This is a genomic window from Vibrio sp. AND4, from assembly GCF_000171815.1.
GTDB lineage: Bacteria > Pseudomonadota > Gammaproteobacteria > Enterobacterales > Vibrionaceae > Vibrio.
In genome coordinates this window covers 461,373-519,043 of record NZ_ABGR01000001.1, presented here as the reverse complement: position 1 = coordinate 519,043, position 57,671 = coordinate 461,373, and the positions used below count along the sequence as shown (strand labels likewise).

General features: G+C 45.0%; 43 protein-coding genes and 2 pseudogenes (2 of these 45 cut by a window edge). 28 read left to right on the top strand and 17 right to left on the bottom strand.

Going from position 1 to position 57,671, the window contains the following annotated elements:
• On the bottom strand, positions 1-797 hold the 5' portion of the coding sequence (locus AND4_RS02140) for a TerC/Alx family metal homeostasis membrane protein (protein ID WP_009841242.1). Its footprint begins 223 nt before the window's first position; the window shows 797 of its 1,020 coding nt (coding positions 1-797); it begins with the start codon at positions 795-797; its stop codon lies off the left edge, out of view.
• 310 nt (positions 798-1,107) lie between these two features.
• Entirely contained in the window at positions 1,108-2,844 is a 1,737-nt protein-coding gene (locus AND4_RS02135) for a bifunctional UDP-sugar hydrolase/5'-nucleotidase (RefSeq protein ID WP_009841241.1), read from the bottom strand.
• 278 nt (positions 2,845-3,122) lie between these two features.
• Here AND4_RS02135 and AND4_RS02130 point away from each other — a divergent pair, with 278 nt between their 5' ends.
• Complete coding sequence (locus tag AND4_RS02130) at positions 3,123-4,754, top strand: DUF2813 domain-containing protein (protein WP_009841240.1); 1,632 nt, start codon at positions 3,123-3,125, stop codon at positions 4,752-4,754.
• A 211-nt stretch (positions 4,755-4,965) separates the two neighbouring features.
• On the opposite strand, the gene AND4_RS02125 is transcribed toward AND4_RS02130, so the two are convergent.
• A complete protein-coding gene (locus AND4_RS02125; RefSeq protein WP_009841239.1) occupies positions 4,966-5,445 on the bottom strand; it encodes a DUF1097 domain-containing protein in 480 nt (159 codons plus the stop codon).
• A 287-nt stretch (positions 5,446-5,732) separates the two neighbouring features.
• Positions 5,733-6,638, bottom strand: coding sequence for a LysR substrate-binding domain-containing protein (locus AND4_RS02120; RefSeq protein WP_009841238.1), 906 nt, complete (start codon positions 6,636-6,638; stop codon positions 5,733-5,735).
• Between the two features lie 276 nt (positions 6,639-6,914).
• Between AND4_RS02120 and focA the strand changes: the two genes are divergently transcribed.
• Positions 6,915-8,381: a formate transporter FocA gene (focA, locus tag AND4_RS02115; protein WP_009841237.1), complete on the top strand. Its 1,467-nt coding sequence runs from the start codon at positions 6,915-6,917 to the stop codon at positions 8,379-8,381.
• 135 nt (positions 8,382-8,516) lie between these two features.
• Here the strand turns inward: focA and AND4_RS02110 are convergent, their stop codons facing one another.
• From AND4_RS02110 to AND4_RS02100, 3 genes are all read right to left on the bottom strand, one after another.
• The gene (locus AND4_RS02110; RefSeq protein ID WP_009841236.1) at positions 8,517-9,086 is read right to left on the bottom strand and encodes a YceI family protein; all 570 of its coding nucleotides are present in this window, start codon (positions 9,084-9,086) and stop codon (positions 8,517-8,519) included.
• On the bottom strand, positions 9,083-9,622 hold the full coding sequence (locus AND4_RS02105; RefSeq protein ID WP_009841235.1) for a cytochrome b: 540 nt from the start codon (positions 9,620-9,622) through the stop codon (positions 9,083-9,085). The genes AND4_RS02110 and AND4_RS02105 overlap by 4 nt, the downstream gene beginning before the upstream one ends.
• 172 nt (positions 9,623-9,794) lie before the next feature.
• Positions 9,795-10,037 carry a DUF2164 domain-containing protein gene (locus tag AND4_RS02100; RefSeq protein WP_009841234.1) on the bottom strand — a complete coding sequence of 81 codons (243 nt, stop codon included), beginning with the start codon at positions 10,035-10,037 and terminating at the stop codon, positions 9,795-9,797.
• A 130-nt stretch (positions 10,038-10,167) separates the two neighbouring features.
• On the opposite strand from AND4_RS02100, the gene AND4_RS02095 reads away from it, so the two are divergent.
• Together AND4_RS02095 and AND4_RS02090 are read left to right on the top strand one after the other, a co-directional pair.
• Entirely contained in the window at positions 10,168-10,800 is a 633-nt protein-coding gene (locus AND4_RS02095; protein WP_043991391.1) for a hypothetical protein, read from the top strand.
• A 195-nt stretch (positions 10,801-10,995) separates the two neighbouring features.
• On the top strand, positions 10,996-11,796 hold the full coding sequence (locus AND4_RS02090) for an EAL domain-containing protein (protein WP_009841232.1): 801 nt from the start codon (positions 10,996-10,998) through the stop codon (positions 11,794-11,796).
• Between the two features lie 30 nt (positions 11,797-11,826).
• On the opposite strand, the gene AND4_RS02085 is transcribed toward AND4_RS02090, so the two are convergent.
• From AND4_RS02085 to AND4_RS20390, 3 genes and pseudogenes are all read right to left on the bottom strand, one after another.
• Positions 11,827-13,077, bottom strand: coding sequence for a DEAD/DEAH box helicase (locus AND4_RS02085; RefSeq protein WP_009841231.1), 1,251 nt, complete (start codon positions 13,075-13,077; stop codon positions 11,827-11,829).
• A gap of 311 nt (positions 13,078-13,388) precedes the next feature.
• Entirely contained in the window at positions 13,389-18,179 is a 4,791-nt protein-coding gene (locus AND4_RS02080; protein WP_043991390.1) for an anthrax toxin-like adenylyl cyclase domain-containing protein, read from the bottom strand.
• Positions 18,180-18,623: 444 nt separating this feature from the next.
• Positions 18,624-18,714: pseudogene (locus AND4_RS20390) on the bottom strand (ACP phosphodiesterase); the annotation flags it as partial.
• Positions 18,715-19,372: 658 nt separating this feature from the next.
• On the opposite strand from AND4_RS20390, the gene AND4_RS20565 reads away from it, so the two are divergent.
• Positions 19,373-19,585 carry a hypothetical protein gene (locus AND4_RS20565; protein ID WP_083796254.1) on the top strand — a complete coding sequence of 71 codons (213 nt, stop codon included), beginning with the start codon at positions 19,373-19,375 and terminating at the stop codon, positions 19,583-19,585.
• Here the strand turns inward: AND4_RS20565 and AND4_RS02075 are convergent.
• The gene (locus tag AND4_RS02075) at positions 19,582-20,250 is read right to left on the bottom strand and encodes an HAD-IA family hydrolase (protein ID WP_009841228.1); all 669 of its coding nucleotides are present in this window, start codon (positions 20,248-20,250) and stop codon (positions 19,582-19,584) included. The genes AND4_RS20565 and AND4_RS02075 overlap by 4 nt on opposite strands.
• Before the next feature lie 507 nt (positions 20,251-20,757).
• Complete coding sequence (locus tag AND4_RS02070) at positions 20,758-21,267, bottom strand: hypothetical protein (RefSeq protein ID WP_009841227.1); 510 nt, start codon at positions 21,265-21,267, stop codon at positions 20,758-20,760.
• A gap of 207 nt (positions 21,268-21,474) precedes the next feature.
• Here AND4_RS02070 and AND4_RS02065 point away from each other — a divergent pair, with 207 nt between their 5' ends.
• From AND4_RS02065 to glgC, 4 genes and pseudogenes are all read left to right on the top strand, one after another.
• Positions 21,475-21,954 (top strand): CreA family protein, encoded by a 480-nt coding sequence (locus AND4_RS02065; protein ID WP_009841226.1) that lies wholly within the window; start codon positions 21,475-21,477, stop codon positions 21,952-21,954.
• A 125-nt stretch (positions 21,955-22,079) separates the two neighbouring features.
• Complete coding sequence (locus AND4_RS02060; RefSeq protein WP_009841225.1) at positions 22,080-23,384, top strand: inosine/guanosine kinase; 1,305 nt, start codon at positions 22,080-22,082, stop codon at positions 23,382-23,384.
• Positions 23,385-23,619: 235 nt separating this feature from the next.
• On the top strand, positions 23,620-25,368 hold the full coding sequence (locus tag AND4_RS02055) for a formate--tetrahydrofolate ligase (RefSeq protein ID WP_009841224.1): 1,749 nt from the start codon (positions 23,620-23,622) through the stop codon (positions 25,366-25,368).
• 317 nt (positions 25,369-25,685) lie between these two features.
• A pseudogene (glgC, locus tag AND4_RS02050) lies at positions 25,686-26,936 on the top strand (glucose-1-phosphate adenylyltransferase); the annotation flags it as partial.
• 124 nt (positions 26,937-27,060) lie between these two features.
• On the opposite strand, the gene AND4_RS02045 reads toward glgC, so the two are convergent.
• Positions 27,061-30,222 carry a glycosyl hydrolase family 18 protein gene (locus tag AND4_RS02045; protein WP_009841222.1) on the bottom strand — a complete coding sequence of 1,054 codons (3,162 nt, stop codon included), beginning with the start codon at positions 30,220-30,222 and terminating at the stop codon, positions 27,061-27,063.
• A gap of 510 nt (positions 30,223-30,732) precedes the next feature.
• Here AND4_RS02045 and AND4_RS02040 point away from each other — a divergent pair.
• The 6 genes from AND4_RS02040 (at position 30,733) to AND4_RS02015 (ending at position 36,276) form a co-directional block, all read left to right on the top strand.
• Entirely contained in the window at positions 30,733-31,881 is a 1,149-nt protein-coding gene (locus AND4_RS02040; protein WP_009841221.1) for an iron-containing alcohol dehydrogenase, read from the top strand.
• Between the two features lie 262 nt (positions 31,882-32,143).
• Positions 32,144-32,782 (top strand): lysoplasmalogenase, encoded by a 639-nt coding sequence (locus tag AND4_RS02035; protein WP_009841220.1) that lies wholly within the window; start codon positions 32,144-32,146, stop codon positions 32,780-32,782.
• A 134-nt stretch (positions 32,783-32,916) separates the two neighbouring features.
• Entirely contained in the window at positions 32,917-33,651 is a 735-nt protein-coding gene (locus AND4_RS02030; RefSeq protein ID WP_043991417.1) for an amino acid ABC transporter ATP-binding protein, read from the top strand.
• A 3-nt stretch (positions 33,652-33,654) separates the two neighbouring features.
• The gene (locus AND4_RS02025) at positions 33,655-34,452 is read left to right on the top strand and encodes an amino acid ABC transporter permease (protein WP_009841218.1); all 798 of its coding nucleotides are present in this window, start codon (positions 33,655-33,657) and stop codon (positions 34,450-34,452) included.
• A gap of 9 nt (positions 34,453-34,461) precedes the next feature.
• A complete protein-coding gene (locus tag AND4_RS02020; protein WP_009841217.1) occupies positions 34,462-35,280 on the top strand; it encodes a transporter substrate-binding domain-containing protein in 819 nt (272 codons plus the stop codon).
• Between the two features lie 75 nt (positions 35,281-35,355).
• A complete protein-coding gene (locus AND4_RS02015; RefSeq protein ID WP_009841216.1) occupies positions 35,356-36,276 on the top strand; it encodes an amino acid ABC transporter permease in 921 nt (306 codons plus the stop codon).
• Positions 36,277-36,478: 202 nt separating this feature from the next.
• On the opposite strand, the gene AND4_RS02010 is transcribed toward AND4_RS02015, so the two are convergent.
• On the bottom strand, positions 36,479-37,018 hold the full coding sequence (locus AND4_RS02010) for an RNA-binding S4 domain-containing protein (protein WP_009841215.1): 540 nt from the start codon (positions 37,016-37,018) through the stop codon (positions 36,479-36,481).
• A gap of 126 nt (positions 37,019-37,144) precedes the next feature.
• Between AND4_RS02010 and AND4_RS02005 the strand changes: the two genes are divergently transcribed.
• Complete coding sequence (locus tag AND4_RS02005) at positions 37,145-38,098, top strand: endonuclease/exonuclease/phosphatase family protein (protein WP_043991416.1); 954 nt, start codon at positions 37,145-37,147, stop codon at positions 38,096-38,098.
• Between the two features lie 6 nt (positions 38,099-38,104).
• Here AND4_RS02005 and cra read toward each other — a convergent pair whose 3' ends face one another.
• Positions 38,105-39,082: a catabolite repressor/activator gene (gene cra / locus AND4_RS02000; RefSeq protein ID WP_009841213.1), complete on the bottom strand. Its 978-nt coding sequence runs from the start codon at positions 39,080-39,082 to the stop codon at positions 38,105-38,107.
• Positions 39,083-39,540: 458 nt separating this feature from the next.
• Between cra and fruB the strand changes: the two genes are divergently transcribed.
• The 3 genes from fruB to fruA are packed head-to-tail and all read left to right on the top strand — an operon-like array spanning position 39,541 to position 43,413.
• A complete protein-coding gene (gene fruB, locus AND4_RS01995; protein WP_009841212.1) occupies positions 39,541-40,674 on the top strand; it encodes a fused PTS fructose transporter subunit IIA/HPr protein in 1,134 nt (377 codons plus the stop codon).
• Positions 40,675-40,685: 11 nt separating this feature from the next.
• Complete coding sequence (gene pfkB / locus AND4_RS01990) at positions 40,686-41,660, top strand: 1-phosphofructokinase (protein WP_009841211.1); 975 nt, start codon at positions 40,686-40,688, stop codon at positions 41,658-41,660.
• A gap of 19 nt (positions 41,661-41,679) precedes the next feature.
• A complete protein-coding gene (fruA, locus tag AND4_RS01985; protein ID WP_009841210.1) occupies positions 41,680-43,413 on the top strand; it encodes a PTS fructose transporter subunit IIBC in 1,734 nt (577 codons plus the stop codon).
• Positions 43,414-43,525: 112 nt separating this feature from the next.
• On the opposite strand, the gene AND4_RS01980 is transcribed toward fruA, so the two are convergent.
• Positions 43,526-44,239 (bottom strand): hypothetical protein, encoded by a 714-nt coding sequence (locus tag AND4_RS01980; RefSeq protein WP_009841209.1) that lies wholly within the window; start codon positions 44,237-44,239, stop codon positions 43,526-43,528.
• Positions 44,240-44,461: 222 nt separating this feature from the next.
• Here AND4_RS01980 and AND4_RS01975 point away from each other — a divergent pair, with 222 nt between their 5' ends.
• Positions 44,462-45,187 carry a siderophore ferric iron reductase gene (locus AND4_RS01975; RefSeq protein ID WP_009841208.1) on the top strand — a complete coding sequence of 242 codons (726 nt, stop codon included), beginning with the start codon at positions 44,462-44,464 and terminating at the stop codon, positions 45,185-45,187.
• Here the strand turns inward: AND4_RS01975 and AND4_RS01970 are convergent.
• The gene (locus AND4_RS01970) at positions 45,184-46,395 is read right to left on the bottom strand and encodes an MFS transporter (RefSeq protein WP_043991415.1); all 1,212 of its coding nucleotides are present in this window, start codon (positions 46,393-46,395) and stop codon (positions 45,184-45,186) included. The genes AND4_RS01975 and AND4_RS01970 overlap by 4 nt on opposite strands.
• A 147-nt stretch (positions 46,396-46,542) precedes the next feature.
• On the opposite strand from AND4_RS01970, the gene AND4_RS01965 reads away from it, so the two are divergent.
• The 8 genes from AND4_RS01965 to AND4_RS01930 all read left to right on the top strand — a co-directional run.
• On the top strand, positions 46,543-47,310 hold the full coding sequence (locus AND4_RS01965) for an ATP-binding cassette domain-containing protein (RefSeq protein WP_009841206.1): 768 nt from the start codon (positions 46,543-46,545) through the stop codon (positions 47,308-47,310).
• Between the two features lie 18 nt (positions 47,311-47,328).
• Positions 47,329-48,228 (top strand): iron-siderophore ABC transporter substrate-binding protein, encoded by a 900-nt coding sequence (locus AND4_RS01960; protein WP_009841205.1) that lies wholly within the window; start codon positions 47,329-47,331, stop codon positions 48,226-48,228.
• Positions 48,228-50,225: a Fe(3+)-hydroxamate ABC transporter permease FhuB gene (fhuB, locus tag AND4_RS01955; protein ID WP_009841204.1), complete on the top strand. Its 1,998-nt coding sequence runs from the start codon at positions 48,228-48,230 to the stop codon at positions 50,223-50,225. The genes AND4_RS01960 and fhuB overlap by 1 nt, the downstream gene beginning before the upstream one ends.
• 217 nt (positions 50,226-50,442) lie before the next feature.
• Positions 50,443-52,236, top strand: a complete 1,794-nt coding sequence (locus tag AND4_RS01950; RefSeq protein WP_009841203.1) for an IucA/IucC family protein — start codon at positions 50,443-50,445, stop codon at positions 52,234-52,236.
• On the top strand, positions 52,229-53,146 hold the full coding sequence (locus AND4_RS01945) for a GNAT family N-acetyltransferase (protein WP_009841202.1): 918 nt from the start codon (positions 52,229-52,231) through the stop codon (positions 53,144-53,146). Before AND4_RS01950 ends, AND4_RS01945 begins: the two co-directional genes overlap by 8 nt.
• Complete coding sequence (locus tag AND4_RS01940; RefSeq protein ID WP_009841201.1) at positions 53,146-54,909, top strand: IucA/IucC family protein; 1,764 nt, start codon at positions 53,146-53,148, stop codon at positions 54,907-54,909. Before AND4_RS01945 ends, AND4_RS01940 begins: the two co-directional genes overlap by 1 nt.
• A gap of 76 nt (positions 54,910-54,985) precedes the next feature.
• Positions 54,986-56,296: a SidA/IucD/PvdA family monooxygenase gene (locus AND4_RS01935; protein ID WP_009841200.1), complete on the top strand. Its 1,311-nt coding sequence runs from the start codon at positions 54,986-54,988 to the stop codon at positions 56,294-56,296.
• A gap of 220 nt (positions 56,297-56,516) precedes the next feature.
• Positions 56,517-57,671, top strand: partial view of a TonB-dependent receptor gene (locus AND4_RS01930; RefSeq protein WP_009841199.1) — the 5' portion only. The gene runs 960 nt beyond the window's last position; only the first 1,155 of its 2,115 coding nucleotides appear in the window; the start codon lies at positions 56,517-56,519; its stop codon lies off the right edge, out of view.

The following is a 57,671-nucleotide window of genomic DNA, read 5'->3' as shown; positions in this document are numbered from 1 at the left end:
AAAACAAAGTACAAAGAACGCAAGCCCAACAAAGCAAACACATTAGCCGCCAATACTAAGAAAGGTTCGCGCGTTACAGCAAAAATAGCCGGGATCGAATCCAGAGCGAACATTACGTCCATCACGGCAATCACACCCACGACGACCAACATAGGGGTTGCGACCCACTTACCTGCTTGTTTCAGCACTAAGTGGTTACCTTGATACTCGTCCGTCACGGGTAAGAATTTACGAATGAACTGCTCTGGGTATGGGTTCACTTCCTCTTCTTCGCCTTTGTCACGCGCGAGCTTGATGCCTGTCCAAATCAGGAACGCAGCAAATAGGTAAAGTACCCAATGGTATTGCGCTAAAAGTTGAGCCCCCACCGCAATCATGATTGCACGCAGAACTAAAGCGCCTATCACCCCCCATAACAAAGCCCGTGGACGTAAATCTTCTGGCACCTTATATTGCGCGAAGATAATCGCAAACACGAACAGGTTGTCGACACTCAATGACTTCTCAAGCAGGTAACCCGTTAAAAAAGACAGGGTTGCTTTTTCTGGGGTATAAACGCTATGAGGAACGTAATAATCCCATAAGAAATAGATAGAACCGGCAAAGACAAACGCCAATAAGAACCAGAATATGCTCCACCCAATCGCCTTTTTCATAGTTATCACGCCGCCACGCGTCTGATAGATATCAAGAGCGACCAAAACTAGCGTAAATAGACCGAATACACCGTACATTGTCAGTGATTCTTGCAGTGGACCTGGCTGGATTAACTGGGTGGTATTTTCGATAACAGACATGCTTCCTCCCGAGCGGAAGGAGGTAATTCAGGCTAACCTTCCGCAAACAATACAAACCAGCAGTGGCATTACCCATGTAACTGCTAGCCAATGAATGCGTTGGTCTCGTTGAAGTGATCACGTGATGAATCAGGTGACACCTTTATTTACCGGATAAGCTTTGCTTAACGAGATGACGATAAATAAGCTTGCGCTAACTACTCCCCAAACGCCGCCATCATACGCTTGAGTTGCCTGATCTCCAACAAAAAATCGTACTCGACAAAAATAAAGGATTTGATCGAGGCAAAGAGAGATAAAGCCATCTTGTTTACTGGTTTTTCTGCGAATATCGTTTATGGCCTTGATTCAGACAGTTTGGCTCATCCGTTAAAAGCTCGATAAAGCAATCCGCCATAGAAAGGTTGCTGACGAAGCCCTCGCCTTTCATATTGAGCAGTGCTTCGTACCCCTCTTTACCCTTCATTGTGTATGCTGAAGAAGTGCCGCAATACCAAGTGTCATCTTCAATCTCACGCCATCTGTTCCCATCGAAAAGCTCGAGGTTTATAATGCGTTGCCCCTTGGGCGCCTTTGCTTGGTAATCAAAGTTCAAATTGTGCGTATATGGGTAGCTACCAGAACCCGTGCCTTCCACACCATTATTCAGTGCATTGTTGATTGCCCCTTCCAATGCCAACCGAACGGCTTTACCTTGCACTTCATAACAGCCGATTGGAACGGCAAAAGGCAGCAGGCGCCCAGCAACATCGGCCACTGTGATATTCCCTTGATTGAGAGAAGTACGCACCCCTCCTGCATTATGGATGGCAAATTGAACCTTATGTCCACGTTTATTCAGAGCGTGTAGAAAAGCGTGCGCGACGGCTGGAGCGAGCTCACTCCCACCGCATTCGTCCGGGATACGAACATGACGTTTTTTCTCTGACACATTGGTAATCACCTGTGATTGAAGCTGACGCACTCTAGGAATGTATTTGTCGTTTAAGATGGCTTGTGTATCTGGATGCTTTTTACACACAGTGACGTTGGCTTGACCATGGATAAAGTCGCACGCTTGTTCGAAAACACCTTGGTCTAGCTGCTCGTTGAGTGATGAGTCCCAGAAAATTCGACGCCCCAGTAGCAATTCGTTTTGACCACTTACCATGGTTGCCCTGCCGTTTTCATCAAACTCAAGTACGCAGTGCCCCATGGTCAATGCGTGATGACCCGCTTGTACCACATAAGTATCGTTTACTTTGATGCCATAAGGGTCATCTTCACCTAAACCAATCGCAGAGAAGTTACCTTGTAACCTATGACTATGGCCACCAATAATGATACCAATGCCGTCGACTTGTGCTGCGAGTTCCAAATCACCTTCGTAGCCCAAATGGCTCAAAAGAATGATGTTTTTGATACCCGCTTGATGAATGCATTCGACGGTACGTTTTGCTGTCTCGATCGCATTGATAAATGGCGTATCTGCATCGGGGTTAGCGATATCGCTCATCTTATCGATAGACAGACCAAAGATAGCAACTCTCTCTCCGTGAAATTCTTTGACCAGATATGCCGCGCTTTGGGTGTCAGTATCAAAGCTCAGAACGTTATCGCAATCACTCATGCGATGTTCTTTGATCGCGAGTTCGTTCGATAGATCCCAGTTACCTGCAAGCAACGGGAAGCGGGTTCGCTGACAAAACAGCGCGACCGGCTCATTACCCATGTCAAGTTCGTGATTACCTAATGCCATCGCATCGATGTTCAATGCATTTAATAAATCGGCGTTTGCTTTGCCTTTGAATAACGAGAAATACAGAGTACCCTGAAAACAGTCGCCAGCATGAAGAAATAACATCCCCTGACCTTGTCGCTTCGCGTCTTCACGTAACTGTTCTACCCGCGTTGCAATGCGTGAAAAACCACCAGCGCTCACGTAAGGCTCAAGTGTTCGCTCGTTATCAATGTTGAGTTTTAACTGTAATGACGTGGGTTCAAAGTAGGAGTGAGTGTCATTGATGTGTGCCAATTTAATTCTGACTGGCTTTTTATTTTTATTCATCGTCACCTTCTCTTGTTTCATCACTTTTAATTATTAGAACTGAATCATGACAGAATCATGAATGTTATGAAATAGAGGAATAACCATTTCATATTTGCGTGATCAAGATTCATCTACGTATAAATTAACAGGTGACTTTACGCCTAAACCGTGTTCATTCATAGGATCAATGCTCTTAATTTTGTGAACTGAGCTCAGCTTGATATAACCGATTTCATATATGCTTATGAGGAAAGAAAGAATTCTCAATAATTCAGATAATTACAAGGAGGAGTGAGATGAGACTAGAACGCATCGAGATCTCTGGGTTTAGAGGCATCAAGCGCCTTTCACTCTCTTTTGACGAACTAACCACTTTGATCGGTGAGAATACTTGGGGTAAGTCTTCTTTACTTGATGCCCTGTCGCTCGCTCTCCCCGCCGACGGTTCCCTTTATCAATTTCAAATCACCGACTTCCACGTCGACTATGCAATATCACACCCGCAGACTCAGCACCTCCAAATCGTACTTTGCTTTAAAGCGCAAGATAAGCAGGAGGTAAATGCTGGCCGTTACAGGCGGATTAAACCAACGTGGTGCGTCAGCGAAAACAATGATCATGTGATTTATTACCGTCTAAGTGCAAGTCGAGATGGGCACAACATTACAACCAAATATGCATTCTTGGACTACGATGGCGAAGCGAAACAATTGCACCATGCTGAAAAGCTTGCCAAGGAACTCATGACGCTGCACCCAGTGATCCGGCTGCGTGACTCTCGCCGCTTCCCAGAGCCCACTCACATTAATGGTGACAATAAAAACGCCCGCATAGAAAAACGCATCAATAACACCTGCCGTCGGTTATTTGCGATGCCCGGCCATGTAAACAAAGGCGAAGTGCGCAGCAGTCTGGATTCGATGCACACTTTGGTTGAGCACTATTTTGCATTCCGAGGTGTAAATAAAGGCAATCCAAGAAAGCCGAGAGATGGTCTGTTTTACGCCAGCCCTTCCGCTGAAAAAGGGTTATCGCAGTTTTTAAGAGAGACCAACAAGCAAACTCGATTGCTGCTCATGGGGTTGCTGAATGCGTATCTACAAGCGAAAGGCCCCACAGACTTAAGACGTTGTGCTCGCCCTATTTTGATCATAGAAGATCCAGAGGGTCGTTTGCACCCGACTCATTTATCTCGTGCTTGGAGTTTGTTGCAGTTGCTTCCTATGCAAAAGATTCTCACGACGAACAGTGCACGCTTATTGGGCTCTGTACCACTATCTTCGATTCGTCGTTTGGTCCGTTTTTCAGAGCGGACCATTGCAAAATCACTCAGCACTAGCCGCTTTAGTACTGATCAACTGCGCCGTATTGGTTTTCATATTCGTTTTCATCGCTCCGGTGCTCTATTTGCTCGTTGCTGGTTATTAGTGGAGGGAGAAACAGAAGTGTGGCTATTTAATGAATTGGCACGCCAATGTGGCTATGACCTAGCTGCAGAAGGTGTTCAAATTGTTGAATTCGCCCAATCTGGTCTTAAGTCGTTAATCAAAGTCGCACAAGAGTTTGGTATCGATTGGCACGTGGTGACCGATGGCGACCCTGCCGGAAAGAAATACGCGCATACGGTCAGAGTCCATCTCAATAACGATCAGGAGCGTCATCGCCTTACCGAGTTACCTGACAGAGATATCGAACATTTCCTTTATAACAACGGCTTTGAAGTGTTCTTTAAGGACATCATCAAGATTCCTCACGATCATCAAATCCCGGCGAAAAAGATTGTTCACCGCGTTCTGAAGAAACAAGCCAAGCCAGATCTCGCGCTGGCGATTGTCGCCCATTGTGAAAGACGTGGTGTGGATTGTATCCCTGTCCTTCTGCGCTGGACGCTAAAACGCGTGGTGACGATGGCGAACGGCAATACTTAACCCCTTAAAAACAGAAACACGAATCTGAATCCCACAAAAACGTAGTTTCAAAGACATTAACCACAAAGCCATTAGCGACAAAGTCATAAACAGCAAACCCAAAGCAGAAAAAAGCACACCAATATGGTGTGCCCGAGTATCACGTGTCAGGAACCCTGATTATCTGTATTGAACGGGGGAATCAACACACAACGGATACAAATAGGGGTAATTATTGTACTTGTTCTGTGAACGAAGCGTGAACTGTTGACCTGTTGTGTAACCAAAGCCCCGTCGCTTTCATAAGGTAGCCAAACGCGCCACCTAGAATCAGCGATGGCACCACAAGTTGCCAATTGCCATCCGCAGCAAATGTTGCGCATGCGCCAATGAAAGTCCCCGGAATATAAGCCAACCAAGCTTGCTTTGCTTGAATACACATAAAGAATGCGACAATCGCGGTAATAACATAACCGATAATTTCAACACCGACATAAGTAGAGCCATAGATGATTACCATCGCCCAAAAAACGCCTGTCATATTGGTGATCAAGCTCCCCGCAAGGCCTTTTAAGCCATTTGTAGGAGATGCGAAATAACTCGTACAGCCAAGAAAGCCAGCCCAAGATAGTAGACCAAGGGAGATAGCAATCCAGCCCCATACGCCTGAAAGAATGCCTGTGGTGATTGAAATTGCTAAAAGAGTGGTCATGGTATTCTTACCCGCTGCGCTAGTTTCGTACTAATAGGTTCTAAACTGTTTCGATACATTAAAATCAGAAGTACAATAATAGGCATATCTGCTTCACACTTCGTTGATCAATATCGCATAAAATATTGCACTTATTGCATGTTTTACACAATAAATTAGACGCAACCGATAAATCAACAGATTTAGTAAATAGCAAAAGGGTAAATTGGCTGGTATATCGGTTAAATAATGCGCTTAAATTACGATTAAGCCCCGCCGGACATGACTTGGATGATTTCTAAGTCGACCTAGAATGAAGAAGGTTTGCCTTTCATCATATTCAGCCCCTCGCGCTTAATACAATCGACCAATGGGTTTTCTACCATATCGGCGCGCCAGATAAAGGATATCGTTCGATCCATTTTGAGATCCGGTACCTTGAGTGCAACTAGCTCCCCAGTTTCAAGGTAGGGTTCTACATCAAGGTAAGGTAAACAGGTTAAATATTGCCCGTTTGATACCAGGCGTATGAGAACTGGTACGTACTCGTATTCACGCCACACGTCCAAATCTTCAATAAGGTGATGAATAGAACTATCAAAAATCTTACGGGTACCGGATCCATGTTCGCGCAACACCCATTTAGCCTGTTCAAGTTGCGCCACGCTCACCGAAGCCTTGCCTGCAAATGGGTGGTGAGATGCAGCGACAACAACAAGGTGATCACGACACCAAACCTCTTGGTGCAAACGGTTATCATCACAGCGGCCTTCAATCACGCCAAGATCGTATTTGTAATCCAACACGCCATCGATAACAGCTTGAGTACTTTGTACACCCAGTGAGATGCGCATTTCTGGGAAATCACCATCAATGTGGCTGATAAGCTCAGGCACTAAATGTTCTGCTGGTGTTTGACTCGCCCCTAGTCGAATATGTCCACTCAACAAGTGCTGTTCGTGAAACCCCATTTCAATTTGGAGCGCATCTTGAAGCAAACGCTTTGCTTTTGGTCTGAGCCACATCCCCCAGTGCGTTAAAGCCATTTGTTTGCCCTGCCTTTCAAATAAGGGCCTACCCAGCATTTTTTCCAACTGAGCCAGTGACATGCTCGTGGCAGATTGAGTCAGGGCCAACTTATCCGCAGCCTGGCTAACGCTGCCGGCATCTGCAACTGCGTCAAATACGGCTAATTGCTTTAGTGAATAACGCAAAGTGTTCTCCCTTATTACCGAGTATGCGCAATACTGTCGCAAGCCCAAAATACAAACGCTGATATGCGCTACGGTTTATTTTACCTGCCTTTAGAAACTTATCAAATAATCTGATGAGGGCACTCAATATTATCAATTTTACTTGTAGGCCATCGCGACGTAGTCTACGTTCAACACACTGCAACAAATGCAATAACAACGTCAATTCGAGTACAGAAAACATCTCGATTTCATACAGCAAGAAATTCACATGAGACCACCGAGTAAGGATTCATTATGACAGTGACCAGCTCTCAAAATCACCAGTATTTCTCTCCAAAAGAAATGATGGCTGAAGCAGAGAAGTTTGCACTTAGCAAAGCGAACAAAACCAGCAGCATGACACTTGGCTTGGCCACTATGGCAGGTGCATTCATCGGTTTAGCATTCTTGTTTTATATTACGGTGACAACGGGTAGCGGAGGCACGGGTTGGGGCCTTAGCCGTCTTGCAGGCGGTTTAGCATTCAGTATGGGTTTGATACTCATCGTTATTTGTGGTGGTGAGCTATTTACCAGTTCAGTACTTTCGAGCATCTCCTGGGCAAACAAACAGATCTCATTCGGCAAAATGCTGTCGATTTGGGGCAAAGTTTATGTGGGCAACTTCATCGGCGCGATGTTACTTCTTGCATTGGTCAGTGCGGCTGGCATGTACCAAATGGATGCGGGCCAATGGGGGTTAAACGCGTTAAACATCGCACAGCACAAACTCCATCACACATTGATGCAAGCTTTTGCGTTAGGCATTTTATGTAACTTATTGGTTTGCCTCGCCGTCTGGCTAACTTTCAGCTCAGCAAATGCGATGACGAAAGCCGTCATGACTATCATGCCAGTAGCAATGTTCGTCAGCAGTGGCTTTGAGCACTGTGTGGCAAACATGTTCATGATACCGCTTGGCATTGTTATCTCTAACTTCGCACCAGAATCGTTCTGGACGGCTGTTGGTGTCCCGGCTTCTCAATATGCAGATTTAAACATCGGTAACTTTATTACGGCAAACCTCATTCCTGTGACCTTAGGTAACATTGTTGGTGGTGCTGTATTAGTTGGCCTCGCTAATTGGTGTATTTACCGTCGTCCAGAGATGAAAGCGGCAGAAATTGAAGCAGAAGAAGTGGCATCAGTGACAAGCACGACTGCCCTCACGTCGGTCAAAGAGAGCGCGATAAAAAACGTCTCTATGGTAAAAGATATCATGAACCCTAGCCCACTGACTCTGAACCCAGAAATGCCAGTATCAACCGCATTGGACATGCTATTGGATAATCATTTAACCAGCGCCCCCGTTATTGGCATTGACAATCGGTTGGTTGGTTTCCTCTCGGCACATGACGTGATGGTTGATTTGTGGTGCCAAGATTACCTTCCTACTAAAGAACAGACCGTCGTAGATTTGATGAGCCGTGACGTTGTCGCCATAGAAGCAAATGAGCGCTTGGTCGATGTAGTTGAATTCCTATGTATTGATAAAGACCAGCTTTACCCGACGACAAGCATGGGCATGACAACGCGTGTGACTTCTCTTTCTTTAGAGGAACGAGCGAAAAGCATTAAAGTAAACAAACCTCAAATTCTTCCTGTCCTAGAAAATGGTTTGATGGTTGGCGTGGTAACACGTAACGAAGTGCTTAAAGCGCTGCGTCCAATTTACGCTGAACGTTTAGATCGAGTAGAAGAAGACGTTTTGGTAACAGCATAAAATACTGGCGTAAATCGTATCCGCGTGAGAGATAAAACCAGTAACGCATATCAAACCAATAAAATAAGTTAGAACCAGCAAAAAGCGCTCATATTAAAGAGCGCTTTTTTCATGTGCTGGGATAAAAACGAAACGTTATTTCTTCACACCTTCGATGTGTAATTCCATATCCACGTAGCTCGATGAACCCATGACTGGAATTTTAAAATCAGCAAGCTCTAGGCGAGTTTGACCGATAAATCCTGCACGCTCACCACCCCATGGGTCTTTACCAGCACCAATAAATTCTGCTTCGATTGTGATGGGTCTTTTCTCACCGTGAAGAGTAAGATCACCTGTCACGTCTAGCTTGCCGTTGCCTTTATCTTCCACTTTTGTACTCGTGAACATCGCTTCACTGTATTTTCCTGCATCAATAAAATCACCGCTTCGAAGGTGTTTGTCACGTTCCGCATGGTTTGAGTCAAGGCTTGTCGTATCAATCACTACGTTAATTTTCGAATCAGCGATGTTTTTTTCATCAAAAGAAAAGTCACCAGAAAATGTATTAAAACGACCTTTGATGAAACTGTAACCTAAGTGACTAACTTTGAAGTTAATTGAAGCATGAGCGCCTTTCGTATCGATAACATAATCAGCAGCGTTAGCACCTAAAGGCAGTGCCATAGCAATTGCTAGTCCTGTAGCGAAAAGTGACTTTTTCATTTTGAAGCTCCTAACATTTTTCTTAATGTGTTGTCTTTATCGATAAAGTGATGTTTTAACGCAGCAACGGCATGTAAACCAGCCATGAGTATGACCGCCCATGCTGCGTAAAAGTGTATTTCACCTGCAATATCCGATTGATCCGGAAATAATTCCCCCGCCCCTGGTACCGTAAACCAATTAAAAACTTCGATACCACGACCATCAGACGTTGAGATGAGGTAACCTGACATGAAAATCGTGATGAGTAACAAATACATCACGCCATGCGCGGCTTTTGCTGCAATGACTTCGTAAGGTTTCCCTTCCACTTTTGGTGATATCGTCATGTGTTTCCATGCGATACGTGTCAAAGTGAGGGTTGCCAACAAAATGCCTACAGAGCGATGGTAATGTGGCGCGGTGCGATACCACTCGCTGTAGTAACTCAGATCGACCATCCACAAACCCACGGCGAACAAGCCGATAATGCAAAGCGCAGATAGCCAATGCATTACTCGCGCAGTGAAGTTGTAATTCTTTACCAGTGTTTCCATCTCTCGTCCTAGATATGTTTCTAAGTTGATGCCAATCAGAAACACTACATTAACTTAATTACTCGATATGAAACAGATTATTTACCATCCTTTACACCAAACCAATCACACCCTTTCTAACAACTTGTTCTAAAAATCTGAAGGAACTTTAATTCACATTGAAAACTGAGACTTAAAGCTTGATCTCTTGTTCTATCTCATACAGCTCCTCATTCATCTCCTGCATACGTCGTTCTATTACTACTTTGGCATCCTCAATACCTTTGTTGTAATAAAATGGCGCCAGTTTTTCAGTGATGAAATCAATCAAAAATTCACTGTCAAATTGGCCAATTTCTACTTCTAACTCGTCTTGCATGTAATCCTGAATGGCTGTTGCTAACGCTTCTTTTTGCTCTCTTTTTAGTTTGATCATATTTCACCTGCGGAACTGTTTTCTCAATTTTGACGTTTAGATCAGGAAGTTGCCTAATCAAATTAGTCTATCCTAAAAGGACTATGCTAACCTCTCGCTGTTAAATCTGTTAACTGTTAAGGGATATTCTTTGCTACTCGACTTAGTCATCCAAAGTGTCAATGATTTTCAGGACGATTGCCTCAAGCTGTGTGAAAAGCATTATCCTGCCGTGCATAATCAAGGAATGAGCGAACATCACCTAGGATTGGCGTTTGCAAGAAGAATGGAGCACACATTTCGTCATTTTGGCCACAGCAGTGTCATCAAGCCTATTGAAGTCGTAAATGCTCCCGATTTACCTCATCATTATCGAATCACTTCTGAGATAGGCACGGTATGGGTCCTAAGCCATCATATGGTAAGTGCTGGTCATTCTTGCCGGGAGAACTTGCTCTCTTCCATCATGGAGTGGCAAAGCGAATATGGCTATGCCCTACAGCCCAACGACTTACTTTTTGTCGTTTGTGACCACTGGATTGGCCGCAGTAAGCCAAGCCGTGAACTGTTGCACTGGTGGATGAGTGAACTCCCAGAGCCAATCAGCCAATACACGGAACAAGGCATCACTTTGTATACCAGCGAGTCACAACTAACAAAATCGATTGATGCACGTTTTGGTATTAGCCCCTGCTACCTTCAATTAGCCCACCCTTTGCGCCGTTCTGACAAACAACAACTTGTCCGCAAGTACCTTCAACTCTATGCGGTATTTCAGTGGTAGCATCAAAACGCAACAGATTGATTATCAGCCCATACATTGATTTTTTTGATGCTAGTCGACATTTCAGCTCAATCAGCACTAACTACCTTGCCTAAACCCCACTGCCACAATTAGATTCAAACAACTGAACTAAAACTAGATGCACAACAATCAGTAAAGCATCAGAGAAGTATCTTGGCCTAGGTTATAGCAATAATGATAAGCATTACGCAGCTGCTTAGCTGCATTTCAAGACAATCAGATGGGCAGTACATTGCCCAATACGAGCAACTGAAGCTGAGAAGCGTGTTTCAGCCTATTTATCAGGAAGACCTTTCCATTATTGGGCTCGAAGCTTTGGTTCGAATTAGTAGTCAAGACGGACAAACGATCAAACCCGATCAATTTTTCCAATCGACGACTATCCCTGTCAGAGACCAAATCAATGTTGAACGATTGAGCCGTTTGATCCACATCAGCAATTTTGGTCAATCGAAATTTAAGAATAAGAAGCTCTTTCTTAATATGTTGCCTAGAGTTGCTGAACTGTTGGCACGAGATAGCTCTTACAGCAATCTATTGAAACAAGCGATTGTTGAAGCGGGCCTAAGCCGTGAGCAAATTGTGATGGAGTTGGTGGAGTTACACGCGAGTGATGAGAACTTTCTGTGCCAAGCGTCGCATCACTTAAGAGACTGTGGTTATGTGCTAGCAATTGATGATTATGGGGTCGATGCCTCAACGATTGAACGCGTAAAATGCGTTAGACCTAACATCATAAAAATAGACCGATCATTGTTATTGCGATATGAAAACGGTGATTTCGATTGTTTGGACGAGGCATTGGCTCTCGCTAAAGATATGCACTCACAAACGGTCATAGAAGGAATTGAAACCGAGCATCAGTTGACACTGATGAAGAGGCTCGGCTTCGATATGTATCAAGGTTACTTGCTGGCGATACCTCAAACGCTTGAAGCGCATCAAAAAACCAAAACAAAAACCAAAGTGACTTAACCAAAATCGCTAAGAACCGCTATCACTTTTTTAGTTTCGTTTTTTGCCGCGGTTCTTGTGAATAGCGAGCTTCGCTTTCATCTTACGTTTCTCTGAGGAGCGGCTCTTGCGGCCACCGCTGTTACGCTCTGGTTCGACTTCTTCGATCAAGCTTGGTTCGAAGCCCTCTAGCCATTCCTGCGGTAAACGCTTATCCAGTAAATTTTCAATCGCAGTTAATAAGTATTCTTCATCATGACTCATTAAAGATACGGCCAAACCTGATTTACCAGCACGCCCTGTACGACCGATTCGGTGAACATAGTCCTCTGCTTTAAACGGCAGATCAAAGTTCACCACTTGCTCTAGCGCTTGAATATCTAATCCACGAGCCGCTACATCGGTCGCGATTAATGCGCGAACTTTCCCTTCTTTGAAATCATCAAGGGCACGTTGCCGGGCGCCTTGAGACTTATCACCGTTGATTGAAACTGCTTTGATGCCATCCAGTTTAAGTTCTTTTACAAGCTCATCACTGCCTTGCTTGGTTTTTGTAAATACCAAAACCTGCTGCCAGTTACGAGAGCCAATTAAGTAAGCCAATAGCTCACGTTTACGTTTTTTATCTACCGGATAAACCATTTGCTTCACGTTTTCTGCCGTGGTGTTCGCAGGCGAGACTTCCACCTCTATCGGAGTGTCCATAAGCTTATAAGCAATGGTTTTAATGCGTTCCTCGAACGTTGCAGAGAACAACATGGTTTGTTTGTCTTGAGGTAGTCGACGAAGAATACGTTGGAGATCGGGCCAGAATCCCATGTCTAGCATCCGGTCTGCTTCATCAAGCACAAGAATACCCGTCTTAGCGATGATGACATTACCGTTAAATAAGTGATCCAGTAAGCGGCCTGGTGTCGCGATAAGAATATCTGCGCCCTCTTCCAGCTTTTTCTTTTGCACGCCAATACTGGTGCCACCGTAAACGCACACGATGTTAAGGTTTGTATTGGCCGAGTACTGAATAAGGTTATCCATGACTTGCTGAGCAAGTTCACGCGTTGGCACAAGAATAAGTGCCTTTGGCGCGCCGTCACGTTTGTTTTGCTGAACCGATTGGATAATCGGCAGGCCAAATGCAGCCGTTTTACCTGTTCCCGTTTGCGCGGCAGCAAGAAGATCTTTCCCTTCCAATATGTGTGGAATCGACTTTTCCTGAACAGGCGTCGGGGTAACGATATTCATACCACTCAAAGTATCAACCAGCTGTTGTGCAATGCCAAGATCAGCGAAATTAACGGACATGATAAACCTCATAATTTTTGGAGCGCAAAGTTTACCAGAGCACTTCTGGTCATACTACCTTTCGCAGTTAGACATGATGAATTTATCAATCATTGATTTAGTGTGCATGGTGGCACTTGGGTATCTTTATACCCAAGTAACATAGAGATGCATGGTTCAACGAGAATAACTTGGTTTGCAGACGTGACATCGATTTAAAGGTCTTGCGGGTTAAAAACAAGCGTCGACAACAAAAACATAGAAAATAAAAAGACCCCACTTTTAAAAGTAGGGCCTTCACCAACCATAGATATCTGGAAGTTGGCTCTCAGTTACGGTCGAAATTGAGTTTGTTTGTTAGCTAGGTCTGGGGCTATCCATTCTCCATCAGCATCTTTTTCAATGCGTAACAATTGGTCGCTTGCTGGCGTTCTAAGGTAATTCTCACCGTCAATCGATGTTACATGATAATAATAATAACCAACTCTTACCACACGTATGGTACGAGATATCCATTGCCCACCATATCTATTTTTAACGGTAGCAATATAATGTATCCCATTCGTTGCTGCTTCAATTTTGGCGATTTGGTCTCTCACTCGATACATGTGAATTTTTTGCGCTGGGATTTTTCCTTTCGGCAAAGTTTCATCAAATGGTCTCGGACGATAAAAATCTATTTTGGCCGCGTCAATATCGCCGAATAGAAGTTTGTCTACTTGTTCACGAGCATTCAAGTAAGCGTGGGATAACCGATTTTTCCGTGCCAACTGGGCATAATTTTCTGACCACTTGGTATTAAGCGCACCAGTAAAGTGAACATTGGTCATCAATTGATGGAAATTCGCAAAGTCATCGGCATTTTGCAGGATAATGGCGCCATGGTTATCAACTTGGAAGAAATCACGCAGCCCTCCCTGATTTGGTCCAAACGCATCATTGTTCAGATATTGTTTGGGGACAAAGTACGTTGCAGGAAAATTGTCATTAATCACTGCACCAGGGTTGGCATCATCCGCGCCGTGGTGCACTAACTCCATACCATTACTACGTCCTAATCGACCATTAATCTTATCTTTTAAGCCGATAACCCGATCTGAAATAATCCCAAGCTGCATATTATTCACTTTGTTGTAAAGGTCTTCACTGTCATACAAATCCTTAATCTTGGGATCTAATTTTTCTGGATCCTTGATAGATTTTTTCCAATCTGCCCAGGGCTCAGGCATCTTGAACATATCTGGCGCACCGTAATCCGTAATATGTGTCATAACACTGAATAGATCGTAATCAGCCGTCATTGGCTTCCCGCTAATCGGGTCTCCCATCACCATCAAGGGTACTGTTGTAGTAGGATTGCCATTTTCAACCACATACACGGACCATAATCCCTGCCCATCTTTTTTGTATTGAAGCTCAACACCATCCGACACTCCTGAGCATATACCCGTTTCAGCATCACAATCGAACATCGGGATCAGTGGGTTGTCACCACTTTGCAGCTCTTTTAAGCGATCCTCATTAATAGTCAATTGTACAGGCTTAGCAGCCCCACTATTGATTGCATTGTCAGAGTATTGATTAAAGCGATCGACCTGAGCACGCGCTGAAGCTTTCGCGTACTTTTGGTCCACTGGGATAAATCCAGCATGTGGTCCCCAATCCGAACTTTTGGATTTAATCAGCAAGCTCTTACTACTGTATAAGCCCGACTCCAACAAACTGCGGTTATTTGGGTCAACCGCGCGAATTCCAATAATCACATTTTCTTCATCGGCAATATTCGCTATCGCGATACGATCAGCATTAGGGATGCCTACGACTTTATCCGGATCAAAGTCTGGGCGATCTTTGGATGAAATACGAAAATTGCGAGACTGATAGACCTTAGGTGCATAAGGATCCGTATTTTTGCGCTTAATCTTCTGCGCTCGCTGTTTGATTTTTAGCGAAGCTGATTTGGCACCTTTAATAATGTCAGTGATGGGTAGAACGTTCATTTGATCAAATACCGTTTTTGGTAGGCTCAACCACGCCTCTTTGGCCTGCTTTCTCGCCACTTGCAAGTCGATATCAAATGTTTCACCCACTACGCGTTTATTACTCCCAATCTGAACAACGTTGATGGCTGAACTGACCTTATATTTTTTCGGTAAAGAATGTGAAACAACCTTACCTGTCATTTTTCCAGTATTGAAAGCAGCCTTACCAATCGGTAAGAAAAAACCGACATCAGAAAGCAAGCCTAGAGATCCCATGTAGTAATTCCCTTTTTGAAAATCTTCCACGGTTGCCCACACCGGGACAATCATTTGCATAACCCCCTTAGCATAATCCCAAGCAGTATTTGTGGTTTTCAACTGATCTCTATTATCAAGTAAGTGCTGGATGAGTGTGCTGGCCAATAAATCCTTATCAGTCCCCCAAGAAACCCGTTTATGAGTGTATTTGGATTTACAATAGTTATACCAATAATACATGCCACTAAAATCATCCCATGGACAACGTTTACCATTTTCCTTGTTCAATTCTGTAAAAAGAGGTGATTCGTCACTGAGGTCATTGAAATCTAAATCTTGATATCGAAACGAAATTCTTTCGGTATCGAAGAAATCAACAATAGAATTGGGCAAAAATGTGGTGTAGCCCAAGCCTGTGCTAGTGAACACGTATTTATCCGCCGCATAATCAGTCACCGTCGTGCTCTGCCCCATCCCGCTGTGGTCTTGTCTTACTTTATATAGCTTCATACCATAATGTAAACGTGCATCCGCTGCCTGTGCTTCATTAAGACTAAACTCACTCCGCCCCGACAGCTTGGCCTTAGAATCAGTCATGGCACCTAAAAATACCCCGAGCTTTTGCGCCAACACGCGGTGATTTTTGTGCCACTCGTTTTGCACTGTATTCAAAGCGCTCCCTAGCTCTTGATTATCCTTTTCAATCAACCAAGACGGAACGTTATAGCCATAGCCAGGAAGCAGATGGAGTCGACCATGGACCAAATACGGCTTCCAGAGCTCGTCAACTACAGAAGGGGGGGCACCGTAATTAAAGAGCCTTGCTTTGGTGTACATTTCATCGGTCAGAGGATAATTAAAGATATGTTGTTTTGCCTCATTATCGTATTCAAGTGGCACCAACATGGTTTGTAGGTCTTGATAGGCGTTATGCCATGACAATATGGTATCTACAACCACACGTTTTCTATGAACTTCATTCATATTGCCAGCAAACTTGAGCGGCAAGTTTGAATTCGTGAAGGTTGAATAGAGCAATTCTCGAAATGCTTGATTAACATCCAATTTCGTCAAACCAACCGATTGTAGCTCGTCTACTAGAGCTGGTTCCAAACCACTTCCGATGTAAGCTTCTAGAGCCTTTTCCGTTAGTTTTAAAGATAAGCGATGCAGTAAACTGGATTTAATGTTGTTAGGTGAACCATAAGCGTAAATTGAGTCTATACCCACTGCATCAAGTGCGGCTTTCACGCTGAGCATCTCCCAGTCTTCTAAATCATCTACTTCTTTTTGGTAAACTATCGCCGCTATTTGGGCGAAGTTTTTCCCTAAAAATCCTCCCTCAATGCCTCGGTAATTGAGCGTTCCCGCTTCAATATCAATACTTACCTCGGGGTTGTTTGAGGAAAACACCTCTTTCGCTAACTCTACCCCATCCAGATCAGGATAACGCATAGTGAGTTGCATATGTAAGTAAGCATCGGTTGGGTGAATATTCAATTCATGATCCAAAGTTTCTTGAGGGGGGACGAAATCCCAAGGAGGAACGGCAACAAGAGAGAGTGGCTTAAAGGAAAAATCACTGTTCCAGAACATGGGTAAATCGCCAGAAAATGGCCCATTTACGATCTTTTTATTTACTCCAGCATATGAATAGAAATCGGAAATACCCACTCGCCAATCTTTTGGAATATCGGCAGAAAGTGCTTCATAAGGGTTATCGTAAAAATCACTGAATGTAAGAGAAAGGTTATGGCTGACATACATATCGCTTTCTTTCAATTTTCGGATCGAAACCGCCTTTCCTTTTTTATCAGGTTTTGAGTAGATCAGCGGATAACTATTATTCATAAAATCCTCCGACATCTGATCATACTTCTCTTCGACGTGTGTCCACTCTTTTATTAAATGCTCATTGAGAAACTCTGCATTATTAAGCAATTGCATACTTGAAGTAATATTTGGCGAGTATTGAAATGCTAATGATGCTTGAACTTGCTGTTCACTTCCGTATTCGAAGTAAGAATCTTGCTCTAACTCCGCCAAAATATGTAAGCGCAACAATGCCGACAAACGTGATCTGTCAATATATTCCGATGCAAGACCATTTTTGATGGCTGGTTCAATCAGACTCCTTTGTAGAAACCACTCAATATTTCCTTTAGATTTTTCTTCAAGGAAATTACGTGATAGTCCGTTGTTATACGCCCCTTTTACACCTGTTTTACCTGCTAAAACCTCTTTGACAAAAATGGCATAATTTTCAACATTACTGGTGTTTTTGAGTCGATAATCCTCTTCACCAATTGAAATAGGTAACAAATCGACAAAGTCTGCACTCAAATCTTGCTGCAAACTGATGATGAACGGCACACTCAAAAGGTCGGTCAAAATAGACAAATTGGAAATAGGCCCTGGCTGGGCGGCTTGCTGTTCGTAGAGTGCAACGCCTGACTGTAAGTCATAGCTTTGCTGGACTAATTCACTGCGTACGTGACCAGGAAATGCCACATTTGTGACAATACATTGGGCATAAGGGTCATTATCCCCTGTGGTCATGGCATCACGTGTGAATGACAGCATCCCCGCCTGATCATCAAGCACACCAAAGTAAACCTCTTTCGAAAGATAAGGCCTTTCCAGCGATTTATTATATCGCATTAGTTCAACGTTGATGATGGTGCCTTTTCCTATCTTATAGCCCTGGTGAAATTCAGTATTGATCGAGACTTGGCAAGCATATTTTTTTGTATCAGGATAATAGACATTTTGCGCAGAATACCTTACGGGTAGAGCACCATAGGCCGATGGGGATAAAACACCTAATACCGGAATCATAGCTGAAAAAATCAAGCTACACCTAAATAATTTATTTTTTCTCATAACCTAGAAACCTATATTTACAATTAAATTAAAAACAGAATATCTAAATTCAATTAAGGTAAAAATGATATACAACTTGTAGTGAAAAATATTAAACAACCTTGAAAGATATATTTACTATTAAATCAAAAATCCTATAGAAAATAATCAGTATACTATATAGTACATAATTATTGGTTGTACCTAATGCTTGAACTACAAAACCAATATTTACAACATGGTTAATAAAACATAAAATTTCATATCGACAAACTACGCATAATTACTTATTGATGAAGTGACAAAATAATATTAACCAAATAATAAACACTATAATTTGGGTTTAATTTTCAGACGCAGCATTGACTTAAAGAACAGGTAGGACCAGCAGAAGAACAACTATTACGCTACGCTGTAGTCATCAAAATCGCTTGATTATATATCAATGAAAATATCAGTATGGCACTGCTTGCTTGGAGTTCCCTTTACGAAATCTCCAAGCACGTTTCTGATTAAATGGTTATTGCAGTAAAGCAATATGGTGGTGGGCTAGCAGTTCATTAAACGCTGTGAGTGGCCTATTGGCTCGTTTTACATGAACTGATGCATCACGTCAGTTGCGGCGGGGCGATAGTACTAATTTGTATTGGATGTACTATCCGCAGTGAATACAATCATTGTCTCTATTCGGCTTCGCTTTCTGAGCCAATGTAGTCCGACAAGATGATACCAATTTCGAGAGCATCTAGCATCTCTAGGCATTCGTCGTTGTAGTATTGGTCGCTCATGGTGACCTCCTTTCTTTTATATATCCTGAAGCAATCTTGCTTCCATCCTTGCTATCACTTTCTTTTTCAATGACAACAATTCCCTTTTATAAGCTTTATATGACACATTCATGACAGCGAAAAGTAAAGTTTCAGAAAGCTATGACAGAAATCATAAGTAAACGTTTGCGTTTGTCTTTATCATCCTATTTAAAGCACTTTGTCCGTTTTCAATATTATGTGGATGGTACTTTTCTTACCTAAAGATTTTGACCGTTTGCTAAAAATTTCCGTTACGTTTTCTGTGCTGGACTAAATTTGCACATCCAAAGATTCCTGAGTTTGAAGTGAATCGAAATAACCCCTTAAATTTAGTAAATGAACATTCAAAGGATAAATGTTCAACTATCCGATTAATGCTATTTAAATTTCGCTGTTGGTGAAAATATGAATAATTGCAATAAAAAAGACATTGAAATACTTCTGTGTCCGCTCTGCCAATGCGATGAGTACCTAATTTCATCCGACGGTGAGAAGTTTATTTGCGCTACTTGCGGGTTCCATACAAACAAACTCACGTCCATACAATGTTTATGTGACAAAACGCCTCTACAAACTAAATTTAAACATATCCATAGTTTGACTAACGCTTGTCATTAAACTGAGCAACCTAAGAATTGTTCATTGACTTCATCAAGATGATGAATTCGGATTACACGCTCATCTTCAACCTTGTTGATTGGTGCACCATTGTAAAGTTGAACGGTTTTTACCCCTGCGTTTAAACCTGCTTCGACACCTTTCGGCGTATCATCAATATATAGACAATCACTCGGCAGAAAACCCATGTTCATCGCGCTATACATAATCAGGTCTGGTTCAGGTTTCCAACTATTCGCCTCAAACGCAGAAAATACTTTTCCTTTAAATGCGTCGAGAAGGCCGGCTAATTTAAGTGAGTACTCTACCTTGTCTCTAGGACCATTTGACGCTACACAATACTCGATGTTATTAGACTTTAGGAATTGAATCAGGCGCTTCGCACCATCCATTGGTTTCAAGTGGCGACCAAACAGCAGTTGGAGCTCGGAACGGTAAAGTGGCTCTAAAACGTCAATCGGTACATTGACCTTCATAAGCGTCCTGGCATCGTTCAGGATGTCTGCCAATTTTCCACCCCTGAAATGTGCAACACACTCCTCAAAACTCATCTCTATACCATAGCGCCCAAAAACGTCGACTAATGCCTTACAGCACAAACTTTCACTGTCCACTAGGGTGCCGTCACAATCAAATATAACGCACTTAATGTTGTTGATAGCCATAAGACTTTCCTTACCAATAAACATTACAAAATCATTCATTGATCAATTAACGATTCACGTAATTCCTATTCGCTTATTTACATGCACTAATTTATTTGCACTACATATCTATTGAGATAATAGGTAAAGTTTTGAAGTTTTAAATGACGCACGTAGCATTTCATACGAATACTAAAATCTAATTAACGTTTTTCTAAGCAAGATCACCGAATGAAGCCATACCGCTTTGAAATACCAAACTTAACTCTTGGTTAGTTAGTAATGGTGATGCGGCTGCTTTATTATCTAATTTGTAAATAAGTTTAGAGTCTTGTTCTTAATCGACTTAGTCTTAAAGAATGTTAAGATCGGTACGTGAAGTTACTCGAGCTGGCCCAAGTATTATTTAATATTAGATTATCTAAATCTGGCATAGGGCTAAAGGTACGACAAGAATTGTGCTTAACCAAGCAGCGTTAAAATGCTTGGCTGAACGAAAATAACTTGGTTAATATCATGGAAGATAATTTAATTTTCTAAGACGACAGTTTCGCTCAGTTTTTGTTCTGCGTTTAATTTGGTCGCTAAATCTGACACAAACTGGACCTTATCCAAATTGTGAGAAGTGACAGTATCAGTAATAACGGTGTTGCCTTCATATTGACTCACGATCGCAGCACCAATGGCTTCGCCTTCTTCAAAACCGACATAAAGTTCAAATTCCGGTGTCAGTATGATTTGAGTGAGGTACTCAACAATCATCTCTTGCTCGTGTTTATCAGACCAACGTTGTGATTGCAAAATAGAAAACATGACCGTAAGCCTATGAAAATCAACAAGGAAGATATCTTCTGAGACTAGGTGGCACTCTTTTTCTAGTAGTGATGACTTTTCGACAACCCGGTAAGATTGTTCTTCGAGCATTCGCGTGTAAATTTCGCGACCCTCTAAACTTTCTTTAGTGGGAAATTCAACTTCCACCAAGTCGTGCAACCAGGCGTTTTTTCTCTTAATGCTTTCTAACTGTTTTTCGTTCATTTTCTTACCTTGAGCGCTGCTGATGATGGCAATCACAGCGAGTAAAAGACAGCGCTTTGATTAGAAATCGAGCCGGATTCGAGGCGTTACATTAGCATGAAGCCTCTTACAAACCTAGCTAAAGTCCTGTGGTAACGCCAAATTTTGTTTTAACTGCGCTCGTCTGATAAATTGCATTAATCAACGAACCTATTTAAGGGAAGAGAAATGAAAAAAAGCTTGCTTGCGCTTGGATTAATCACTGTATTATCGGGCTGTAGCGACAATGAAGTCGGTGATGTTTCGCTGGGCATATTCACAATGAAAGACATTAAAATCGGCCATCTACAAGATGAAATCGTGACGGGTGTTACCTGTCACGTTGCCTCGATCGAAGCAAATCTAAGCTTTTCCGATCCAAGTGATAGCTCCATATCTTGCCGCCAGACTGGTGACATTACACCTGAAATGATTGCAAAAATTGATAAAAGTAAGTCAGGTGAAGTGGTCTTTAAGCAGTCAAAGAGTATCTTTTTCAAAACAATGAAAGTACGTCGTATCTACGATCCAGAAAACCAAACGTTACTCTACTTGTCTTATACAACGAGAGAAACAGAGGGTAGCTTTAAACACAGCTTATCGACCGTACCACTGTATGGCACGAAGGCGTATGTCGAACCAACTGTAACCCCTACTAATTCACTCTAAATCGTTTGTAAAAACACCAGCCCGCTGGATATTCCAGCGGGCAAATTTCTTCGCAATAAAGCGCGACGAATATCAAATTTTTGTGGTACAATCCCGCCTCTTTTTTTTCTCACTCAAGAACAAGCATGAAGTTTCCTGGTCAGCGAAAATCTAAACACTATTTTCCAACTCACGCTCGAGATCCATTAGTCAACCAAATTCGTCAGGCACCTAAGCTATACCGCCCAACGATTGTCGGTGTTGGTCAAACCATCGTTGATATTGAAGCGCGCGTAGACGATGCGTTTTTAGAAAAATATAACCTTAGTAAAGGTCATTCTCTGGTTCTTGAAGAGAGTAAAGCAGATGCCTTGTACGAAGAGTTGGTTGAGCAAGGCCTAATTACTCATCAGTACCCCGGTGACACCATTGGCAACACGCTGCACAACTACTCCGTTCTAGCCGACAGCAAATCCGTATTGCTGGGCGTTATGTCTAAGAACATCCAAGTCGGTTCTTTCGCATACCGTTACCTATGTCGCACGTCTTCCCGCATGAACCTTAACCACCTACAAACGGTTGATGGTCCAATTGGTCGCTGCTACACGCTAATTACTCAAGACGGCGAACGTACTTTTGCCATAAATGAAGGCCACATGAATAAGCTTTCTCCAGAGAGCATTCCTGAAGAAGTCTTTATTAAAGCATCAGCACTTGTGGTTTCTTCTTACCTTATGCGTGGCAAAAAAGAAGACCAAATGCCTCAAGCGGTCCAACGGGCCATCGAATTTGCTAAGAAGCATGAAGTGCCTGTTGTTCTGACATTAGGTACAAAGTACGTGATTGAGGGCAATGAAGACTGGTGGCAAGAATACATTCGTGACAACGTGTCTGTCGTTGCAATGAATGAAGAAGAAGGCGCAGCGCTCACCGGAGAGGCCGATCCTCTCGCGGCAGCAGATAAAGCACTTGAATGGGTTGACCTTGTGCTTTGTACCGCTGGTCCAGACGGTCTATACATGGCTGGCTATACCGAAGAAGAAGTAAAACGCGAAACAACGCATGACATTCTTGAAGGCTCAATCAAAGAATTCAACAAATTTGAGTTTAGCCGTGCAATGCGCAAAGACGACTGCAAAGCACCAATGAAAGTCTACTCTTATATCGGTCCTTACCTTGGTGGTCCACTCGAGATTAAGAATACCAATGGTGCAGGCGACGCAGCACTGTCTGCTCTTTTGCATGATATGGCGGCGAACTCTTTCCATCAGAAAGAAGTACCAAGCTCAGAGAAGCATGAAGTACGTTGCCTTACTTACTCTTCTTTATCTCAGATTTGTAAATACGCAAACCGCGTAAGCTACGAAGTACTGACTCAGCACTCTCCTCGCCTATCTCGCGCCCTTCCTGAGCGTGAAGACAGCCTAGAAGAGACATACTGGGATCGCTAAATCGAGCATCAAGATAAAATCACGTCAAGGTCACCGCATGGTGACCTTTTTGTTTTATCTAGCACAGTATTTCATATTTTTGTTATTCTATGCCACGTTACGCCACACTAGTCGATTTACATCAGCACTAAACAACTGGTCAAGCTCAATGGTTTAAATGCATACGCAACGCTGAAAAAAAGCGTTCAGTGTCATATCCTGAGCGCCAGATGTTCGTCACTTGATGGGAGTATCCATGCCGCCTGATATTGAAATTTGCCGAAAGACACGCTTATCCTCTGTTGCTACCCTAGCCGCTAATACAGGCCTGTTGCCCCACGAATTTGAAACTCATGGGAAATACAAAGCGAAGGTCCACCCTCAATGCCTTGAGCGTTTAAATGCGAATCAAGAGGGTAAATTGGTACTGGTCACTGCCATTACGCCAACCCCATTGGGAGAAGGCAAGACGGTCACGACCATCGGACTCTCTCAAGGCTTATCCAAGATTAATCAATCTGTGATGGCCTGTATTCGTCAGCCCTCGATGGGACCAGTATTTGGCGTTAAAGGAGGCGCAGCGGGTGGTGGTTACTCTCAGGTGGCACCAATGGACGAACTGAACCTTCACCTGACTGGCGATATTCACGCGGTAACAGCCGCCCATAATTTAGCCTCAGCGGCACTTGATGCGCGCCTATACCATGAACAGCGGGAAGGTTATGACGCATTTGAAGCTCGCACAGGGTTAAAGGCATTAAAGATCGACGTCAATAACATTACGTGGAAGCGTGTAATGGACCACAACGATCGTGCACTGCGCATGGTGAAAGTTGGCCTAAATGAAGAAGGTAAGAACACTAACGGCTTCGAACGTGAAGAAGGTTTTGATATTTCTGCCGCCTCTGAGCTCATGGCGATTCTTGCTCTAGCCAATGACCTTAAAGACCTCCGCCAGCGTATCGGTCGCATCGTTGTGGCTTATGATTTGGATGGTAAACCTGTGACGACAGAAGATTTGCAGGTTGCCGGTGCCATGACGGTCACGCTGAAAGAGTCCATTGCCCCTACCCTGATGCAAACGCTAGAAGGCGTCCCAACTCTTATCCATGCTGGTCCATTTGCCAACATCGCTCATGGTAACTCTTCCATCATTGCAGACCGGATTGCATTGAAACTTTCTAGTTACGTTGTCACTGAGGCGGGCTTTGGTTCAGATATGGGCTTTGAGAAAGCGTGCAACATTAAAGCGTCTGCTGCGGATCGATCGCCCGATTGCGTAGTCATTGTGGCGACACTGCGAGGTTTAAAGGCTAACTCAGGCCATTACGACTTACGCCCTGGTATGGCGATTCCAGACTCTATTTTTGAACCAGATCAAGCCGCTCTTGAAGCTGGATTCGAAAACCTAAAATGGCATATCAACAACGTACATAAATATGGGATCCCTGCGGTTATTGCCATCAACCAATTTCCTCAAGACTCGGAGCAAGAATTGGCAGAGCTTCAAACGTTGATCGAGCGTTTTAACCCTGAAGTAAAAGTTGCGGTTAGCACAGCATTTGCACAAGGTGGAGAAGGCGCTATCAAACTCGCGCAACACGTTGTTACCACTTGCGAACAAGGCTCACAATTCCGCCCTCTATATACTAAACAACAGTCCTTAAAGGAAAAACTAATGGCGGTGTGTGAGGTCGGTTACGGTGCATCAAGCATTGAAATGAGTGAACTAGCAAAACAACAACTGGCGCTCTTTGAAAATTTAGGCTTTGATAACTTGGCCGTGTGTGTGGCTAAAACGCCGCTTTCAATCACGACAGACTCAACGATAAAAGGGGCGCCAAGTGGCTTTAGCGTTCCAATCCGCGAACTACGATTGTGCGCTGGCGCTGGCTTTGTTTATGCGCTCTCTGGCAACGTGATGACCATGCCAGGATTGCCTGACAAGCCCGCGTTCATGAACTTAGATCTTGATGATCAAGGCAATATTATCGGCCTCTCGTAGGTGAGTAACCGTCATAAACAGGAGCCGATGCGCTCCTGCTTTATTATCACATGCCACCTAAATCTGTACTTTTAAAAAACCTTAATAGTAACCGTTTCTTTATACACACTTCCCCTCACCAATATAGTGCGCAATATATTGGCTTACTCCCTAATATAGTGCAGCCCCAACGTAGCCCTCATTATAATTCATTGATTTTAAGTCGAATACGCGATGGCTTAAATCTTGTACTACTTTTAATCACATTGCTGTTTATGCGTTCAAAAGATAGTCAAAGACGTCATTCCGTAAATAGCTGTAAATTAGACTTCTAGCCACTTTCGAAGTACGCAACACAAGAGAAAGGGAACATTATGCAAGATGCACTCGCGGTCATTTTAGCTGGCGGTATGGGGTCAAGATTGAGCCCTCTTACTGATGGTAGAGCCAAACCAGCCGTCCCATTTGGTGGTAAATATCGGATTATCGACTTCACGCTTACTAACTGTCTTCACTCGGGCTTGCGTAAGATTTTGGTTCTGACGCAATACAAGTCACACTCGCTTCAAAAGCATTTACGAGATGGGTGGTCGGTCTTTAATCCCGAACTTGGTGAATACATCACCGCTGTTCCTCCTCAAATGCGCAAAGGTGGTGCGTGGTACGAAGGCACAGCTGATGCGATTTACCACAATATGTGGTTACTCTCTCGCAACGACGCCAAATACGTTGTCGTTCTCTCCGGTGACCACATTTATCGGATGGATTACGCTGCCATGCTAGAAGAACACAAAGAGAATGGCGCAAAATTAACCGTTGCTTGTATGAACGTACCAGTAGAAGACGCCAGCGCTTTTGGCGTTATGGGTATCAAAGAAAACGGCTTAGTCGAATCTTTTATCGAGAAACCAGCAAAACCACCCACCCTGCCTGATGACCCAAGTCAGAGTCTGGCGTCTATGGGGATTTACATCTTTGATATGGGCGTACTGCAAGAAGCGCTAAAAGAGGACGCGACACTTGAAGGCTCAAACCACGACTTCGGTGCCGATATTATCCCTAGACTCATCGATACCCAATCTGTTTATGCTTATAAGTTCTGCGGGAGTAAAGGCCGCGTGGATAAAGATTGTTATTGGCGAGACGTGGGCACGATTGACTCGTTTTACCAAGCCAATATGGATTTGCTAGAGCCCGTCCCCCCAATGAATTTATACCAACCGAACTGGGCGATTCGCACTTATGAAGCGCAATACCCACCAGCGAGGACTGTATCATCAGCAACAGGTAATGAAGGGATTTTTATTAACTCTATCATTGCCAACGGCGTTATCAACTCCGGGGGCTCTGTGCAGCATTCCATCATTGCGTCTAACGTGCGTATTCAAGATAGCGCAACCGTTGTCGACAGCATTATTTTCGATGATGTTGAGGTTGGTGAAGGCTGCCAGCTCGTGAGTTGTATTATCGACAAACACGTTCGAGTTCCACCTCACACACAAATTGGTATCAACAAAATCGAAGATACAAAACGATTTCATGTATCAGAAAAAGGGATCGTGGTAATCCCTGAAGACTACGAGTTCTGATCGTTCATTCAAGTGTTTACTCGCTGTAACACAAAAACACTCAACCACATCGTATTATCAATACCCAAAGAATAAAAAAGCGCACGATTTAAGTCGCGCGCTTTTGTTATCCATTCAATCTGGATTAGACGTTACATAATGTCGACCAGCTACCGTCACTACCTGGCTCTGATGCTGTCCACCAGTTTGCTTGGTATACCACACCATTGTGAATCACTTTATCACCTTGGTTGGCGTGGCTTGGGTTACCTTGCCAGTCCGTTTGTGGGAAGTCTGGGTAAGTCACAAGGCCTGTTGTGTCACAAGTACCAGGCTCAGTACCCCCACCGCCGCCCGTGCCAGAGTTTAAGTCACCGATTGGCAGGTCTGGTTGCTCAAACTTGAACGCGAACTCTTTACCACCAGAAATCACCGTGTAGTTAGCTGGGCCGGAGATTGGTAGGTAGTAAACCATATCAAGCTCGTAAGTTCCGTCCGCTGGTAGGTCTTTCCATGCTGGTAGCGAGAAAGATACACGGTGCATTACACCATCCAAACCACCAATATTGTTGGCACGTGTATGGCCAGAAGCTATCACGCTTAGACCACCACCAGATTGATCTTTCGCGTTATCCGGTGCAGACACAGGAATATCAAACTGGAACTCAGTACCCCCCGGAATGGCTTGTCCTGTATTGTTTGTAAACGAGATCTTCGGGTTGATTGGGTAGTTTTGGTCACCCACTTTGAAGCCACCAACGCTCACGGTTATGTCTACTGCTTCCGTTGGAGTTGCATCAGTTGCAATCTTATTACCGTAAGGCGTTGCAGACTTAAACTTATCGTAAATCGCTTTGGTCATAGTGTTACCCATGTGGTACTCACCATTACCCGCTGCACACGCTTGTTCTGTTGCATCAATCGTCGTACGGTTACCGCTCGCGTCTAGTACGTAACAGTTATAGTCACCAGCGAGTTCCCAGAACATGATACCGCCAATCTCTTTATCGATAACGTAGTCTGCTTTCACTTCAACCGACGCTTTATCTTCTGTTGATAGGAATACGCTCTTCTCCGCATTCCACAGCCATGGTGCAACTGCAATATCGTCGTAGTAGCGTGTGTAAGAACCGACAAACTTGTCCGTGGGATCATTTACAGGGTCCAGACCGTAAGCTTGCGCATAAGAGCCCCAAATCCCCTTCTCTAAATTCTTCGCATGCCACATAGGGTTAGAGCCGGCACCCATTTCGTCACCTTTCGGGTCAGTATCGTGCCACATGTTATCGATACCAATGGCACCGTGACCACAGTTGTTTTTCTCACCTTCACCAGTGCCTGGCGCGCACTCTGATTGATTAGGAAGTGCCGCTCGGCCCCACAAGCCGTTATCACCACCGGTGACACCTTGCCAACCACGGGTGTAGTAAGGCACACCAATGTTGATACGACCAGCAGGCATAGAACCACGGAAGTAATGGTAAGCCCAGTCTGTATTTAAGTAACCAATACCGCCATAAGCCGCGGTGTCGTACACGTTCCATTGAGCGAGCTCAGAGTCTTTACCTGTATCAAACAGCGCCGCGTTGTGACCAACGTGATCGTTCCAAGCTCCGTGCAAGTCGTAAGTCATGATGTTGACGTAATCAAGGTACTTAGTAACATCAAAGGTTTCCATACCACGCAGTAGGTAACCCGAGGAGGGCGCAGCAATAGTCAGCATATAGTGGATACCATCTTGTGCAGATGCTGCGTCCAGTTTCTCACGTAGCACCTTCATCAACTCTTGGTAAGAAGCCCATAGGTATGGACGACGTGGTTCCATGAAATCTTTGTCATACGGGTTACCTGCCCCCGCCATAGACGTTGGGTATTCGTAGTCGATGTCTAGACCATCGAATTTGTAGGTACGCATCATTTCAACTGCAGAAGTCGCGAATTTCTCGATACCTGCGTGGTTTATTGAACCGTCTGCGTTGGTTGTCATCGTATAGAAACCACCGTCCGCGACACGATTACCGTCTGCACCGAAGTGGCCACCCGTTTCAGCCCAGCCACCGATAGAAATTAATGTTTTAACGTCATGTTTTTGCTTGTAAGTCGCGAGCGCGCCAAAATGACCTTTAAAGCCAAGTGCCGGGTCAACTTCTACGCCCGGCCAAGATTTACCTGTTGCAGGATTCGCCGGATCAGTCACATCACCCACGTTCACTTTACCGTCTGCACCAATGCTCACAAACGCGTAGTTAATGTGAGTGAGTTGGTCCCAAGGAATGTCTTTAACTAAGTAAGCCGCTTGTGGGTCGTCACCACTACGCCAACTTGTGAAGTAACCAATCACACGGCGTGGGTGATCGGCACCCATCAATTCACGGCCATCTTTGTCGTAAATCGTACAGTAAGGTACATCCACACCAGCCGTTTGGTAAAGGCCATCAGGACGACAGTTTGAAGTGACTGCACCACCATTTACTGATAGTGATACAAGGGAAGAATCTGTTGTTGCACCAGCATCGTCAGTCGCTTTAGCGTAAATCGATACCGAGCCAGCCGCTGCTGGAGTGAAATCAACAGCGTAAGGCGCAGCGGTCGCTGTACCAATCAAAGCTCCTGCGGCAAAGAACTCAACTTTGGCAACCGTACCATCCGCGTCTGCCGCAGTAGCAGAAACCGTTACCGTACCGCCAAGCTCAACAGAAGTGGCTGATAGCGCTGCGTCTACCGTTGGTGCTTCGTTGCCAGGTTGACCAGCAGCGACAGTCAACGTAACAGCACTCACTGTGCTCGCTGCATTTTGGTCGTCGTAAGCTTTAGTTGAGAACTCGTGATCACCCTCTGTCGCCGTCCATGAAGCAGTAAAAGGTGCTGCGGTTGATGTGCCAACCAGTGCGCCGTCAACGAAAAATTCGACTTTGCTGACTGTGCCGTCAGTGTCTGTCGCATCTGCGGCTAGGCTGACTACTTCACCTGTTGTGATAGAAGCCGACGCAGAAGGAGAAGTTAGTAAAACTGTCGGCACTTTGTTAAGTGGTGGGTCAATTGGGCCACTATCACAAGCACCAAGGTTTTCCCACTCTCCCCACAGCCCTGATTGTGCAGGGTTATTATTTTGCGTCCAATGGCGCGCCTTGTAAGCGTTATTTTCATGCTGAACTTGGTTACCACCATTATAAACTTTCGATGAATCCCAAGCTTCTAGAGGTGTACAGTCAACGGCTGCGTAGCTGTTGAATGCCATTAGGCAAGATGCAGTCAAAGTACTGAGTGTAAATACACTCTTTCCTGTTCTTCCGCTTCTAGGGTACATATTGCTCTTCCTTAAGTTATTGTTTATATATAGGTTACGCCTTTTCTGTGCGTATCTTCGACTTTTATTTCGACATAAAATAACTTAAGTACAAGCGCAGAATTCCACACTGTTTATTTGTAATTTATTAGTAACACCTCGCAATAATCCGTGGATAGATGACAAAAAGCGACACCTTATTTTGCACTAATAAATAATTTTACTACGCAAATAAATATGTCGTTCGCAAATTAATAAAAAACCATACGAAACCCACTACCGAGTTATCCAAACTAAACTTTTGGTGTTTCATTCAAGTATCTTTTATATATTTGTGATGGACAAATTTGCACTCGCATTCACGGTGCATTATTCCCCCTCACTATGGTGTCCCTAACTGGTTTCCGTTCAATGACTACACTTGTGCTGAAATAGGCAATAAATTTGCAGAAATCGACCTTCTCAGTCACTCAAGCACGTACTATTATGCACATATTCACTCTCCTAACATTGGAAGCAAGGGGCATAATAATGAAATTTTCATACGTCAACCCAACTCAAATCTTCTTCGGTCAAGGCCAAATCGCTGCAATCAAAAGCGCTATTCCTGCGGATCAAAAAGTGCTGGTCATCTACGGTGGCGGATCCATCAAGAAGAACGGTGTCTATGACCAGGTAGCGCAAGCTCTTGAAGGGCGCGAGTGGCTGGAATTTTCAGGCGTAGAGCCGAATCCAACAAAAGAAACTCTTGATAAAGCAGTGGCAATCGTAAAGTCACAACACGTTGATTTTATCCTCGCTGTCGGTGGAGGCTCCGTTATCGATGGCTCCAAATACGTGGCGGCATCAGCAAAATACGACGGAGACGGCTGGGATATTATGGTCGGCAAACATCAAGTCACTCAAGCGACGCCACTTGCTGCCATTCTTACGTTGCCTGCAACCGGATCTGAGTCCAACATGGGTGCGGTAATTACTAAGAAAGAGACGCAAGACAAATTGGCCTTCTTGGCACCAGCAGTGCAGCCAAAATTTGCGGTGCTGGACCCTGATGTAATGAAAACCCTTCCAGAGCGACAACTTATCAACGGTCTTGTCGATGCTTGGGTTCATGTTTGTGAACAGTACTTAACTCTGCCAACAGGCGCAATGGTTCAAGACGGTTACGCAGAAGCATTACTGAAAAGCCTAAAAACACTGAGTGAACAATTCGCGGAGCGCGACAACGATCAATGGCGTGCTAACTTAATGTGGACGGCAAACCAAGCATTAAACGGCCTAATTGGCAGCGGTGTTCCCCAAGACTGGGCGACTCACATGATTGGACACGAACTAACCGCGTTATGGCATGTCGATCACGCTCGTTCACTAGCCATCATTCAGCCATCGCTTCTTCGTAACCAGATAAATTTCAAACGTCCTAAGCTTGAGCAAATGGGCCGCAACGTATTTGGCTTAACTGAAAGCAAAGATTTGGCGGAGCGCACTATTCTCTCCATTGAAGCTTTTTACCATCAACTAAACGTAGCCACACAACTTAACGACTACGGCGATGATCGTCAGGCCGCTATCGATTTAGTCATCGCACAACTAACAAAACACGGCATGACGATACTCGGCGAAAATCAATCGATTGACCTCGAAAACAGTCGTAAGATTCTTGATTTAGCGGTCGCATAACGACCGAGTTATCAAAATACTGTCTTTTTTATCGGTCTTGTGTCCCTCGTAGACACAAGACCGTTTTTTTATGGTAATTTAGCCGCAAATTGACAAATCGATATAATTTGAACTTTTTTGCTGTAAAAGTAACAAAAAACAAATAGTTCAATGGTGTTGTGTAAGATGATAACCAAATACAAAACCGTTCTTACCATTCGAGATATCAGTTGGCCTTGCTCATAAAAATGAGCGCTTAATTTTCTATTTAAGAGTTTATCGTATGTGGCTAATTGTCTTAGCTTGCGCGTTTATGCATGTCATTAGTATTAAGACTGGCCCTAAGTGGTTATTCTTTTTGACCAAACCGCTCCCAATCGCAACAATGATCGGGATGTTACTCCTATCCCCAGCCAGTCACCTTCCCTACACCGAGTGGATCATTTGCGGCCTTTTACTGTCACTCATGGGTAACTTAATCTTGATGCAACAAAAAGATCAATTTGTCCCTGCTATTAAACTGTTTTGTCTTGCTCAAATTTGCTACAGCTTAGCCTTTATCAATATGGCTGGATGGCATTTTACGCCATGGTTCCCCTTTGTCGTATTCGGCGTAGGCCTGTGTGTCTATATCTTTTTTAAGCCCAACCTAGGTAAAGAGAAATGGCCCGTCGCAAGTTACATTTTCTTTTTGATGTCCATGCTTTGGATGGCCTTGGAGTACTACGCCAGCGGCAAAACTCAATCGTCGGCATTTGCGGTTCTTGGGAGTTTTATCTTTACGATGTCAGGCGTTGTGCTTGCATTCGAGCGTTTTGGTAACACTTCAATATTCTCACGCCAAGTTGTAATGACCACCTATTATTCGGCTCAGTTTCTTATTACGATGTCGGTCTTCGCCATTGTGATCCGCTTCATCTAAAATGGGTATATTGTCAGTTAGATTAGTGATGAGTCATTTGCTCACCAGTTGGTCAGTTTGTGCTTGATTAACAGGTGAAATACGGTTAAATACTTGTTATTGTAATAAGAAAGTGATTCTAAAAGTTGGCAACCTTGAAAGAGAAAAACACCGTCGTCGAGTTTAGCGGCGTAAACAAGTGGTATGGAGAGTATCACGCCCTCAAAGACATTAATTTTTCAGTACATTCTGGTGAAATCGTCGTTATTTGTGGCCCTTCGGGCTCTGGTAAATCCACGTTAATCCGCTGCATAAACCACTTAGAATCCATCCAAGAAGGTCAACTCTGCGTCTTCGAACATCCTGCAAGTTCCAAAGCACAAAAAACAGGGAAAGTGGGCATGGTATTTCAGCACTTTCACCTATTTCCGCACCTGACCGTTTTAGAAAATCTCACACTTGCGCCCACCCGTACTTTGAAGCTTTCAAAACAAGAAGCCAAAGAGCGCGCAATGAAGTATTTAAAACGCGTTAACATCGAAGAGCAAGCCAACAAATACCCGGTTCAGCTGTCTGGTGGTCAACAGCAACGCGTAGCGATCGCTCGCTCACTTTGTATGGAACCAGATCTGCTGCTGTTCGATGAACCTACCTCAGCCCTTGACCCAGAGATGATCAACGAGGTATTGGATGTAATGGTGGAGCTAGCACAAAGCGGCATGACCATGATTTGCGTTACACATGAAATGGGCTTTGCGAAAAAGGTGGCACATCGAGTTGTATTCATGGACGAAGGCCAAATCATCGAAATGAATTCACCTGTTGCACTTTTCGAGACCCCCAAGCACCCTCGTACACAAGCGTTTTTAAATCAAATTTTGAGCTACTAGCCGATGGCGTTTCGAGTCTTAAAACCCGTTTTGCAAGCTCTGTTGCAAATCATATTTCTGCTGATTGCTATTGTTTTACTGCTCAATTCTGGTGCACAGACAATTGGATATCAATGGCAATGGGAACGCGTGCCAGATTACATCGCATTTTATGAAGATGGTGAATGGTGGTCAGCCGAATTGATCAGTGGCCTCATGGTTACACTGAAAATCTCCGCGATCAGTTTGATCTTCACTTTGGCCATCGGCTTAGTAACCGCATTATTACGTCTTAGCCACTCCAAGGTCGGTAATGCCATTGGCGTGACCTATGTGGAAGTAATTCGAAACACCCCCTTATTGGTGCAAATTTACCTCCTTTACTTTGTGTTTGGCCCCGTTATCGGTTTAGACAGATTCAGTAGCGCCGTTTTAGCGCTGTCGCTTTTCCAAGGAGCCTATACCGCAGAGATCTTTCGCGCGGGCTTAAGCAGCATTGCAAAAGGTCAGTTTGAGGCAGCGAAGAGCTTGGGTCTATCCCCTTTCTTTGCCTACAAAGATGTCATTCTACCTCAGGTACTTCAGCGCACTCTGCCCCCCCTGACTAACGAAGTGGTCTCATTAATAAAAAACTCATCGATCGTGAGTGTGATGGCGATATTTGACCTCACGACCGAAGCAAGAAACATCGTCTCTGAAACGGCGATGCCATTCGAAATCTGGTTTACAGTGGCAGCCATTTACCTTGCTCTTACGTTAACGCTTTCTGGCTTATCCGCTTGGCTAGAACACAAACTAGGGGCCAGTTGGCGAAAATTATAAGGAAATAGTATGAAGTTATTCAAAACGACCATAACCGCATTATTAGGAATTGCGATTGCTTTACCCTCATTAGCCAATGAGAAAGCCGCAACGCCTAACGTTGATCAAATCAAAGAACGTGGCACGCTGCGCGTTGGTATGTCGACATTCGTACCTTGGGCAATGCGCAATAAACAAGGCGAACTGATTGGTTTCGAAATTGATGTGGCCAAGCGCTTAGCTGCGGATTCAGGCCTAAAAGTCGAGTTTGTCCCAACCGCATGGGACGGGATCATCCCTGCTCTATTAGCGAAAAAATTCGACGTAATAATCGGCGGTATGTCCATTACCCCAGAGCGTTCAAAAAGCGTTCTGTTCACTGAACCTTATTCACACTCAGGCGTGCAGGTGGCAGCAAATACCAAGCTAGCAGAGGGCTTCAGCGAGTTTTCAGACTTTAATTCTCGCCGCGTCAAGATTGCCGTTCGCCGCGGTGCATACACGGTTCAAGTGGCACGTGAAACCTTCCCTAAGGCTAAGCTGCTTCAGTTTGATGACGATGCCCAAGCATTCCAAGAAGTGCTGAATGGAAACGCGCACGCCGTCATCGCATCCAGTCCGAAACCAGAACACGAGTCAATCAAACACGCAGATAAACTGTTTACGCCATTTTCTGAGCGCCTATCGAAAGGTAACGAAGCCTTTGCGGTTCGCCTTGGTGAGGAAGACAAAAAAGCTTTCTTTAACCAATGGATTGCGGCACGCACGAAGGATGGTTGGCTAGATGAACGTTACGAGTACTGGTTCTCAACGCTTGATTGGAAAGACCAAGTAGCACAAGGTCAATAGCTACAATTTATTACAAAAAATCAAACTGCCGACTTGTTTAACGGGTCGGCCTTTATTCACTAGCGGAGTTAAACCTTGAGCGGACAAACTACCACTCGCGTTGCGCCAACCAAAAAAAAATCAGGTTTTTCCATCAATCGTTTTAACTTACTGGATTGGGTGCTGCTGGCTATCTGCGCACTTGCTGGAGTTTGGTTGTATTATCGTTCCACCGTTGGGGTTAATTACATCTGGCATTGGAAAGAAGCAACTGAGCTCTTGTTTACACCCAGAGCAGACGGTGGATTACCGTATTTCTTCCAAGGTTTAATTTCAACTTTACGTCTCAGTGTTTGGGGTATTACATTTGCACTGGTGTTAGGCACCTTGCTTGGATTAGCACGCTTCTCAGATTCGAAATGGCTACGCACACCAGCCAACGCGTTTATACAATTGGTGCGGAACATCCCCCCTTTAGTGTTTGTGTTCATATTCTACTTCTTCGTCTCTAACCAATTGATACCACTGCTTGGATTAGACGATATTCTGCGCAACTACCGCGGAGAACCCAATGCGATTCAACATTTTTTCTTTGGCCCAGCTAACTTATGGGAAAACCTTGCATCCGGCGTCTTTTGTATTGGCCTGCTTTCTGCTGCCTACGTGGCTGAAGTCGTGCGAGCCGGATTACAAGGCATAGACAAAGGCCAATGGGAAGCTGCGGATTCACTCGGGTTGTCACTTTGGGTTAAGTACCGCTTTATCATCGCTCCTCAAGTATTAAAAGCCATCACACCGGCACTTGCGGGGCAAACCATTTCACTGGTCAAAGATACCTCCATCGTGTCACTGATCTCAATACAAGAAATGACCTTCGTCGGCACAGAGATGGCAAATTCATCTGGCTACATTTTCGAAATTTGGCTTATTGTCGGTTTTGTTTACTTCCTGATTTGTTTTGGTCTATCGATGGTTTTTAGATACATAGAGAAAAAATCAGCATCCCATTCAAACTGATCTAATAGCTGCGACCGACTAACACGTGACAATGTCACTAGTGATAATTGCAAAGGTGTTTAGCTTATAAATCAATTCCAGAAACGAAAGCGCCGCTTGGGTAATAAACCGAAGCGGCACTTTTTATATGAGTTCTAATTTTAAATCAATTACTTATGTTGATTGCAGCAAGTAAGTGCCCAGATATTAACTACGATTGTTATTAGAAAAAGTCGATAGAGTTGCGTCCGCTCTTCGGATCACGACTCGCTTGAGGCTTATCGTCTTTCTTGCCTTTCTTAGAAGACTGAGACAAAGCCTCTTGCTTAGCTTTAAACTCTTTGTGGGCGGCTTTACGACCTGTTGACTGAGGTCCCTTAACATTCGATTTGTCGTTCTTTTTTGAGCGAGGCTTATCTTTGCGAGCTTTTTGCGCCTCTTTTTTCGCCTTCTTCTCTGCTTTTTGCTCTGCTGTTTCCGGTTCTGTCACTGGTGCATCACACGCAACCACATAGTATTCTTGGTTGAACTCAAAGAAATCACCATCGTACATTTTGCGACGTTTACGCGTCTCAAGCTCACCGTTTACTGCAACATAACCTTCTTCGATGATGTGCTTCGCCTCACCACCACCACTTACCAAGTTCGCGATTTTAAAAAGCTTGTACAGCTCAATTGGGTGTGCGTCTACATCGATACCGATCGCTTCGATCTCAATCTCTTCGCCTTCTAAATACTCTTCTTCTTGATAATCTTGGGTCATGCTCGTTACTCATTTTACTTGATGCCTGAAGTTTAAACGGAATGCCTGCAAATAGAAACGTGATCTTCACTCAAGCGGTCTAAATCGGTATATAATCATTTAATAACTCCTTGTATGAATGATATTTTGTCTACTGAAAACCGCATTACCTTTGCTACCGCTAATCTATTGAACTTTGTGGCACCGCCTGGCGCGTATTACGATTTCGAAAACATATACTCCTTCGACGATTGGCAAGACAAACTCACCTGGACAAAATCGCAATTCGAACAACTTAGTCCCGACATCATTGGCTTACAAGAAGTGTTTAGCATTCAAGAAACCAAAGATTTCTTTGCTGAAATTGGCTACCTATACTTTGCCAGTGTCGACACGCCACATATTGAAGGCGATTACATCTACTCGCGTCCCGTCGTCGCTTTGGCCTCTCGTTTCCCCATAGAACACGTTGAAGCCGTGACATTCGAGCAAAATACGCTTGATGTATTTGGCAGTATGAGTGCACCACCTTTTAGTCGAAAACCGCTGCGCGCGCACATTATTCATCCAATCATTGGGCATATCGCCGTTTACGTGATGCACTTAAAGTCACAACGGCCCGCTGATTCTGACAAACCTGAAGACGCGAGCAAGCCCATTGCCCGTTGGCTTTCTACCCAGCAACGTGGTTGGGAGGCGGCCATGCTGCGCGACGCTATGCAAAAACAGTACGCACTCAACCCTATGCCGACCTTATTGATGGGTGATATGAACCAAACCATTACGCCAACTAGCGTCAACAACGTGTTAGTCGAACCATACGGTGACAGCGTCACTGATTTACAGCTCACTGATGGCTGGAAGTTGCAAGTAGCACCCTCATTGGACTCTCGCCCAGCCACGCACTATTACTTTGCAAAAGGAAATGTATTGGATTACATCTTGTTATCGCAAGAGTTCGATGCACATGCTGATGTATCCATAGCCGAAGTCACGGACTACCAAGTGCTGGATACCCACTTGATCAATCCGTCTTTTGCCCGAGATAAAAACGCCAGCGACCACGCGTTCGTGGCGCTGACAGTAGAGATTAAGCTGTAGCGTGGTTCAACGTTTGACGATCTTACGCGATATCAACTCCAAGCCCGCTTTGTAACGTTTTGCTGAGGCATTCAGAGCGAGTTCCATTGCACTGTCGGCAATGAGCTCAAACTGCTGTGGTAACGAATTGATTTTAATCGGTAGAAAGTCGAGCAAACGATTATCGCCAAAGGTTGCTAAACGTACTTTAGTCATCAACTCTGGCTTTTCTAACATCACATCTAACACACCTTCCAGTAAAGTGTATGACATGGTCACAATCGCGTCTGGTAACTGGCCTTTTACAATCCATTTTTCGAGTACTTTCTTGCCCTCTTCACGAGAAAAGTGCTCACCATAACCCACTAGAATTTCTTTTTTATCTTGCTGGCAAGCTGATCTGAACCCCAGTTCACGCTCTTTAGATACCTGCAGCGTTTCCAATGCACCGATCAAACCGACGGATTCTATCTCAGGCGATAACACGGATTCGGTTAGTTCAAATGCCGCATCGAAATCTTCACTTATCACACAGCAAAAGTGCTCATCATCCATAGGGCGATCGAGCGCAATAACGGGCGTTCCCGAGTTTTGTAGCTTTAAATAGAACTCACTGGCTGCTGGCATACTGCTCGCGACAAATAAGGCATCAATTCGGCGGCTCACCAGCGCTTCAGCGACCTTCTCTTCGGTTTTAGGATTGTCATCTGAGCAACCAATGAGGATTTGATAACCGGCTTGGCGAGAGCTTTGCTCAATCAATTTTGCCAATCGTGCGTAGCTGGTGTTCTCTAAGTCTGGAATGATCAAACCAAACGAGCGCGAGTTGCCTGCTCGCAAAGAAGACGCCGCATGATCCGGTTTGTAATCGTACTGCTCAACCACCGCCATGACTCTCTTTTGCGTCTTTTCGCTAATGCGGTATTTATCAGCTTTGCCGTTAATCACATAGCTTGCGGTGGTCTTCGAAACCCCCGCTAATTTTGCTATTTCATCCAGTGTCATATTCTAAGCCCTGTTCTGTGCGCAGGATCATACTAATACATCAGCGATCCCTCGATAAGTTGAATTATATGCTGAATCGATTCAGTATAAAAGCTGAAAGGATTCAGCAAAACTTAAAAATTGACGAAAGTTGCTAAAATCAGGCAACAAAAATACGCTCTGCTAGACTACTGCTCATATGAAATAAAGTGTATATTGACGCTGATTTTTTAACGGTTTCGCTGAATGCTTTAAAAATCTCGCTCTACTGCTGGCCCTATCAATGGTAAAGCAAAATGCCGACGGATCTTTGAGTAATTAGTTCGTTCAGTTAAGTGGCTTTTAGTCAAAACCTTGAGTAAACCACCCTTGCTTACCGACCGAAACAGAGGTTCAGCAAATTACAGATAAACGGCGTTACGCAATCCGAACTCTGCGTAAAGAATCAAAAATAGTGACCTTAAGGCTGGAGAAGCACCGTGCTTAAGCTAAATAAGAATGACATCACCCTATCTCAATCCGCGACGGATAAATTTGAGGCGATCAAAAATATCGCGCAAAACCTAGCAGACAAAGGTTTGGTTGAACAAGGCTATGTAGAAGGCATGTTAAACCGTGAAAAGCAGAACTCTACATTTCTAGGAAACGGCATCGCAATTCCTCACGGCACCACTGACACACGATCTATGGTCAAAACCACTGGTGTATCTGTCCATCACTTCCCGATGGGCGTTGAATGGGGCGATGGCAATAAAGTATTCGTAGCAATCGGCATCGCGGCTAAATCGGATGAGCATTTAGGCATTCTTAAACAACTAACAAAAGTTTTGGGGGCTGACGGAGTTGAGGACCACCTTCGTAATGCGAAAAACGAAGACGACATCATTGCCCTACTTCGTGGTGACATTCAGCTAGAAGCTGATTTCGACGCCTCTCTAATTCAACTGAACTTCCCAGCAAGCGACATGGTTCAAATGAGCGCGGTTGCGGGTGGTTTGCTTAAAAATAAAAAGTGTGCCGGGACAGAGTTCGTGGCAGACCTAGTCACAAAAACACCGACGCACCTTGGTCATGGCCTATGGTTAGTCGGCAGCAATAAACAAGTGACTCGGACCGGCGTTTCTTTTGTATCAACCGCTAATGCTTGTGAATTTGAAGGTGAGAGTGTGAGAGCTCTTGTGGCTTTTGCCGCTTGTAACGATGCTCACCAATCTATCCTAAGCACAATTTCAAAGCTCGTATTCAACAACGAACATAACAAGCTTCTTGATGCATCTGCTGAACAAATTCTCGCACTATTTACAGGCGAAGACATGGCAAGCGACGCTACTGAAGCAAGTAATTCTGCGGTGTTTAAGATCAAAAACGCACACGGCCTGCACGCCCGCCCTGGCGCAATGCTCGTGGCAGAAGCGAAGAAATTCGAATCCTCCATTCGCGTTGTGAACCTTGATGGTGACGGCAAAGCGGTAAACGCCAAGAGTCTAATGAAAGTCATCGCACTCGGCGTAAAACACGGTCATCAGCTTCAATTTTCTGCCGAAGGACCAGATGCAACCCAAGCCATTGACTCGATTGGAAAAGCCATCGCATCAGGTCTTGGTGAAGGTTAAGGAGCAAGAGGATGACAGCATTGCAGACAAACAAGGTCGTTACCATCACTCTTAACCCAGCACTTGACCTGACTGGCTCACTAGACTCGCTAAAAGTGGGATCCGTTAGCCTAGTGGAAAAGAGTAACTTACATGCAGCGGGTAAAGGTGTAAACGTTGCAAAAGTGCTGAGTGACCTAGGTGCTGAGGTAACCGTGACTGGCTTCCTTGGTAAAGACAATCCAGAACTATTCCACCAGCTATTTGACGACATCAACGTAAAAAATGAGTTTGTTGAAGTCGAAGGCGCAACGCGTATCAACGTGAAATTGGTGGAAGCCGATGGCCGAGTGAGTGACATCAATTTCCCCGGCGTTCAGGTAACAACCGAAGAAATTACACGCTTTGAACACACCTTATTCCGCCTTGCAGAAACACACGATTACTTTGTACTGGCAGGCAGTTTACCCGGTGGCGTCAAGGCTGAACAGTGTGCTACGTGGATTGAAAAACTGCACCAGCAAGGCAAAAAAGTTTTCTTCGATAGCAGTAAAACTGCACTGCGCGCTGGTCTCGACGCACACCCTTGGTTGATCAAACCAAACGATGAAGAGCTCAGCGACTTAGTTGGTGAACACCTAACCACACCCGAGCAATGCCAAACTGCGGCGCAAACGCTTAGCGATAAAGGCATTGAAAACATCGTCGTTTCTATGGGTGAAGATGGTGTGATGTGGCTTAACCAAGGTAAATGGTTACGATCACAACCACCAAAAATGAAGGTAGTAAGCACGGTTGGTGCTGGCGATACCCTTGTTGCAGGCCTTTGCTGGGGCCACATGCAAGTATTACCGAAAAGCGACTTACTGCGCTTCGCTACGGCACTCTCTGCACTCGCAGTGAGCCAAGTTGGCGTTGGCCTAACCAGTCAGGAAGATCTGGAAAGTATTAAGCGCCAAACAGAAATTATCGAGCTTTCCCCTAATTCGAACTCAGACAAAAACTAAGGAACAAAAGGTTTTCAGTATGAATATTGCCATTATTACCGCTTGCCCTAGCGGTGTTGCAAACTGCATCATTGCGGCTGGCCTACTAGAACAAGCAGCAGCTAAGCTTGGTTGGAACGCGAAGATTGAGTGTCAATCAAGTGTCATTGAACCAACACAGCTGACAGAGGCTGACATTGAGCAAGCAGAAACGATCGTAATTGCAGCCAACACACCCATTGATACTTCTCGTTTCGTCGGTAAAAAAGTCTATCAAGCAGACATCGGCACGGTTGCAAAAGACGCCTCTACTTTCCTTAAAACAGCGGTAGAAAATGCGGCGACATTAGCAGGAGCAACCACCTTTAAAGCGCCAACAGAAAACCCATCAAAGACGAAAAAGATCGTTGCTATCACCGCATGCCCAACAGGGGTAGCACACACCTTCATGGCAGCAGAAGCGCTTGAAAAAGAGGGCAAGCGCCGTGGTCACCAAATCAAAGTCGAAACACGTGGTTCAGTCGGTGCGAAAAACCAGCTGACTGACCAAGAAATCGCAGACGCTGATCTGGTCATCATTGCAGCGGACATTGAAGTTCCGCTTGACCGTTTTAACGGCAAGAAAATGTACCGCACAAAAACTGGCCCTGCTCTAAAGAAAACAGCGGAAGAGATGGACAGAGCGTTTGAACAAGCCAGCACATACCAACATTCCGGCTCTTCTGATTCTTCTTCAGCAACAGATGAAAAGAAAGGCGCATACAAACACCTAATGACTGGGGTCTCTCACATGCTTCCAGTCGTGGTTGCTGGTGGATTGATCATCGCCCTGTCTTTTGTCTTTGGTATCGAAGCATTTAAAGAGGAAGGCACGTTAGCCGCAGCGCTAATGAACATCGGTGGTGGATCAGCATTTGCGCTGATGATCCCTGTGCTTGCGGGATACATTGCTTTCTCTATTGCTGATCGCCCTGGTCTGGCTCCGGGCCTTGTGGGCGGCATGCTTGCAAGCTCTACTGGTGCAGGTTTCCTTGGTGGTATCGCAGCAGGTTTTATTGCCGGATATGCAGCGAAGCTCCTCGCTGACAAAGTAACATTACCGCAATCAATGGAAGCGCTTAAACCGATCCTTATTATCCCATTCGTGGCAACACTGTTTACGGGTCTAGTGATGATTTACATCGTGGGTGGTCCGGTTTCAGGCATCATGAACGGCCTAACTGACTTCCTAAACAACATGGGTTCTGACAGTGCCGTTCTGTTAGGCATTGTCCTAGGTGCAATGATGTGTTTCGACCTAGGAGGTCCAGTAAACAAAGCCGCGTACGCATTTGGTGTGGGCCTGTTAGCATCACAAACTTACGCTCCGATGGCTGCAATTATGGCGGCGGGTATGGTTCCAGCACTTGGTATGGGGCTTGCTACGTTTATTGCGAAGAACAAATTTGAGCAAAGTGAGCGCGAAGCAGGCAAAGCTTCATTTGTTCTTGGTCTGTGCTTTATCTCTGAAGGTGCAATCCCATTCGCAGCAAAAGATCCTATGCGAGTCATCCCATCTTGTATGGCAGGTGGCGCTCTAACCGGTGCTCTTTCAATGCTGTTCGGTGCAAAACTAATGGCACCACATGGTGGCCTGTTCGTTCTACTTATCCCTAATGCAATCTCTCCTGTGCTGCTGTACTTAGTCGCAATCGCAGCAGGTACCGCAGTAACTGGCTTCACTTACGCGTTCTTAAAAAACAAAGCTGAAGAAAAACAGCAAGCCATTGCTTAATCGTAACCACACAGCTTAGAGGTTATCAAACCATCTAAAAGTGTTAACGATACATCCAAAAAAGGCGAACGCTTTAAGAAGTGTCCGCCTTTTTCTGATTTAACGTGCCGATTTATTGCATCAGCACCGCTTTAACATCCACATCACCACTGTTCAAGTTCACCGTTGCATTATAAACATGTTGCGGATCGCCATGGTGTTTAAAGGTAAAGTGATATACGTCAGGCTGTGTCCAAATTTCTTCGTCATCGACCGGAGTTATATCGTAACCATCTTGCTGGTACAGCTCTGTCGCCATCACATAAGCCGTCGCCGTCTGTACTTGAGTATTACGGTCGACTTTCGGCTCAACAGAAGGATTAGTCGGATATGACTCACCGTTGTAACTCATCTGACGATAAGCACCATTGCTCCACACCACAAAGTCTTGCCAGCCGTTACGGTAACTGTCCAATAATGCTACTGGCGTTCGAGTCACCGACATGCGGTTAATTACTTTGCCCTCGTTATCCAAAAGATAAGCGGCACAACCACCACTTCCACAGAAGTAACGATCCTGAAGCAATACGAAATGTTCTGCGATACCGTCGCTATTTAAATCAGCAGACCCGGTGACATAACGAATCTTGTCCACTTCTAAAGAAAGCCCCTGTGGGATCAGAATGCTTTGGTCAATCCAAGTTGCAATAGTGGCCTCATCCGCGCTTTTTAGCTCAACAAGCGCTTGAGAATCTGCGTTATCGGTGACAATGCCGTTTGTGGAAGAACAGCCAATTAATGTTAGTGAACCTAAAAGGAAAAGTCCGTGTAATCCGCGGTTGTTCATTTGCTTTCGCTCTTTGTATTAATGGTGTGGCCTAAGTATAAGCCTGAATTCAACTGCGAATGTAAGAAAATTATGAAAAATCAGTGAGGTGTAGATAAATCCATTTATCCGCAATCAATCTTTTAATTGCTTTTTATATAAACCGTAATGAGAATCGATTGTAGTTAGTGATATAATTATTTATTCTGTAGTTCCATAGTTAGCAAAGATAAGCACTACCCAATGAGTGAGCATTCGTTCTTTGAACATCTGTTTGAGCATTCCAAGCAGGTCATCCCCTATCTAGATGGTCAATTAGCTCCTTTAGCGACGGGAGATTCGTCGTTAATTCATCTTGGTCACCCCTGCTCACAGACTATTCGCGAACTCTATTTAAGCCTTGAGAAAGAGCACCCAGAAGCCGGCTCTCCTTATTGGTTAACCCGCACATGGACTCTACTTTGCTGGCAACCAATTTACGTCGCATTTATCTCCATTTATGCCTGCCGAGGTTTACCTAACCTGACAGCAATGGCACAAAAAGTTCAGCCTAATTTTATAGGCGGCTTTCAATTTGAATCATCGGACTACTCGCAAGGTACAGAATCAGAGCTGATTGAACAGGCTGGTAAGCAGCTGGTAGAGCTATTTGATTACTTCCGAACCGAGATGAGTCAGTGGACCCGTATTCGTCCTGGATTTACGCGCCACCTTTTCGCCGATGGAGTACTTGGATGCATAGTAAAACTGCATCAGTTCGCCCCTTATTTGGATGAAGCGTTCCTAATGCAGCAAGCTAGGTTGTGGTTACAAGCCTGTCAACTACCAGAAAAACTGCTGAATACCCTCAGCTACAATACTCATTCAGAAAAACTGCACCTGGTTCGAACCAGTTGTTGCTTAGTTTATAAATGCCAAGGGCGTCAATTATGCAGTGACTGTCCAAGACATCCGGATAATAAACGCTAAGCGGCCTTTATCGTCTCCGGCTGTTGTTTATTAACTGCGAAATAAGCGATCAAGACAATTACCAAGGAAAAGGTGACACACAGATAAATTGGATAGTGAGCGGAGATGGTTGCCGTCACCGCCATCAAAGATGCCACACCATAGCCTATGGTGTGGAACATTGAGATATACCCGGCCACTGCACCCGGGAAGTCACGCTGCGACTCTGTCGCCGAGCTTGTATATGCAGGCACAAGCAGCGCAGCGCCACAGGCCGTCAAAGTCATCGCAACACCAAATACCCAGATGTTAGCGGTAAGAAACAAGGCAAATCCAACCAAAACCAGAACAGAACCAATTCGATACATGGAGAGTGGCGTGAGCTTTTTCTTCTTGATCACCATAATTTGGGTGACGAAAGTGCAGGCAGCACTGATGGTTAATAGCACACCAATAGCATCACTGATTTGCCCAGTTGACCATTGCGTTACGGCACCAATCAGAGGAGAAAAACTGTATTGCAGCAAGGCAATCGCAGCGCACAGAAGCAAACCGCTGAACAAATAAGGCAGCAGTTTTCTTTGTGGTAACCATGGCAAAGAAGTTTTGTTGTGTTCGGCTTTAGCTTTGACAGTTGGTGAAGGAAGCATCATTGCAGCAGCCAGCGCCACACAGGGCAATGCCACCATGACCATTAACGGCGCATAAGACGACAATTTTAACACCAAGATTGAGATCAGTGGACCAATCAAGCGCCCTGCGCTCAAACCGATGCTGACTGAGGTGATGGCTTGTAATCGGTTTTCTTCACCGCACAGGAGAATTGCCCAATGTTGGCTTGCTGGCACCATGCCTGAAACTGTACATCCATAAATCACTCGCGCAAGCACTAGCCCTAACAAACATAGACTGACCAGTGATTCATTGCTGTGACTAACAAAAGCAAACAAGCTCAGTAATAAAAAACTGACTGCCATACCTGCAAGGGCTCTCACCACGACTATTTTGGGTCCATGACGATCGCTGTAGCGTCCCCAGTAAGGGGCAGACGGGAGAAACAGTAGGCTACCGACTGCAATCAGAATTGACCAAGTCGACAAACTAAACGCTGACTGCTCAACTAAAAACGGCAGAGAAACGAGCAGACCATTCTGCCCAATGCCCATTAGGGCGGCCGCAAGGCCAACGACACCCAACTGGGTGGTTTTATTTTGTGTAACTGACGTCATCATATTGAAACCACTATCAAGGCAAATAAAAGTCAGTGAGGCCGGAGAGGCTAACACTTACAAGTGATTATGAAAGCAATTATCATTTCTATTTCGATATGTTAAGATTACTGAATTGTCATTAATAACACAACTTGATACCCCACTATGTACCAACTCGTCGACACGTCGTTTGAAATCGACGGCAAGACCATTCTCTCTCCTACTAACCTGACTTTCGCCCAAGGAGAGATTACCACTCTGTTAGGGCATAACGGTTGCGGTAAGTCGACTCTGATAAAACTATTAAGCAGGCAAAACGCGCCCAGTCATGGCGAGGTGTTATTCCAAAAAACGCCCGTTTCCTCCTATAGCCACCTGGAGTTTGCTCATCAAGTTGCTTACCTGCCACAGCACCCACCAGTCACCGATGGCGTCACGGTACGTGAGCTGGTCTGTTTTGGGCGTTATCCATGGAAAGGTGCCTTTGGGCGCTATAGCCATCAAGACTATGCCATCGTCGAATCAGCCATTGAAAAGGTCGGTCTGAGCGACTTAGCAGAAAGATATGTGGCTACGCTATCCGGTGGCGAGCGTCAACGCGCTTGGGTCGCAATGCTGCTTGCCCAGCAAAGCCAGTGCATCTTGCTAGATGAGCCAACTTCTGCACTGGATGTTGCCCATCAACACGAGCTACTCGCATTAATCCGCGAACTCAATCAGACATTGGGGCTGACGGTTATCATGGTATTGCATGATATCAATATGGCCGCCAAATTTAGTGACCGCTTGATTGCTCTTCACTCAGGAAAAGTGATTGCGTCCGGTACTCCAAAAGATCTGATGACACCAGATACTCTGATGAAAATTTACGGTATGGAACTGGCATTATTCCCTCACCCAACGACTGGCCAACCTATCAGCTATATCCCTTAACCCAAGAAGGAATTCATTGTGAAAAAGTTAATCTTGATCTGGTTTGCTACATTCGTCTCAGCTCAGAGCTACGCAATCGAAATCACACATGAGATGGGCGTGAGCACGTTTGAGCAGTCACCGAAAAAAGTGATTGCGTTAGACTGGGCATTAACTGAAACCGTACTTAGCTTAGGTGTTGAACTTGAAGGTGTCACCAATCCTCAGGGTTATCAGCAATGGGTAGCTAAACCAGAGCTCAGCCCACAAGTTACGGATGTAGGCTCACGCCGAGAACCTAACCTTGAGCTTCTAAGCGAGTTGAAACCGGATGTAATACTGATCAGCAAACACATGGCGGCCGCTTACCCGCAACTCAACCAGATCGCACCAGTGCTTGTTTTCACCATCTATAGCGAAAAGAAACAACCATTAAAGTCAGCAGAATCCATTACTCGCTCATTAGGTCAACTGTTCAACAAGCAACAACAAGCGGAATTACTGATTAGCCAAACCCACCAGCGCTTAGCTGAAAACGGCCGTAAAATCGAGGCGGCCAGTTCCTCACAAAAACCCGTTATTTTTGCTCGCTTCATCAACGACAAGACTCTGCGTGTTCATAGTAAAGGCTCTTTAGCTCAAGACACGATTGCTGCAATGGGAATGCGCAACGACTGGAAAGAAACCACAAACATGTGGGGATTCACCACGACCGGAGTAGAAAAGCTCGCTGAACACCAAGGTGCCAGCGTAATACTTTTCGGCCCACTCGAAGAGAAAGAGCGCAAACAGCTTAACCAGTCACCACTTTGGCAGGCAATGGAATTTACCCGTAGTAACTCAGTTTATGAGCTTCCTGCAATCTGGACTTTCGGCGGCCTTATTGCCGCGCAACGTTTCAGTGACCATATCACTCAACAGTTAGTTAATAAACCTTAATGTTCACAAGTAATATCGCACAACGCAGTACCCAAAACTTTACTATTAAATCGACGCTTCTCATCATCGCGGTCATGGCTATGGTCATTGGGTTACTGCAAGTGACTGCTCCCTACTCACAGGGGATCGGTTTAATTTGGCAATCGGTGTTTCACTTCGATTCAGCTAACTACCAACATATCATTACCCATTACACCTATCTGCCAAGACTGGCAGTCGCACTCATTTGTGGCTTCGCACTGGCGGTTGCTGGCTGCGTGATGCAGTTTGTGCTTCGCAACCCTATCGCCTCTCCGACCACACTGGGTGTCGCGGCCGGAGCTGAGTTCGGTATGGTACTCGGTCTGCTACTCTTGCCAACCACCAGCCACATTCCTCACTTTATTCCAGCTTTTATCGGTGGCTGTCTCGCGACAGGGTTGGTTTTTCTTCTCAGTGCTAACAGAGGGTTTTCACCGTTACATATGATTTTGGCCGGAATGGTGGTCAGCCTATTCCTTGGTTCAGTCAACACCATGCTATTGCTGTTGCATGAGCAAAGCTTAACGACCGTTTTTGTCTGGGGGGCTGGCGTACTTAATCAGAACGATTGGTCGAGTGCTCAAATGCTTTTGCCGCTTGTTACCTTCCCTACTCTTCTACTATTGATACTACAAAGACCTCTGTCCGTCCTTCAGTTTGGTGACAATGTTGCCACTTCTTTAGGGGTCAACATCAAGCAGATTAAATTACTGTGCCTTTCGCTAGCCATTTTTGTTACGGCGGCCGTAGTCAGTGAGGTTGGTTTGATTGGCTTTGTCGGTATCGTTGCCCCAGCAATAGCAAGAATGCTGGGAGCACGAACCTTAGCAAAACAGATTGTGCTCAGTGGCTTTATTGGCAGCCTGCTGCTGTTGATTGTTGATCTTATTATTCAACCTTTTTCTGGTGTCGGAGGAGAGTTGCTGCCGACAGGAGCGATGACCGCTCTGATTGGCGCGCCATTTTTACTCTGGATGTTGCAACGAACCAAGCTACAGTCAGATCTCAAAGCACGCTCTGATTCGGTTGGTCAGTATAAGACTATCGCCGTAACGAGGGTCGCTGTAATGCTGGTTTGTGTTCTGTTGACCACTGTCATCATTGCATTAGTGGTCGGTAGAACGCTGTCAGGCTGGAGCATGGCACTGACCCCGTCGCTGTTTGATCTGAGAGTACCACGGATCATGGTCGCATTACTGGCAGGGATCGGTTTAGCTTTTGCTGGCACCTTGATTCAGCGTATCTCCAACAACCCAATGGCTAGCCCTGAAGTTCTGGGGATAAGCTCTGGCGCCGCGTTGGCGCTTGTTCTGGGCACTCTGACTGGCGTCGCGATTGAGCGGGATCAGCAAATGTTACTCGGTACTCTTGGTGCGGCTTCAGTGACAGGCTTAGTCTGGTTAATGGGCAGACGACACAATTTCGCCCCGACCCAGACCTTATTGACGGGTATCGCACTCAGTGCCGGACTCGATGCCCTACTAAGAATTGCTATGAGCTCAGGGCACGATAACGCTGCCGCCCTGCTTACCTGGTTGTCAGGTTCGACTTATTTAGTCAACCTTGGTGATGTGTGGTTATTAGCTGGTGGTGTCTGTTTGGTGGGAATGCTAGCGCTCTCTCTTCATCGATGGATTACCTTAGTCAATCTTGGTGAAGTAACGGCTGCGAGCCTCGGTCTCAACGCCACCATGGTTAGATTAGTGCTGTTACTTATTGTTGCTGCACTCACCACTCTTTGCACCATCGTCATTGGGCCATTGAGCTTTATTGGCTTGTTAGCACCGCATATGGCGCGCTCACTCCACCAATATCGTGCGATACCGCAAATGCTCACGGCGGCACTTTTAGGCGCGATAATTATGGTTGCTGCAGACTGGATTGGCAGGACATTATGGTTCCCTTGGCAATTCCCAGCAGGACTATTGGCCTCACTGATTGGCGGTGGATACTTTCTTTATTTAATCAGAAAATAGCCACAAATACCGCCATAAAACCCTCAAATTTCTTTTATATGGAGGTCTAAATCCAGACCTCCATTAAACCGACATACCGTAAAATTTACATATAAAACCGATATTTGCGATCATTGTTGACATTTTTAACAAATGACTAAAAACAAGTTGATAACACAAATGATAATAAGTAGCATTCTTACTGTCAGTTTAATTAACAATGATTTGAGAAAGAAAAATGAATCGTAAAAACGATCTGCTCAACCTAAAAAACTCAAGCCATAATATCAACACCAATGACCCAGCCTTGGCTTGTTTTCTTAACTCTCTCGCGCGAGAAAGTCGTACCGTTCAAATAGAATCAAGTCCGCAGGGCTGTACTTATCAGTTGCCACTATCAGGTGGACGAAGCATTCACATACCGCTTAGCTATGCCTCACAATTGGGCAGTCACGAATACCAACTACCTGCCCTATTACTAAGTAGTGACACGGTAACGACTTTATCAGTACACCAACTTATCGAATTAATCGTGTCAGAACCTGCGATTGTTGGATTCATCAGTGAAGACCAAAAACAGATCTTCAAGGCTCGAGTGCTGGAGAGTCAGCACAACACCAGTCAAGGTATTCAACATTCCCCGTATAAAAATCGTCTCTTTACCGACAAATTGGACTTCAAAACTGCAGAACAAGGTTTACTCATCGGTCATTCATTCCACCCTGCACCGAAAAGTCGTGAACAGTTTAGCCTTGAGGATGCCAGAGTGTATTCACCAGAGCTTGGGGGGCAGTTCCAACTCTACTGGCTAAGCGTTGATAGCCTGCTTATTGCTCAGGGCAGCTCCGCTGGCATCTCATGCCAACAGCGACTGTCAGAGTTGGTCGCTCATGAGCCAATGCTGCAACAAGCGTTAACGGAAGCTAGTACGCAAGGCAAGACTCTGCTGCCCGTTCACCCTTGGCAATGGAGCGTAATGGCAAGTAACCCGTCAATTGAGGAGTACCTTAAGGCTGGCCAGCTGAAAAACCTTGGCCAAATCGGTGTCAACTGGTACCCAACTTCTTCAACCCGTTCGCTTTACGCACCTTCATTGCCTTATATGCTGAAGTTCTCCCTAAGTGTAAAACTGACCAACTCAATTCGTAACCTATCGCTTAAAGAAGTCATTCGCGGCACTCGTCTCAATGACTTGTTTCAACAGGACGTTCTTGCTCAACAGCTTGGTAAAAGCTCTGGTTTCCAGCTAATGCAAGAACCCGCGTATATCGGCCTGAAAGATCGCCAAGGCAATATCATTGATGAGAGTCTTGTGGCGTTCAGAGAAAATCCCCTTGAAGATAAACCCGAACAGGAAGCCGTCGTTCTTGCGACATTAACTCAGTCAAACCCTTATGGAGGGTCTAGCTTAGTTGCTGAACGCATTCGCCATTACGCAGAGCAAAACCAACTGCCACATAAGCAAGCCGCGATGCAATGGTTTGATGCTTACTGTACTCATGGTGTCGTTTCCCTCTTCCATTTACAGGCGAACTTCGGCATTGTTTTCCTCGCCCATCAGCAGAATATTGTGATGCAACTTGAGCAAGGTTTTCCTGTTGGAATGTACTATAGAGACTGTCAGGGAACCGGATATACCGATCTTGCGATGCAACGCTTTGGCAACCTACTTGGCGATGAGAAAGAGGCGTTAGAAAACTACTGGAACCAAGGCAAAGTTGAGCGCTACTTTGCTTACTACCTGATCATCAATTCTACCTTTAACCTTATCTCAGCAATCTGTGCCAACCTTGACGTGCAAGAGTCACAACTTATCGCAATCCTCCACGATAAACTCGATGCCCTGCTACAAAGCGGTGTCAATGATGATCGCTGTCTGAGCTATGTTCTGAACAGTGAGTCATTGTGTTGCAAAGGTAACTTCTTCTGTTATTTGCAGAACTTTAACGAGAATTCAATTCCCGACCCGGCAGTCATTTATTTTGACTTGCCTAATCCTCTCGTTCGCGTCAAGGAAGCCACCAATGCCTGATTTTAAGACCCTTATTTATCAAGACACCCCTACACCTTGCGTACGTGTGACCGTCCAGATCATTGACCTTGAGCACTCAAGTGTATTCGAGACATTGGTTAACGAACTTGACCAAGTGTTCAATCTGCACAAAGCTTTAGTGTCCGTCACTTTAACATACGACGACTCACAAATAGCGCAACGACTCAATCAAGAACTTCCAATTATCAACGGCGAGCTTTATCGCAGCTGTTTTTATCAGTTACCGCTGTTTTGGCATCGCCACAAGACGTCATCCCATTTCCCAAAGCGTTTAGTTCAGTCGAACGACCAATACCAACATCACCCTTTAAGGCCGTCAAAGCCCGAAGGATGCGTTTATCATAGATATGACATTGATGCTGAGTTGGAAGTAAGCTTCCGTACCGTCGATATCGACAAGGATCTGGCTCAATTTACTCGTTGGATGAACGACCCACGCGTCGCTTATTTTTGGGAACAGGCATGGAGTGAGGAACAGCTGGCAGAGTTCCTTCAACAACGTACAGCAGACCCTCATATTATTCCGCTGATTGGTGAGTTTAATGGCCAGCCTTTTGGTTATGTAGAAGCCTACTGGGTAGCCGAGGACCGACTCAGCCCTTACTTCGACGTGCAAGACTTTGATCGAGGCATTCATCTTCTTGTCGGTGAACAAACGTTCCGTGGCCCTAAATTCTTTAATGCTTGGATGAAAGGGATCAGCCATTATCTGTTCATCGATGACATGCGAACTGAGCGCATCGTGCTCGAACCTAGGTCGGATAATCAACGCTTGTTTGATCGTATCCTGCCCTTCGGCTATCAAAAGTGTTTTGAGTTTAACTTCCCACACAAACGTTCCGCTTTGCTCATGATGACTCGCGACCGTTTCTTTTCGGAGAAGTGGTAATGGAACAGATAGCGTTACATAAATATTGGCCGTCAGCTAACCAGAAAATGGTCGCCAAGATCATCAGCGAATTTGCCTATGAACAAGCGTTTCGTTTCGAGCAAGATGCCGAGGGTTATACTCTAAAACTCGCTGATCAAGTCAGCTATCAATTTCAAGGTCATGAAAACATTTGGGGGCAGGTGTTGATTGAGCCCGGCTCCATTGTCCGCCACCCTCAACAGGCCGTTTCAGCCGCCCTGCTGATGCGCGATTTACAGTCTCTACTCGCCATGACAGATGACGCATTCGCAGAGCACTTGGAAGACCTGAATGCGACCCTGCTCGGTGACTGCAAGCTGATGCTACGAAAAGAGTCGCTCACCGCAAGTGATTTAGCGCAGCTCCCTTGCGAGCAGCAACAGACCTACTTCGACGGCCACCCTAAATTTGCCTTTAACAAAGGTCGACGTGGCTGGAGCAGTGACGACCTCAAGCGCTACGCACCAGAATCTGAACGCGCTTTCCAATTAGGCTGGGTAGCAGTAGAACATTCAATTCTGCAACTCGCAACAAACGATAGCGTCAGCTGGCAAGAACTACTTCGCTCGTCAATGAATACATCAGAGTGTAAATCCTTGGATAACATTCTTGCTTCCTATGGGGTTGATATTGCTGACTATAGCTATATCCCCGTGCACCCTTGGCAATGGAGCAACAAACTCTCACTGCTGTTTATCCGTGAGATGGCCGAGAAGAAGCTGATCTACCTCGGCGAGTATGGTGACCTCTTTCTGCCGCAACTCTCTCTGCGCACGTTAAGCAACGTCACACGACCTAACAGCTACGATATTAAGTTGCCATTAACCATCATGAATACCTCATGCTACCGAGGTATTCCTGGCCGCTATATTCTTGCTGGACCGATTGCCTCTGACTGGATTGAATCTGTATTTCGTTCGGATGAACTGCTCGTAGAAAAACAAGCTGAAGTACTTCAAGAACCCGCCGCCGCCTTTGCCGCTCAGGCCGATTATCAGCTATTGGAGCAGGCACCTTATCGCTACCATGAACTGCTGGGCGTTATCTGGCGTGAGTCAGCCGCCTCCAAGCTCAATCAGGGAGAACAGGCAATTCTGATGGCCGCATTAATGGAAAGTGACAATCAAGGCAATCCGCTTATAGCTGAATACATTAAACGTTCAGGTGTCTCTATTGAAGCATGGCTGAGCAAGATGTTCGATGCCGTCGTCATTCCATACTACCACCTGTTGTGTAAGTACGGTGTCTCCCTTATCGCACATGGGCAGAACGTCACTCTGGTGTTGGAAAACAACCTGCCGAAACGCATCCTACTTAAAGATTTTCAGGGTGATATGCGTCTAGTGGATAGCGATTACCCAGAGCAGAACTCACTTGAACCGAGCGTAAAGGAAGTAACAGTGCGCCTTGAAGAAGCCTTAATAATCCACGATCTGCAAACTGGTCACTTCGTTACCACACTGCGCTTTATTTCGCCTTTGGTCGCCAAACTCGGCTTATCGGAGTCACAGTTTTACGCCTTATTGGGCCAACGAATCAGAACCTACATGGCGCAGAACCCGAGCTATCAGCACCGATTTAACAAATTTGATCTATTCAAACCGCGTATTCTGCGCATCGGCCTTAACTTAGCCAAATTCCGCCACAGTACCGATGCCAGCGCATCGAGAATGTTACCCGATATGGACGACATGCTCGACAATCCGCTTGTGACAGCACTGCAAGCGGAACAACAAAATTAACGCATTTAGCTTAGCGCAAAAATAATAATAACGGCTAGCTAAGCCGGATAAATACCCCCATAAGAGGATTGCGATCATGGAACATACTCACAACGTCAAACTCGATCTAGCAGGTATTGGAGCAGGCCCATTTAACCTTAGCGTCGCTGCTCTATTAAATGAAAAGCCGCAGATTAAATCGTGCTTTTTTGAAAGCAAAAAACAGTTTGCGTGGCATCCCGGCTTACTGCTGGATAACACCAACATGCAAACCATGTTTCTCAAAGATTTGGTCACGGCAATCAGCCCAGAGAATCCCTATTCGTTCCTATCGTATCTGGTCAAAACCAAGAAGTTTTATCGTTTTCTGTCGGCCGAACTTCAGTGTATCAGCCGTCATGAATTCTCCGACTATTTGGCGTGGGCTGCACATCAAATGGATAATGTTCAGTTTTCTACTCAAGTTGAACAGGTCGAATACACAGGTAAAACATTCAACCTGCATACAAGCCAAGGGGTATATCAAGCAGATAACTTATGTATCGGTACCGGTAAGGTGCCGTTTATCCCCCAATGCGCTCAATCTTACATCGGTGAGCGTGTTTTCCACGCGGCTGAAATTGGCCTTCGTCACAGGGATTTCACTAACAAGCGTGTGATGATCATCGGTGGCGGTCAAAGTGGTGCGGATATCTTTATCAACGCGCTACAAAGTAAATGGGGCAAACCGAAATCGCTCGACTGGTTATCACGTCGATCTAACTTCCAGCCGCTGGATGAGGCTTCGTTTACAAACGAGTTCTTCACCCCTGACTATGTTGATGCCTTTGTTAACTTGGCTCCTGCGGTGAAGCGCACCGAAATCACCAACCAGAAACTCACCTCGGACGGCATTACCCAAAAAGCTCTGCTGACCATTTATCAGGAGCTCTACCATAGATTTGATGTGCTTAAAGAAGATAAGTGGGTCAAATTATTGCCTCATCGAACGCTGACACATATCAGCCAAGATTCCCAAGGCTTTAAACTTACCGGCAGCAATGCTCTTAGCCAACATCTAGAAGCTCATCAGGCCGACATCGTCATTCTGGCAACCGGATTTGAAGCTCCCTACCCGACATTTTTGCGTGAACTATTGCCTCTGCTTGATATGGACGAGCACAACCGCTATCAGATGAATGCCAACTTTGAACTTAAATGGGAAGGCCAGCAAACCAACAAGATCTTCGCCGTGAATGCAGGCATGCACAGTCATGGTATCGCCGAGCCACAGTTAAGCCTGATGGCGTGGCGTAGTGCGAAGATCATTAATCGTCTTGCTGGTGAAACCTTATTTGATACTGATGCGGGTCAGGGAATGATCGACTGGCTGAGCCCGACGCTGAATGGCGAAAAAACCACTATTTAGCCAATGTTTTTATCACCAATTTGAGCACTTTGTCTCAGAGGCACTTCTTCGAAGAGAATGTTTTTTCGAAAAGAATGTTTTTCTCAGAGAGTGCTTTTTCTCAGACAAAATGTTGTCTGCGAGAGCGCTCGAGACAAAGGCTTAAGACCGAAGTAATAACCATAGCCACCACATGAACACAACTCATGTTGAGCCAACAACAACAAAGATAAAGAAGAAAATGAACGTTAAAAAAATACATTTCCCACTTTCTGCTGTCGCGTTAGCAGTCGCGACGACTACTGTATTCTCCGTGCAAGCAGAAGAATACAGCAGTGAAGAGAAAATGGTGGTCGTTTCAAACCGAATGCCAAAAGCGATCAGTGATATTCCAGGAACCGTTTGGTATATCGACTCACAAACCATAGAGCAAGAATACCGAGGTGGTAAAAGCCTAGATGAGATTCTTGCTGCAACAATCCCCTCACTCGATGTAAGCAGCGGTGGTCGTACCCACTCCGGACAAAACCTACGCGGTCGAAGCCTGATGGTAATGATTGATGGCGTATCGTTACAGTCTGTACGCTCACTAAGTCGTCAGTTAGATTCAATTGACCCATTCAACATCGAACGCATTGAGGTACTGTCTGGTGCAACATCGATTTATGGTGCTGGCTCCGCAGGTGGCGTTATCAACATCATCACCAAAAAAGCATCTGGTGAAGAGGTAGAATTAGAATCATTTGTTAGTGGAACATCAGGCTTTTCATCAAGCGAAGATTTCGACTACAAACTGGCTCAGTCTATAGCTGGCGGTAACGAAAAGGTGCAGGGCCGCGCATCGGTCGCTTATACCAAAACACGAGGCTATTTTGACGCCAATGGTACTATGGTCACTCCGGATATTACCCAGGGTTCGACTCAGTTTAACGAAACCATCGACCTGTTAGGTAACCTACAAATTAATATCGCTGAGGATCAACAGCTAAACTTACTAGCGCAGTACTACGATAGCCAACAAGATACCCCTTATGGCCTGTATTTCGAAAAAGATGGCAACGGTAACTTCCAGTTTGTCGATGTCAGAGAAGGTTACTCAGCGGATCGCCAACAAGGCACCGAACGTGTCATGCTGAGTGCGGCGTACAGCAACAACAACTTTTTCACTCAACAATTGATCGCCGAACTGTCTTACCGCACTGAAGATCATACCTTTATGCCGTATACAGAAGATGGAAAATCCAAGCTCGCGACAAACTCTTCTCGCCAGTCTACTGATATCTTCGCCATGAAAGTGGCATTGAGTAAATCCTTTGACTCTTGGAACCTAACCTATGGTATTGACGGTTTCATTGATAAATTTGATAGCGACAAAGCCATCTACGATCAGGCGACA

Excerpts from the sequence above, each read along its gene's own strand:
- AND4_RS02010 (WP_009841215.1), bottom strand. The coding sequence starts at position 37,018 with ATGACCCAAGATTATCAAGAAGAAGAGTATTTAGAAGGCGAAGAGATT.
- AND4_RS02020 (WP_009841217.1), top strand. The coding sequence starts at position 34,462 with ATGAAGTTATTCAAAACGACCATAACCGCATTATTAGGAATTGCGATT.
- AND4_RS02125 (WP_009841239.1), bottom strand. The coding sequence starts at position 5,445 with ATGACCACTCTTTTAGCAATTTCAATCACCACAGGCATTCTTTCAGGC.
- pfkB (WP_009841211.1), top strand. The coding sequence starts at position 40,686 with ATGACAGCATTGCAGACAAACAAGGTCGTTACCATCACTCTTAACCCA.
- AND4_RS02070 (WP_009841227.1), bottom strand. The coding sequence starts at position 21,267 with ATGAACGAAAAACAGTTAGAAAGCATTAAGAGAAAAAACGCCTGGTTG.
- AND4_RS01965 (WP_009841206.1), top strand. The coding sequence starts at position 46,543 with ATGTACCAACTCGTCGACACGTCGTTTGAAATCGACGGCAAGACCATT.
- AND4_RS01945 (WP_009841202.1), top strand. The coding sequence starts at position 52,229 with ATGCCTGATTTTAAGACCCTTATTTATCAAGACACCCCTACACCTTGC.
- AND4_RS01950 (WP_009841203.1), top strand. The coding sequence starts at position 50,443 with ATGAATCGTAAAAACGATCTGCTCAACCTAAAAAACTCAAGCCATAAT.
- AND4_RS02060 (WP_009841225.1), top strand. The coding sequence starts at position 22,080 with ATGAAGTTTCCTGGTCAGCGAAAATCTAAACACTATTTTCCAACTCAC.
- AND4_RS02110 (WP_009841236.1), bottom strand. The coding sequence starts at position 9,086 with ATGAAAAAGTCACTTTTCGCTACAGGACTAGCAATTGCTATGGCACTG.
- AND4_RS02040 (WP_009841221.1), top strand. The coding sequence starts at position 30,733 with ATGAAATTTTCATACGTCAACCCAACTCAAATCTTCTTCGGTCAAGGC.
- AND4_RS20565 (WP_083796254.1), top strand. The coding sequence starts at position 19,373 with ATGAATAATTGCAATAAAAAAGACATTGAAATACTTCTGTGTCCGCTC.
- AND4_RS02085 (WP_009841231.1), bottom strand. The coding sequence starts at position 13,077 with ATGTCCGTTAATTTCGCTGATCTTGGCATTGCACAACAGCTGGTTGAT.
- AND4_RS02130 (WP_009841240.1), top strand. The coding sequence starts at position 3,123 with ATGAGACTAGAACGCATCGAGATCTCTGGGTTTAGAGGCATCAAGCGC.
- fruA (WP_009841210.1), top strand. The coding sequence starts at position 41,680 with ATGAATATTGCCATTATTACCGCTTGCCCTAGCGGTGTTGCAAACTGC.
- AND4_RS02065 (WP_009841226.1), top strand. The coding sequence starts at position 21,475 with ATGAAAAAAAGCTTGCTTGCGCTTGGATTAATCACTGTATTATCGGGC.
- AND4_RS02025 (WP_009841218.1), top strand. The coding sequence starts at position 33,655 with ATGGCGTTTCGAGTCTTAAAACCCGTTTTGCAAGCTCTGTTGCAAATC.
- fhuB (WP_009841204.1), top strand. The coding sequence starts at position 48,228 with ATGTTCACAAGTAATATCGCACAACGCAGTACCCAAAACTTTACTATT.
- AND4_RS02080 (WP_043991390.1), bottom strand. The coding sequence starts at position 18,179 with ATGAGAAAAAATAAATTATTTAGGTGTAGCTTGATTTTTTCAGCTATG.
- AND4_RS02075 (WP_009841228.1), bottom strand. The coding sequence starts at position 20,250 with ATGGCTATCAACAACATTAAGTGCGTTATATTTGATTGTGACGGCACC.
- AND4_RS01935 (WP_009841200.1), top strand. The coding sequence starts at position 54,986 with ATGGAACATACTCACAACGTCAAACTCGATCTAGCAGGTATTGGAGCA.
- AND4_RS02105 (WP_009841235.1), bottom strand. The coding sequence starts at position 9,622 with ATGGAAACACTGGTAAAGAATTACAACTTCACTGCGCGAGTAATGCAT.
- cra (WP_009841213.1), bottom strand. The coding sequence starts at position 39,082 with ATGACACTGGATGAAATAGCAAAATTAGCGGGGGTTTCGAAGACCACC.
- AND4_RS01980 (WP_009841209.1), bottom strand. The coding sequence starts at position 44,239 with ATGAACAACCGCGGATTACACGGACTTTTCCTTTTAGGTTCACTAACA.
- AND4_RS02135 (WP_009841241.1), bottom strand. The coding sequence starts at position 2,844 with ATGAATAAAAATAAAAAGCCAGTCAGAATTAAATTGGCACACATCAAT.
- AND4_RS02100 (WP_009841234.1), bottom strand. The coding sequence starts at position 10,037 with ATGATCAAACTAAAAAGAGAGCAAAAAGAAGCGTTAGCAACAGCCATT.
- AND4_RS02045 (WP_009841222.1), bottom strand. The coding sequence starts at position 30,222 with ATGTACCCTAGAAGCGGAAGAACAGGAAAGAGTGTATTTACACTCAGT.
- AND4_RS02035 (WP_009841220.1), top strand. The coding sequence starts at position 32,144 with ATGTGGCTAATTGTCTTAGCTTGCGCGTTTATGCATGTCATTAGTATT.
- AND4_RS02090 (WP_009841232.1), top strand. The coding sequence starts at position 10,996 with ATGATAAGCATTACGCAGCTGCTTAGCTGCATTTCAAGACAATCAGAT.
- focA (WP_009841237.1), top strand. The coding sequence starts at position 6,915 with ATGACAGTGACCAGCTCTCAAAATCACCAGTATTTCTCTCCAAAAGAA.
- AND4_RS01940 (WP_009841201.1), top strand. The coding sequence starts at position 53,146 with ATGGAACAGATAGCGTTACATAAATATTGGCCGTCAGCTAACCAGAAA.
- AND4_RS02055 (WP_009841224.1), top strand. The coding sequence starts at position 23,620 with ATGCCGCCTGATATTGAAATTTGCCGAAAGACACGCTTATCCTCTGTT.
- AND4_RS01970 (WP_043991415.1), bottom strand. The coding sequence starts at position 46,395 with ATGACGTCAGTTACACAAAATAAAACCACCCAGTTGGGTGTCGTTGGC.
- AND4_RS01975 (WP_009841208.1), top strand. The coding sequence starts at position 44,462 with ATGAGTGAGCATTCGTTCTTTGAACATCTGTTTGAGCATTCCAAGCAG.